Below are 48839 nucleotides of genomic sequence, written 5' to 3' on the forward strand. Positions count from 1 at the left end.
GACCAGCGAGGTCTGGCTGCTCGACGCGCAGGACCCGACCGGCGAGCCCGTCGTCGTGGCGCCCCGGCGCGAGGGCGTCGAGTACGAAATCGAGCACGCGGGTGACCAACTGCTGATCGTGCACAACGCGGACGCCGCGAACTTCTCGCTGGCGACCGCGCCGCTGGACTCCCCCGGTGCCTGGACCACCATGATCGAGGGCGACGTGTCGAGCCGGCTGCTCGGCGTGGACGCGTTCGCGGACCACGTGATCCTGTTCCGCCGACGGGACGCGCTCACCGAGCTCGCCGTGATGCGGCGGGAGTCGGGCGACTCTGGGAGCGCTGCCTTCGGCTCTCCCGAGGTGCTGGCCTTCGACGAGCCGATCTACGCCGTCTCCCCCGGCCGCAACGACGAGTGGCAGGACACCCGGTACCGGTTCAGCTACACCTCGCTCGTGACCCCCTCGACGACGTACGACGTGGACATCGCGACGGGTGAGCGCCGCCTGCTGAAGCAGCAACCCGTCCTGGGTGGCGTCGACCTCGGCGCGTACACGCAGTACCGGGAGTGGGCGACCGCTTCCGACGGCACCCAGGTGCCGATCTCGATGGTGGCGGGCAAGGACGTGGCGAAGGACGGGAACGCGCCGGTCGTGCTCTACGGCTACGGGTCGTACGAGAGCTCGATGGACCCGTGGTTCTCGATCGCGCGGCTGTCGCTGCTCGACCGGGGCGTGGTGTTCGCAATCGCCCATGTGCGCGGCGGCGGCGAGCTCGGCCGGCACTGGTACGACAACGGCAAGATGCTGACCAAACGCAACACCTTCACCGACTTCATCGCGGCGGCCGAGCACCTGGTCAAGGAAGGCTGGACCCGTCCCGAGCGGATCGTCGCCCAGGGCGGCAGCGCTGGTGGCCTGCTGATGGGCGCGGTGGCGAACCTGGCACCGCAGGCCTTCGGCGGGATCGTGGCCGAGGTGCCGTTCGTGGACGCGCTGACGACGATCCTGGACCCGTCGCTGCCGCTGACGGTGATCGAGTGGGAGGAGTGGGGCAACCCGCTGGAGGACCCCGAGGTCTACCGGTACATGAAGTCCTACGCGCCGTACGAGAACGTCTCGGCGCAGGAGTACCCGCGGATCCTGGCGATCACCAGCCTGAACGACACCCGCGTCTTCTACGTCGAGCCGGCCAAGTGGGTGGCGAAGCTCCGGGCCACCGCGGCGGGCGACGTCGACGTGCTGCTGAAGACCGAGATGGAAGCCGGCCACGGCGGCCGCAGCGGCCGGTACGACGCCTGGCGTGAGCTCGCCTTCACCCTCGCCTGGGAGCTCGACACCCTCGGCCTCGTCTGAGCCACCACCGGCTCGCCCCGACGCACCTCGAGGCCTCGTCGGACGCACCCTGGACCCGCAGTACCGCGCTCTCCCGATCGGTGAGCCCGGTGCTGCGGGTCCTGCCGTTGTCTGGGGTTCTGGTCGCCGGGTTCCGGAACACGTTGCCCTGCGCAAATCGGCGGACCGACTGCGTGGTGACGCAAGGTGGCGGGCCTCGTTTGCCGGGGAAGGTCCGGGGTACCTGGTGCGTTGCATGAGGTGAGTGGGATTGATGGTGTGTCCTGCAACACAATCCGTAGCGGACGGTGGCGGCGTGGGAAGCCTATTCCCGCCGCTCGGATGAACCGCCTGAGAAGTGTTGTCGAGGCCTTTGGACAGCGAAAAGCCCGTAGATCAAGCCGATTGTGCTCGCGCCGCCTGGAGAGCGCGCAGAAGCGGTCCGACCGGCGGATTCAAAGCTGGTTTTGCCGATGGACGGCGATGCCGGGAAATCTCAGGGAACGTTCAGGCTGTTTACACACTCATCGTGGAATCTTGAACCTCACTCGAGCGTTGCTCTCCATGTAACGACGAAGGGAGTTTCGGTGGCTCGCATGGCTCGTGTCCGTTCCACGGACGACGGTATCGACGGTAAGGACAGCGTCGGTCTCTACCTGGAAGAGATCGCTCGCACTCCTTTGCTGACCGCTGAAGAAGAAGTCGAGCTCGCTGAGACGGTCGAGGCAGGTCTCCTCGCGGAGCAACTGCTGGCCGAGGGGCGGGTTGGACGCAAGAAGGGCGGGGCGCCCAAATATGCCACGGAGGAAGAGCTGCAGTGGCTGGCCGAAGAGGGCCAGCGCGCGCAGCAGCGGTTCGTGACCGCCAACCTCCGGCTGGTGGTATCGATCGCCCGCCGCTACGGACGTTCCCAGATGCCGCTGCTGGACCTGGTCCAGGAGGGCAACACGGGCCTGATCCGCGCGGTGGAGAAGTTCGACTACCGCAAGGGATTCAAGTTCTCGACGTACGCCACCTGGTGGGTGCGTCAGGCCATCACGCGAGGAATCGCGCAGCAGGCCCGGGTGGTCCGGCTGCCGGTGCACGTGGTGGAGCAGCTGAACCAGATCGGATCGGCCCGGCGCACGCTGGAGCGCAAGCTCGGGCGGGAGCCGGAGATCGACGAGATCGCGGCAGAGCTGGACCTGGAAGTGGAGCGGGTCACCGACCTGATCCGGATCGGCCGGGACCACATCAGCCTGGACAACCCGATCGACGACGAGGGTGAGACCTCGCTGGGCGACCTGATCGCGGCCGAGACCGCGCCGGGCCCCGACCAGCTGGTCGCCGACGCGTCGGACCGCTCGGGCCTGTTCAGCCTGGTCGACCAGCTCGACCCGCGGTCGGCGGACGTGATCCGACGCCGCTACGGGCTGCACGACGGCCGCCAGGCCAAGCTCGCCGACATCGGCGCGGTCCACGGGATCTCGGCCGAGAGGGTCCGCCAGATCGAGCGCGAAGCGCTCGGCCGGCTCCGCCTCCTCGCCGACCCCACCCTGGCCGCCTAACCCGAGCCCAGCAGCCAGCCAACGCAAACCCCCACCCAGGACCCCCGAGCCGCCCTCCCGGCCGGGGGTCCTGCTCGTATCCCCAGAACCCCCGGCAGCCTTCCCCGGCCCGGGGGTTCTGCATGCCTCCACCCAGCACCTACGGAGCTAGCGACCCGCCACCCCAGGACACCCGCGCCTACGTAGTCGGCTTGCAAGCGTGCGGCGTACGCAGTGTGGATGGGTTAGGCGAGGGTGTTCCAGGTGTCTATCAGGGGTGGGAGGTCGGCTAGGTGGGTGATCGTGGCGTCGGGGGTGCCTTCGGTGTGGCCTATCTGGTGGGGTGGGATGGCGCTGTGGGGGATGTGGGCGGCTCGCATGCCGACGTTCTGGGCGCCCCAGACGTCGTCGAAGAGGCGGTCGCCGACGAACAGGCAGCGGGCCGGGTCCGTGGCGCCGGCGGCTCGCATCGCGGCGAGGAACGCCTCCGGGTGCGGCTTGGTCCAGGGGACCTCGCTGGTGTAGACGGCGCCGTCGATCAGTTCGAGCACGCCGTCGCGGGCGAAGATGTCCTCGTGGCGTTGCCGGGACCAGATGGTGTTCGACAGGACGCCGACCTTCAGGCCGCGTGCACGCAGCTCCTTCAGGGTCTGGATCGCGTCCGGCTCGAGCTCGGTGTGCGGATGCCAACGCCGCTCGTACTCCGCAAGGGCGGCCGGCGTCATCACCACCTCGGCGAGTAGGCAGACGTCTTCCAGCGTGCTGCTGAGGTGGTCGTCCCTCGATCGCGCCCAGGCGGTCTCCTCGGCCTGCACCAGCCGCGCGGCCAGGTCGTCCGCCCGCTCCTTGTCGATGAGCTCCGCCACGGACCGCCACACGGAGTACAGGTCGATGTCGTGCCAGGTGGCCAGGGTGCCGCCCCAGTCGAAGAGGACGGCCTCGATCGGTTCAGTCTTCACGTTCGTCACGACGCCAACCCTGCCAGATCCGACCGACAGAACTCTTCCGGATTTCCGCCGGCGGTCTGCCGCCGTACGGTCAGCTGACGGACAGGAACTGCCTGCGCTTGGCCAGCCAGGAGACCGCGAAGGCGTAGAAGGCGAGGCACGGGATGTCGACGACGAGCAGCGTCCACGGAGCTCCGCCCTGGTCGGCCCAGCCGTCCAGCTGACCCGTTGCCGCCGGCAACAAGAAGGCGGCGAGGTTGTTGAGCGCGTGCAGCGTGATGGCCGCTTCCAGGCCGCCGGTGCGAATGGTCAGCCAGCCGATCACCATTGCGAACAGGAAGATGTCGGCCATCGCCCAGCCGGTGTACCCGTGTGCCGAGACGAACAGCCCGCTGCTGACGACCAAGGCCGGCCACGGCGTGCGCAGTACGAGCTTGAGCCGGCGGACGAAACCAGTGCCGTTGGTGTCGTCCGGGCCGTAGGCGCCGACCGCCTGGATCAGCCAGCCGCGGAAGATGAACTCCTCGGCCGCGGACTGGAACGGCACCAGCAGCAGGATGACCAGCGCCGGTCCCACGAAGGCGCTGAAGCCGACCCAGGAGCCGGAGTCCGTGGCGTTGTCGGTGGGCGGGAAGATCGCGTCGACGAGGATGCCGAGGACGTACGACAGCACGATGTAGCCGAGTGCGGGCAGGCAGCACAGGAGCAGCCAGCGCCAGCGGATCCGGTTGAGTACCGACGCGATGCTCCAGGCCGGGCGCCGCTGGATCAGCCAGGCGGTGAACGGCACCACCGGGATCAGGGCGCCGAGCATGGTGAGCGTGATCGCGAGGTTCTCGGTGTCGCCGGGGAAGAGTTGGTCGCCTGCCGGTTCGGAGAAGTCGCCGGTGATCAGCGCGTGCGCGATCTCCCAGCACACCACGACGGCAGCCGTCACCAGGAACGCGGCGGCCGCCAGGAACGCAGTACCGAGCAGCGGCCGCCACCACCGGTGCTTCGCCGTCCGAGCCAGCCGATGGAACGCCGTCCCCGGCGGAGCCGCCACAATCGCCGGCTCCACCTCCCGCGTCCAGAACGGCACCCCATACCCCGGCTGCCCATACGGCGGCCCATACCCCGGCTGCCCATACGGCGGCCCGTACTGCGGGGGCGCGCCGTACTGCGGCCCGTACTGCGGCTGCTGCCCGTACTGCTGCCCGTACGACGGCTGCTGTCCGTACGGCGGTTGTCCTTGCGGCCCGTACTGCGCCGGCGGCTGCCCGGGCGGGCCGTACGGCTGGCTCTGCCCGTACGGCATCGGTGGCGGCGGCTGGCCCTGCCCGTACTGCGATGGCGGCTGGCTGGGTAAGCCATAAGGCTGCTGGCTCTGCCCGGACTGCGTCTGTGGCGGCGGTTGCTGCCCACCCCACGGCGGTGGCTGCTCAGCCGACCAGAACCCCGGCTGCCCACCCTGCTGATATGCGCCCGGCTGCGCCGGCGGGTAAGGCCCTGGCTGGGCAGGCGGATATGGCTGGGGGTGCTGAGGCGTCCCGGCTGTGCCGCGGTGTGGCTGGTTGGGCTGGTCCTGGGGGCGGGGTTGGGGCTGGGGCTGGTTGGGGAAAGCGTTGCCGCCTGGGGGTTGCCAGGGAGCGGGAGGTGACTGGTGCGGATCGGGCTGGTTCTCGGTGGTGCGGGAATCCGCGTTCTGGGCATCCGGCTCGTGCTCGGTGGCGGGGGAATCCGGGGCCTGGTTTGCCGGGGCTTGGGCGGGGGTGGGCGCAGGCTCAGGTGAGTCCGGGTGGGGTGGGGGGCCTGAGTGCGGGTCCATGAAGTGACTCTATGAGATCGGGGCAAAAGTAGACGCATCGTTGCGCCTGCGAAAGGGGAATCGCTGGCATGCTTCCGCCATGTCACTAGCGCCGTTGTCACCTTCTGTGCGGGTGGGATATTCGCTGGGCTCGGTGGCGACGGGGTCGTTCGCGACGGTGCCGGGGCTGTTGCTGCTCCCCTACCTGACCGACACGCTCGGGATCGCGGCGGTGCTCGCCGGCGGCATCGTGTTGCTGCCGAAGGCGCTGGACGTGCTGCTCAACCCGGTCGCGGGACGGATCTCCGACCGGCACCAGTCGCCGCTCGGACCTCGCCGGCCTTTCCTCCTGCGCGGCGGCCTGTCGCTCGCGGTGTGTTTCGCGTTGCTGTTCGCAGCACCAGATTTGGATTCGAAGGTGCTCGACGCCACCTGGGTGCTGGTCGCGTTCGTCGGCTGCGCGACGGCGTACGCGTTCTTCCAGGTGCCGTACATCGCCATGCCGGCCGAAATCACCGACGACTACGCCGAGCGGACCCGGCTGATGACGTGGCGGGTGGCGGTCCTCACGATCGCCATCCTGATCAGCGGCGGCACCGCCCCCGCGATCCGCGACGCGATCGGCGGCCGCGAGGGGTACCGCGTGATGGGACTGACCATCGCGCTCCTGCTCGCGGTCGGCACCGTCGGCGCGTACTACGGAACGCGCAAGGCGCACGTCGGTCCCCCAGCCGAGCCGACGGGGACTCTCCAGGAGCAACTCCGCGTGGTCGCCCAGGTCGCGGACTTCCGCTGGCTGCTGAGCACTTTGATGCTGCAGGCGCTCGCGATCGGCTCGATGCTGGCCGGGATCGATTACCTCGCCCGCTACGTACTGCGGGATCCTGGCGCGGCGTCGATCGGCTTCGTCTGCGTGGTCGGTCCGGCGCTGCTGGTGAGTCCCTTGTGGCTTGCCTTCGGCAACAAGTTCGGCAAGAAGACGGGCTTCACCACCGCCTCGGTGATCCTCGGACTCGGCGCACTCGCGCTGACCACGGCCGAGCAGGTGCCGGTGTGGTGCGTCTACCTGTCGATCGCGATAGTCGGAATCGGGTTCACGGGCGCCCAGGTGTTCCCGCTGGCAATGCTGCCCGACGTCGCGGCCGTGGACGCCGCCCGCAGCGGCATCCGCCGGGCCGGCGTCTTCACCGGGATCTGGACGGCCGGTGAGACGCTCGGCCTCGCCCTCGGACCCGGTCTGTACGCGTTGGTGCTCGCGGCCGGCGGGTATGTCTCGTCGACGAACCGCGACGCCGTACAGCCGGATTCGGCGGTGACGGCGATCGTCGTCGGGCTGTCGGTGGTCCCTGTTTTGCTGATCGCCGTCAGCCTGTTCACGTTGCAGAAGTACCGGCTGACCGCGGACGAAGTACTGGAGGCGAGATGAGCGACGTACTGGCCCGGCTGCGCGCCCTGCAGCAGGGGGATCTGCCGACGCATGGCGGCAGCACCCTCGCCTACGTGTACGACTCAGGCCTTGCCGAGGCGGACGAGATCGGCCGCCAGGCGCTCGCGCTGTACGGCGCGACGAACGGGCTCGACCCGACCGTCTTCCCCAGCCTGCGCACTCTCGAGAACGACCTGGTCGGCTGGGCGGCTCGGCTCCTGCAGGGCCCGGACGCGGTCGGGACGGTGACCTCGGGCGGGACCGAGTCGATCCTGCTCGCCGTCCAGACCGCGCGCGACGCTTCACCTGGGGTGACCTCGCCGAGCATGGTGCTGCCCTCGACAGCGCATGCCGCGTTCCACAAGGCGGCGCACTACTTCGGCGTGCGAGCGGTTGTCGTCGACGTCGATCCCGATACCTACTGGGCCGACGGCGAGGCGATGGCGGCGGCCTGCGACGACACCACCGTGCTCGTGGTGGCGAGCGCCCCGTCGTACGCGCATGGCGTGGTGGACCCGGTGCGCGAGATCGCGGAGGCCGCCGAAGCCCGCGGGATCCGGTGCCATGTGGACGCCTGCATCGGCGGCTGGGTGCTGCCGTATCTGCGGGCCGATGGGGTGAAGGTGCCCGAGTTCGACTTCGCCGTACCTGGAGTCACGAGCATCTCGGTCGACCTGCACAAGTACGCGTACACGCCGAAGGGCGCGTCGATCCTGCTGCACCGCTCCGCGGACCTCAGGCGCGCGCAGTTCTTCGCGCACGCCGACTGGCCCGGGTACACGATGCTCAACTCGACCACGCAGTCCACCAAATCGGGCGCACCCCTCGCAGCCGCCTGGGCGGTCGTCCAGCACATCGGCGACGACGGCTACCGGCGCCTCGCCCGCACCTCGTACGACGCTACGGTCCGCCTCGCCGAGGTGGCTGCCTCGATCGACGGGCTGATGGTGCTCGGGGCTCCCGCGACGACTCTGGTGGCTCTGCGGTCCGATGAGCGGGCGGACGTATTCACGATCGCCGACGAGATGGCCGCGCTCGGGTGGTTCGTACAGCCGCAGTTGAGCTTCAGGGACCAGCCGGCGTCGCTCCATCTCACGGTGAGCGCGGCGACGGCGGCTCGGTTGGATGAGTTGACCAGCGCGCTGACAACCGCGGTCACAGCCGCACAAGCCGCCGGACCGGTTGAGGTCGCCCCGGAGTTGGCCGCGGCGGCCGGTGCGCTCGACCCGGCGACCCTGGATGACCCAGCGTTCGACGGGTTGCTGTCGATCGCCGGCCTCGGCACGGGCGAGGCGCTGCCGGAGCGGATGGCGCCGGTGAACGCGCTCCTCGACGTCGCTCCCCCGCGGCTCCGCGAAGCGCTGCTGATCGCATTCCTCGACCGGCTGATGAGACCCGCCTGAGGCTCGAAGCGGGCAATTGCTGCATGCTGTCGCTGACGACACCTCCGCCCCACCTGTGACCTTGTGAACGACCCGCGAAGGAGATCTCGATGGTGACCGATCCGACTCCCGGACCGACTGCTTCGACGCGTGCGCTGCCGCAGTCGGTCCTGATGCCGCTGACCGGCGCGGCGATCTTCCTGGTGGTCCGGATCGAGCCGGGCGGCGAAGCGGCCACCCGAGCGCTGCTCGAGCGCGTCACCGGGCTGACCCGCTCGGTCGGCTTCCGCATCCCGGCCGGCACCCTGTCGTGCGTCACGAGCATCGGCTCCGACGCGTACGACCGCCTCTTCAGCGGCCCTCGGCCGGCGAAGTTGCACCCGTTCATCGAGCTGGAAGGGGCCAAGCACCGCGCGGTCTCGACCCCGGGCGACCTGCTGTTCCACATCCGCGCCGGTCAGCTCGACATGTGCTTCCAGCTGGGCCAGCAGATCATGAACGAGCTCGGCAGCGCGGCCACGGTGATCGACGAGGTCCACGGCTTCAAGTACTTCGAGATGCGCGACCTGCTCGGGTTCGTCGACGGGACGGAGAACCCGACCGGCGAGGAGGCGAACGAGGCGGTCGTGATCGGCGCCGAGGACCCGGACTTCGCGGGGGGCAGCTATGTGATCGTGCAGAAGTACCTGCACGACATGGCCGCGTGGAACGCGCTGAGCGCCGAGCAGCAGGAGCTGGTGATCGGCCGGACCAAGCTCGACGACATCGAGCTGCAGGACGACGTGAAGCCGTCCAACTCGCACATCGCGCTGAACGTGATCGAGGACGAGGACGGCAACGAACTGCAGATCCTGCGCGACAACATGCCGTTCGGCACCATCGGCACGCAGGAGTCCGGCACCTACTACATCGCCTACGCCAAGGACCCGGGCATCACCGAGCTGATGCTGCGGCGGATGTTCCTTGGCGAGCCCGAGGGCAACTACGACCGCATCCTCGACTTCTCCACCGCGACCACCGGCACGCTCTTCTTCGTCCCCACCGCCGACTTCCTCGACGACCTACCACCCGCGCCCTGACTCCCCCGGTCACCTGACGTGCCGCGTTCCCCGGCGCCACCAGACGCCAGGGAACGCGACCACTCGGTCGGACCGGCTACTCGCCGAAGAGCAGCGGGTCGGAGTAGCTGTGCCAGGAGAAGTTCACCTGGTCGGCGAACGTGCCGGGAACCTTGCCGAGGCTCTGGATGACCGTGGAGGCACCGGTGGCGTGGCCGACGGCGTACAGGTAACCGGAGTCGGTGTCCTTGTCGATGCTGAGCAGCAGTGTGCCGTAGTTGCCGCAGCGGGCGGTCAGCATCGTCTCGAACCCTTGCCAGGTGGAGGTCCGCACCTTCTTCACGATCGGCTTCATCGGTGACGTGGTCGGGATCCTGACGGTGTAGAGCCCGCCGCCGCGAAGGTTCACCAGGAAGGTATCGTACGTCGCTGTCTGGCTGAACAGAGCCATGGACTTGACCGCGCCGAAACCTTGCGCCCAGCCGCTCCGGTGCCTGACCTTCTGTCCGTCCGTGGAGGTGACGTTCCAGCGGTACAGGGTCCCGTCCGCGCGCAGGCCGTAGTCGGTCACTCGGAGCTGTCTGCCGGCCACCGTGTACTCCGAGTGCTCGACAGCCGTGAACGACGTCCACCCACCGCCGATCACGGTCTGGTACTTGTACGGCGTCCCGCCGCCGCGCGGTACCAGGTAGCCGCTGTCGTACAGCACGTTCCCCTGCGCGATCACCCCCTCGTGACTGACGCTGCCACCCTCCTCGGCCGGCGCGTACTCCCACCTGCTGGTGAGCCGCGGCTGCCCGGCCGAATGGATGCCCCGGGCAACGAACCGGTTCTCGGTCCGGGTGATCGGCTTGGTGGCGAGGAAGCTCTGGATCCGGTGGTCACCCGCCGCCGTCACCGATCCCGCCGAGATCCCACAGGCCTTGGCCGCACTGCTCGCCGCGGTCGTGGTGTCCCTGGTGTTCGTCGTGGTCGCGCCGTTCGCCCCGGCCGGGATCATCCCTGCGGCCAGCAGACCGGCGGCCACGATCCCTACTGCCCTCGACGCGGACCTTCGTCCGGCGACCACCCTGCCGCCGTACCCCTGCATTCTTCTCATCGCAAAGCACCCCCAGTGAATGTGAACGATTCAAGGGCTTTGACGCCGTCCGGCGGAACAAAGTTGTGGCCCCTGACGCGGGCATGCGCCAGGGGCCTGCAGTGGGTGGGCCTACTCGCCGCGCAGCTTGTTGGCTTGCGGGGTGTCGAGGTACCAGCGGAAGTAGGCCGGATCGTCCAGGGAGACAGGGAGGTCGCCGAGGGACTGGATGGTGGTGACGGCTCCGTTGGCGTGGGAGAGCGCGTAGAGGTGGCCGGTGTGGGTGTCCTGGACGATGCCGAGCAGGATCGTTCCGTGCTGGCCGCAGCGCTCGGCGATCAGGGTGTCGAAGTCCTCCCAGCTTGCACCTCGCAGTACGCGGACCACTGGTTTTGCGGTCGGGTCGATCGGGATGCGGATCGTGTAGAGCGCGCCGTTGAAGGTGTTGGCGAGGAACGTGTCGTAGCTGCGGGTCTGGCTGATCAAGGTGAATGTCTTGACCGAGGCGAACCCGCGGTACAGCCTCTGGTCGCGCCACGTGTCGCCGTCGATGGTCCAGCGCAGGATCACCCCGTCGTTGCGGAGGGCGTACTGGTTCATCCGGAGATGGCTGTACTTCGGACCCTCGTAGTACCAGGAGGTCTGGAAGGCGGTGATGTCCTCCCAACCGGCGCTGACCTCCTGGAGCTTGACGCTATCGGTCGCGCGGCCGGTGGAGTCGGTGGTGTAGCCGCTCAGGTACATCGACGGCCCGAGGATCAGCCAGCCGCCTCGCAGCTCACCCGTCGGAGCAACGGGCGCGTGTGCCATCGGCCCGACCAGCCGCGGCACTCCGCCGGCGTAGATGTCTCCCGGCCCGACCGCGTCCCCAAGCATGGTCGGAGGCGACGTGGCGAGAATCCCCTGACCGCGATGCTCGCCGGCAGCCGTCACCGACCCGAGTTGCATGCTGCAGAACTCGGCGGTGCCGGCAGCCTCGGCCGTGCCCGGAAGCGGTCCGACCGCGAGGCCGCCGATCAGGGCAAGGACAAGAGCGCTTCGCCCGCGCCGATCGGAGCGGGTCATTCGCCATTCAGCTGGTCAGGTTCCCAGCCCCATCGGAAGTACGTCGGGTCCGCGAAGGTGCCGGCGAGCTTCCCGCGGCTCTGGATCACGGTGGCGGTTCCGTTGGCGTGGCCGACGGCGTACAGGTAGGCCGACTGCGTGTCCTTATCGATACCGACCAGGAGGGTCCCCTGGGTCCCGCACTTCTCGGCGATCAGACTCTCGAAGCCCTGCCAGGTCCCGCTGCGGACGATCTTCACCACCGGCTTCATCGGCGAACTGGTCGGGATCCGGACCGTGTAGAGCGCGCCGCCGCGCAGGTTCATCAGGAAGGTGTCGTACGTCCGGGTCTTGCTGATCAGCGCCATCGACTTCACCGACGAGAAGCCGGCGTACGAGCCGGAGGCGTGCCAGACACCCTTGGTGTCGACGGTCCAGCGGAACAGCCGCCCGTCGTTGCGCAAGCCGTACGCGTTGTGGCGGTAGAAACTGCCGCCCGGCACCCAGTACTGCGCGTCCTCGAACGCGACGAAGGTGCCCCAACCACCCCCGACTCGCTCGAGCCGGGGCGCTCCTTCGAGCTGGAAGTCAGTTCCGGTGTCGTAGCTGCTGCGGTACATGGAATCGCCGATGACGACCCATCCGTGGACATGGGTGTTGGCGATGTCCGGCTCGTAGACGAGGGTGCTGCTGAGGCGAGGCGCCGCGGCGTACACGTCGGCGGTAACCCACCACGGCTCGACCGTCGGAGGCACCGTCGCGGTGGCTTGCCGCCGTACCTGGTCGCCGCCTGCCGTAACGGACCCCAGGCCGAGGCCGCAGGCAGCTGCGGCTGTGGTCGACCCCTCCGCGACCAACGATGCCGCAGCTGCCGAGCCTGGCGCCAGCGCCGCCGCCAGTAGGACTAGTCCTGCAACAGCGGAGCCACCTCGAATGCCCTTCCTAGCCAGCATTTCTGCCCCCCGGTTTTTGGCTTGTGCGCGCCTGTCGGCGCGCACAAGAGGTGTGCTTCTACTGAGCTTGATGCGTCCTTCGCGGCGAAAGTTGCGTCACTCGCCGAAGAGCATGGGCGCGTCGCCTGGCCTGATCGCCCGCCTGAAGTACACCGGGTCCTCGAAGGTCGTCGGGACCTTGCCGAGGCTCTTGATGACCGTGGCGGTGCCGTTGGCGTGTCCGATGGCGTACAGGTAGCCGGACTTGGAGTCCTTGTCGATGCCGAGCAGCATGGTGCCGTTGACACCGCACTTCTCGATCACGAGCGACTCGAACCCCTGCCAGCTGGAGCCGCGGACGATCTTCACCACCGGCTTCATCGGCGAGGTCCGCGGGATCCGGATCGTGTAGAGGGCTCCTCCCTTGGTGGTCGCCAGGAAGGTGTCGTAGCTGGCGGTCTGACTGATCAGGGCCATGGTCTTCACGGCGCTGAAACCCGGAGCGGACTGCTTGTTGGACCAGGTCGGTCCGCCGGTGGCGGACTTCATCACCCAGCGAGAAAGCACGCCGTCGGCACGAAGGGCGTACTGACTCGTCACGCCGTTCACGTTGTTCGGGTTGGGCGGGTAGTACCTGGTCGTCTCGAAGGCGGTGATGTCGCCCCAGCCGGCACCGACCCGCGTGGAGTGGTTGTTCTCCGGCTTGACCTCACCGCTCAGTTCGACGAGGTAGTCGCTGGTGTGCATCGTCGCGCCCATCACCACCCAGCCACTGACCGACGCATTGAAGGCGGGGACGAGGTCCGGGTTGACCGCCACCGATCCACTGAGCCGTACCTGGCCGTCCGGGTAGATGCCGCTGTACAGAGCCTGATTCTGCACAGTGATCGGTGACGTAGCGTCGACTGTCCTGAACCTGTGATCGCCGCCCGGTGTCACAGAGCCCACCGTCAACCGGCAGGCCGCGGTGACCGCGCCTGCCTGGGTCGTCGCAGCGTCCGCGGCTCCGGGGACGATTCCCGCTGCCAACAGAGCAGCCGCCATCGCTACTCCTGCACTTCGCTGCCGACTGGACATGCCGAGCCTCTCGCTGGTTGAGCAGATACCAGACTTGATGCGGTCCGCGGGCGGAAAGTTATGCGGTCGGGCGGATGACCCGGGCCACGGCGAAATGTCGGTGGGGTGGGCGAGACTGGGGTCATGTTGCTCGCTGATGTGGTCGCCACGTCGACCTCGTTGAGTCAGACCCGGTCGCGCCGCGCCAAGGCCGACCTGATCGCGACGCTGCTGACCACCGCGACCGATCCGGTGGAGACGGAGATCGTCGTGACGTACCTGTCCGGCGAGCTGCGCCAGCGCCGTACGGGCGTGGGCTGGCGGACGCTGGCGGAGGCGCCCGAGCCGGCGACGACGCCCTCGCTGACGATCGAGGAGGTCGATCAGACGTTCGCCGAGCTGGCCGAGATCGCCGGAGCCGGATCGCAGGCCAAGCGGCGGGCGGGGGTCGACGCGCTGTTCGGCCGGGCCACCAGGGAGGAGCAGAAGTTCCTCCGGTTCCTGGTGAGCGGCGAGCTGCGCCAGGGCGCGCTCGACGGCGTCATGGCCGATGCGGTCGCCAAGGCCACCGGCATCTCGCTGGAGAAGATCCGCGCCGCCACGATGCTCCGCGGCGCGGCGGCCCCGGTCGCCGTCGCCGTACTGACCGAGGGTGAGGCGGGGCTCGACCAATTCGGCCTCGAGGTCGGACGGGGCGTGCAGCCGATGCTTGCACAGTCGGCGACCAGCATCGCCGAGGCGATGGCCAAGACCGGGACGCCGGCGGCAATCGAGTGGAAGCTCGACGGGATCCGGATCCAGGTCCACCGCGACGGCGACCGGGTGGTCGTCTACACCCGCACGCTCGACGACATCACCAGCCGAGTGCCCGAGGTGGTCGCCGCCGTACTGGAGCTGAAGGTCGACAAGGTCGTCCTCGACGGCGAGCTGATCGCGCTCCGCCCCGACGGCCGCCCGGAGGCTTTCCAGGTCACCGGCTCCCGTACTGCGACGCGCGCCGCGACCGGTCCCGAGACGGTGCCGCTGACCCCGTACTTCTTCGACATCCTCCACCTCGACGGGCACGACCTGCTCGGCCTCGACAGCACCGAGCGGCACGAGTGGCTGAGTAGCGTCGTGCCTGAGGAGCGGCGGATCCCGCGATTCGTGACCGAGGACTCCGAGGCGGGCGAGGCCTTCTTCACCGACGCGGTCAAACGCGGCCACGAAGGCGTGATGGTGAAGTCCCTGACCGTGCCGTACGAGGCCGGCCGCCGGGGTTCCGGCTGGGTCAAGGTGAAGCAGACGCACACGCTGGACCTGGTGGTGCTCGCCGCGGAGTGGGGCCACGGCCGCCGTACCGGGTGGCTGTCGAACCTCCATCTGGGCGCACGGGACGAGGCGACCGGCGAGTTCGTGATGCTCGGGAAGACGTTCAAGGGCCTCACTGACGAGCTGCTGCGCTGGCAGACCGAGCGCTTCCAGCAACTCGAGGTGAGCCGGGACGACTACACGGTCTACCTGCGCCCGGAGATCGTGGTCGAGATCGCCTTCGACGGGGTGCAGACCTCGACCAGGTATCCCGGCGGGATGGCGCTGCGCTTCGCCCGGGTGCTGCGGTATCGCGAGGACAAGACGGCCCAGCAGGTCGATACCGTGCAGAGTGTTCGAGCGATCCACCAACCCAGCGAAGGACCTGCCGATGACTGACCGCGATCCCGAGGACACCTCTCCCGCGGTGGACCCGCAGTCGGTCGACCCCGACGTGGCCGCCCGGCGGTTCGCCCACGAATCGCTGGAGAAGGACGACCCGACCGGGTGGTTCGAGCAGCTCTACTCGTCCGCCGAGGACGGCCGGGCCGTAGTCCCGTGGGACCGCGGTGGGGCGCACCCGCTGCTGTCGGACTGGGTGCAGACGGCTGAGCCGGACGGCACCGGCAAGCAGGCTCTCGTGGTCGGCGCGGGCACCGGCTGGGACGCGGAACTGGTGGCCGACCTGGGCTACGAGACGATCGCCTTCGACATCTCCCCCACCGCCATCGAGTCGGCCAAACGCACCCACCCGAACACGAAGGCCACCTATCAGACCGCGGACCTGCTGAACCCGCCGGCCGACTGGCATCGCGCCTTCGACCTGGTCGTCGAGATCTACACGGTGCAGGCCCTGCCGATCGCGCTGCAGGCCGAAGCAACGAAGCGGGTCGGCGAGTTCGTCCGGGTCGGCGGCTCCCTGCTGGTGATCGCGGCGGCCCGCGACGACGAGGTGCCGGACTCTGCGGTCGAGGGGCCGCCGTGGCCGCTCACCCGGGCCGGAATCGATGCCTTCGCCATCGACGACCTGCGCCTGATCCAGCTGGACCGATCCCCCAGCCCGAACGATCCCACCCTCTACCGCTGGAGGGCCGAATACCTCCGCGACTGATCCGCGAGCCCTTCGCCTGACGGCTGATCGGTGCCTGAGGAATGCCTCGAAACCCGGTTAGAACATATGTTCGATAATGAGTTATCATCGGAGGTATGGCGGGGCGGACTGAGGCTGGGCCCACGGCTTTGCGGATCATGCTGGGAGCTCACCTGCGGCGGCTGCGGGAGCAGGCCGGGGTGACCCGGTCCGACGCGGGCTGGGCGATCCGGGCCTCGGAGTCGAAGATCAGCCGGCTGGAGCTCGGCCGGGTCGGCTTCAAGCAACGCGACGTCGAAGACCTGCTCAGCCTGTACGACGTGCGCGACCAGCGCGAGCGGGATCGCCTGCTGAAGCTGGCCATGGACGCGAACAACCGAGGCTGGTGGCATCGCTACAACGACGTCACCCCCGAGTGGTTCGACGCCTACCTCGGGTTGGAGGCCGCCGCGGAGCTCATCCGCACGTACGAGATCCAATTCGTGCCCGGCCTGCTCCAGACCCCGCAGTACACCCGAGCCGTGGCGCGGCTGACTCCGGGCGGCGACCGGCCGGAGGCAGAGATCGAGCGGTTCGCCGCCTTGCGGGAGACGCGTCAGGCCGTGCTGGAGCGGGATCCGCCGCTGAAGCTCTGGGCGGTCATCGAGGAATCGGTGCTCTGGCGACCCATCGGCGGCCAGCAGGTGCTGCGTGACCAGCTCAGTGCGCTGATCGAAGCGGTCCACCGCCCGAACGTCACTTTGCAGATCATCCCGCTCGGCAGTGCCGGTCACTCGGCGACCGGTGGAGCGTTCAGCATCCTGCGGTTCCCCCAGGCCGACCTGCCGGACGTGGTCTACCTCGAGCACCTGACCAGCGCGCTGTACCTCGACAAGCGCGACGACCTCGACGCCTACACCCAGGTCCTCGACCTGATCGCCGCGAGCGGTCCCCCGCCGCAGCAAGCGGAGGAGCAGCTCGCCGCCATCCTCGCCCAGCTGAACTAGCGCCCTGCGCCGCAAGCACCTAAGAACATCCGACGCAGGGCACTAGATTGCCTTTGTCGAGGGTGTCCTGATCCGCCTGTGCCGTTCGTCGGTCAGGTGTGAGGAGGAACTGTGAAGTACCTACTGCTGATCTGTGGTGACGAATCCGCGGCGGTCCACGCCAACGACGGCTGTGAAGGCTGGTCGGAGGAGATGACGAGCCGGGGCGTGGTGGAGGGTGGTGCGGGGCTGGCGCCGCCGAGTGATGCGACCACCGTCCGCGTTCGTGACCACCAGGTGCTGCTGACCGACGGCCCGTTCGCCGAGACCAAGGAGCAGGTCGGCGGCTTCTGCCTGATCGACTGCGAGGACCTGGACGAAGCGATCGAGATCGCCTCGAAGCATCCGGCGACCCGCTACGGCACGATCGAGATCCGTCCGCTGCGGGCAGGCCCGCCGCCTGACCTGTCGTGATCGAGGAGGCCGTCGCAGCGGCTTTCCGGGACGAGTGGGGCCAGGTCGTCGCCACCCTGATCCGGGTGACCGGTGACTGGGACCTGGCCGAGGAGTGCGCCCAGGACGCGTTCGCGACCGCGCTCGAGCGGTGGCCGCGGGACGGGATTCCCGACCGGCCGGGCGCCTGGCTGACCACCACGGCTCGCAACCGCGCCATCGACCGGCTGCGCCGCGAGGCGGTGGGTGCTGCCAAGCTCAAGGAGGTTGCCGCGATGACGTACGAACCAGCACCGGCCGACGACAGCGGCGTACCGGACGACGCCGTACCGGATGATCGGCTGCGGTTGATGTTCACTTGTTGCCATCCGGCGCTGGCGCCGGAGGCTCGGGTGGCGCTCACCCTTCGCACGCTCGCAGGGCTCAGTACGGCGGAGATCGCCAGCGCGTTCCTCGTCAGCGAGCAGACGATGGCTAGACGCCTCGGGCGCGCCAAGCAGAAGATCCGGAACGCCGCGATCCCGTACCGCGTACCGCCCGCGCATCTGCTCCCCGAGCGCACTCCCGCGGTGCTCGCCGTGCTCTACCTGCTCTTCAACGAGGGGTACTCCGCGAGCGCTGGAGCAGACCTCGTACGCCGGAGCCTCAGCGCTGAGGCGATTCGGCTGGCCCGGGTCCTCGCGACCCTCATGCCGGACGAGCCCGAGGCGTTCGGACTGCTCGCGCTGATGCTGCTTCACGAGGCCCGGAGCGACGGTCGACTCACCACCTCCGGCGAGCTGGTGCCACTCGAGGAGCAGGACAGGAGTCGCTGGGATCGCGTCAGGATCGCGGAAGCCGAGGTGCTGCTCGAGGGAGCCCTGCGCCGACGAGAGCCGGGGCCATACCAGATCCAGGCGGCGATCGCGGCCTGTCACGCGGTCGCCGAGCAGGCCGGCGACACCGATTGGGCGCAGATCGCCAGGCTGTACGACCAGCTCTACCGGATCGCGCCGACCCCGGTGGTCGCTCTCAACAGGGCCGTGGCGATCGGGATGGCCGAAGGTCCCGAGGCGGGATTGCTGCTTGTCGAGGACCTCGCCGCCTCGGGTGACCTCGCCGAGTACCACCTGCTCGCCGCCACGCGGGCGGATCTCCTTCGCCGGGCTGGTCGGCACAGTGAGGCGGTGACCGCCTATCGGGAGGCGCTCGCCCAGGCCGGTACCGACGGGGAGCGCTCGTTCCTGCAGCGACGGATTCGAGAAACTTCTGCCTGACCCGTCCGTCTGCCTCGTCCCCGTTCGTCGGTGGGGTGACCACGTACGAAAGGACGGACTATGACCGAGGCCGACATCAGACGACTCATCGCCGCCGAGCGCAGCGACCTGGCGGCACTCCTGAGGGACCTGCCTGCTGACCAGTGGGACGCGCCGACGCTGTGCGAGGGCTGGCGGGTCCGCGAGGTCGTCGCACACGTGACGATGCCGTACCGCTACTCGACACCGCGCTTCCTGTTCGAGCTCGCCAAGTCCCGCGCCAGGTTCAACCCGATGTCCGACCGGCTCGCCCGCCAGGATGCGGCCGCTCTCACGGCGGACGAACTGGTTGCCACGTTGGAGGCCAACGTGAACCACCCGTGGAAGCCACCGGGCGGCGGCTTCGAAGGCGCCCTGTCGCACGACGTGATCCACGGCCTCGACATCACCGTCGGCCTGGGTCTCGACCGCAAGGTGCCATCGGAACAGCTGAGCGTCGTACTGGGCGGGCTGTCCCCCAAGCACCTCAAGTACTTCGGCGTGGACCTGACTGGAACCGAACTCCGCGCAGACGACCTCGACTGGACCTACGGATCCGGCCGTCCGGTGTCGGGCTCAGCTCAGGACCTCCTCCTGATGGTCTGCGGACGCAGCCTCCCGGCGGGCCGCCTGCGAACGTCGTGATCAGGTCACCAAGCCTGGGCATGGACGAGCTGGGTCGACACCTGGCCCGTCCTGAACAGCTCACGCATCCGCCGGTTCTGCTCCTCCGCTTCCTGGAACCGCGGATCGTCTCTGTGAGACTCGCGGATCACCTGATCGACCCGCTCCGCCCGCTCGGTCCACGACGACGGCACGTCCTCCGGAGCGGTGATCTGCTCGACCACCTCGAACTGCGCCTTCGTCAGTACTGCGAGCAACTCCTGCTGGCTCGGGAACGAATTGCCCTCAGGAGCCGGCTCGGGGTCCGCAGTCTGCGCAACGAGCACGAGCAACCCCAACGGACCTCCGGGGATCAGCAGGCGGTGCAACTCACGCAGCAACTCGTACTTCTGGTCGACCGTGCACAACACTCCCAGAGACCAGGCAGCATCGACGGACCTGCTCCGCAGCGGTATCGCCAGCCCATCGGCAAGCACCGCCGGCAGCCTGAACAGACGCCCCGCCGCTCGGCAGGCGCCGGGCATCGGATCCACCAGCACCGGGCGTACGCCGTACCGTCGGCTGGCCCAGGCGGCTGGTCCGCCGACTCCCGCGCCGAGATCCAGCAGCCGCGTGCCGGAGGTGAGTTGGCACGCCTCGGCCAACCAGGCCAGGGCGGTCGGGCTGGCGCTGCCGCGGCAGCCGGCTGGGATGGCGTGGTCGAGCCCGACCTGTTCGACCGCGTCCGCGGTCCACCCGGCGAGGTCGTCGAACTCGACGTCCATGGCCGAGCCGCCGGACATCAGCCGATCGCTTTGAGCAGCGCCTCGTTGAAGGCGGGCAGGTCGTCGGGATTGCGGCTGGTGGTCAAGTTGCCGTCGGTGACGACCTCCTGATCCACCCAGGTCGCCCCGGCGTTGCGCAGGTCGACCGGGAACCTTTCGGACGCGGTCAGGTGGTCGAAGGTCTGCACCTCGCCGGCCTTCGGGCTGAGCAGCACCGGCTCGTGACCGGCCTCGGAGACGGCCTTCCAGGGTTCGGTCAGCTCGACTCGCTCGATCCCCTCGTCGCTGACCAGGATGGCGACTTTCTTGCTATCTGCCATGACTGATCCTCTCTCTGGTGTTGGACGGCCGCCGGTACCCGGGCGACCGTCCAGCCACACCTCATTCTGCGCTCGATCTCAGCCTCGTGAGGTGTGCCGGATCAGCGCCGGCACGAAGATGTCCCAGAGACCGCGCGGTACGCCGTGGCCGCCGCCTTCGAGGACCAGCAGTTCGGCCCCGGGGATCGCGTCGCGCAGGGCTTCACCGTGAGCGAGTGGGAGCAGCGGGTCGAGGTCGCCGTGCACCACGAGCGCGGGCGCGGTGATGTCGCCGAAGCCACCACCGTCAGGTCCATCGACCTTGGCCAGGAAGTGGTTCGTCATGGTCGACTCGAAATTGCGCGCGCGGGCGACATCGTGGTCCACCAACCGCCGGGTCGCCTGCTCGTCGAAGTACGGCGAACCGCCCGCCTCGAGTTCCGCAGACCGTACGACGTACTCGACGACCGAAGCACGATCCGCGAAATCAGGAGCCGGTACGTCGAAAGCGGCCGTCGGCGGCGGGAGATCGTCCGCGCCGGTGGAGGTGGAGACGAAGGTGAGCGAGGCGACCCGGTCGCGATGGTCGACACCGAGGATCAGCGCGACTCCCCCGAACATCGACTGAGCGACGACGTGGGCACGGTCGATGCCGAGCGCGTCGAGGATGCCGACCGCGTCCCGGGCGAGGTCGCCGAAGGAGTACTCCGGTCGCCCGGGCGGGTAGGTCGTCGATCGACCGGTGTCGCGGTTGTCGAAGCGGATCACGAACCGGTCGCCGGCCGCGATCCGCGTGCACAGGTCCTCCTCCCACCACAGCATCGAGGCGGCCGCGCCCTGGATGAGCAGGATCGCGGGATCGGCCGGATCCCCGAAGGTCTCGACTGACAACTCGGCACCGTTGACTTGGAGTTCACGCATGCCACCGACGCTAGGCCCGAGGCCCGATCGTGAAAAGCGATTGTCTCCGATCATCATGATCGCCTCTGCCGATACCGTGAAGCAGGTTCGAGCCAGGCCGCCACATCAGCCCTTGACAGCGTGTGCCCGAGTGAAAACTATTTGTCACGTCGCCGTACACCGGTTTCGTGCCAGACCAGTTACATCACCGACTGCGGTGGTACCGGAGCGATCATCGGCTGCAACTACGGCGCGGGCCAGCGGATCACGTTGGTGCCGACGGCAACGGGTCAGGTCGCCCTGCTGGCCGCGCACGATTTCGCAGCGAGGTCAGCCCGGGCCGCTCCGTCTGTCCTGGCAGAGACGCGACCAGGACGACGAAGTGCGACCAGAGCACTGCGACCCACAGTACGGCTTATGCGGCGGGTCAGCTGACGCTGAGGACCTTCGAGACGGTCTGGGTGCCCTGGTGGTCGGCGTCGGCGTACCAGACGACTCGGTAGGTGAAGGTGCCGCGGGTGGTGGGCTTGATGCCGAAGGCGTACCTGCCGTTGGTGGACAGCTTGACGTTGGCGACATTCAGCCAGCTGGTACCGCTACACGGGCCTACTCAGGAACCCAGATCAGGCCCAGGCGCTTGACCGTCTGCTTGCCCGCGATGCCGTCGGCGTCCTTGCCGCGCCAGCCCTGGGCGAGCTGGAACTTCTGCACCGCCTGCTTGGTGCCCGGCATGTAGTCGCCGGTTGGCTTGGGCGAGCGGATGCCGATGCCGTGATTCATCAGCGCACGCTGCAGATTCCAGACGCTGTCGGAGTCCAGCTGCCCCAGATGCATCTTCGACCTGAACACCTTGCCACCCTGCTTGAAGGCCTTACCGTCCGGCTGGGCGAGGTCGTTCTCCACCATCACCTTGCCGAGCGGCAGGTCCCGGCCCTGCAGGATCGTCGTCCAGCCCAGCCAGCGCGCCTTGCTCCAGCTCTCGGTGATCCGGGTCAGCGGCACGATGTCGATCCGGTCCCGCTTGACGATGTCGTTGCTGGCGATCTGCGGTACGCCGCCCCGGTACTCGACCACGATCGCCACGTGTCCCTCGGCCGACGGGCCCTGCCAGAAGCACGGCGCCCCGACCGGCGGCATCTTGTCCGCGTGCCGGCCCTTCTTCGGAATGGAGTTCCACTCCAGCTGGGCCGACCCGTCCTGGGCCGGCAGGTCCCACGCCGACCGGACGAACACCAGGCAGCGCCTCCGCCAGCCCAAGTCGCCCTTCTTCTGTTTCGCCCACACCACCGCGTCCGCTGCTGTTCTCATTTCGTCCCCCTGAGTCCGGCACCCCTCCCCCTGAGCAGTGCCAGAACCAGCGTCTCCACCGGTCTTCAGCCAGTCTTAAAGCAACCAAGAGCCAGTCTTCAGGCGCTTCCGGGGCAGCGACGGGGAGGTCGAGCGAGGCCGGACATGCCTCAGGGCCCGCCCTCCGTCGATCGCCCGGGCAGGCCCTGAGTGTTCTCGGGTGGTCAGCGTGCGCGGAGCATGCCGACCCGACGCGTCAGCGCGGTACGTCGCCGCGCCAGGCGCCGGTCTCGCCGCCGCGCTCCTCGATGAAGGTCTTGAAGCGCTCCATGTCGCCCTTGACCCGGCCCTCGATCACGCCGAGCTTGTCGCCGACGGTCTCCAGGAACCCGTCCGGGTCGATGTCCAGCTGCGCGGTCACCCGCGTGCTCGTGTCGGTCAGCTTGTGGAACGTCACCACGCCGGCGTGCTGCGGACCGGAGTCCGACGTCCACGCCACCCGCTCGTCCGGGTGCTGCTCGGTCACGGTGGCGTCGAACTCCCGCGTCGCGCCGCCGACCTTGACGACCCAGTGGTTGTGGGTGGCGTCCAGCTGGCGGATCTCCTCGACGCCGTCCATGAACTGCGGGAACGACTCGAACGGCGTCCACTGGTTGTACGCCGTGGTCACCGGGACGTCGACGTCGATCGACTGGGTGATGTTGCTCATCCGGATGCCTCCTGAGGGTGGCTTGTTGTGGACGAACCCCCGGTACCCGCCGCCATCGGACCGACGCAGAACCTCTGCGTACGCCCCACCGCAACCCCCCGCTTCTCCGAGTTGTCGCGTCCCGTGGGTGTGACCCGGGGTACAGGTAGCCACCTGCTCACGGATGCGAAGGAAACCCCATGCCCCCGAAACGCAAAGCTGCCAGTGCTTCCCGACGGTCGACCGCTACGCCGGCCGTACCGCAGCGGAGTACCGGGGAACAGCCGGTCGAGGTGGCCGAGGGACGGCTGCAGACCAGCCCGCTGCTCACCACGGCGCAAGGGGTGCGGCTTCCGGATACCGATCACTCGCTGAAGGCCGGACCGCGCGGACCGAGTCTGATGGACGACTTCCATCTGCGGGAGAAGATCACCCACTTCGACCACGAACGCATTCCCGAGCGGGTGGTGCACGCGCGCGGCGCGGCCGCCCACGGCACGTTCAAGGCGTACGGCAACGCTGGTACCGCGACCAAGGCGGGCTTCCTCCAGCGCGGCCGGGAGACGCCGGTGTTCGTACGTTTCTCGACCGTGCTCGGTTCCCGCGGCTCGGCCGACACCGTCCGGGACGTGCGGGGCTTCGCGGTGAAGTTCTACACCGAGGAGGGCAACTTCGACCTCGTCGGCAACAACATGCCGGTGTTCTTCATCCAGGACGGCATCAAGTTCCCCGACATCATCCACGCCGCCAAGCCGCACCCGGACCGGGAGATCCCCCAGGCCCAGAGCGCCCACGACACCTTCTGGGACTTCGTCTCGCTGCACACCGAGGCCACCCACCACGTCATGTGGGCGATGTCCGACCGCGGCATCCCCCGCTCGTACCGGACCATGGAGGGCTTCGGCGTCCATACGTTCCGGCTCGTGAACGGCAAGGGCGAGACCTGCCTGGTCAAGTTCCACTGGAAGCCTGTGGCGGGCATCCACTCGCTCGTCTGGGAAGAGGCGCAGCTCGCGGCCGGAACCGACCCCGACTTCCACCGCCGCGACCTGGCCGACGCCATCGACGCCGGCGCGCCGCTCGAGTTCGAGCTCGGCCTCCAGATCATGCCCGACTCCGCTGACCAGACCTTCGAGGGCATCGACCTGCTCGACCCGACCAAGATCGTGCCCGAGGAACTGTGTGAGGTCCAACTGGTCGGCAAGCTCACCCTGGACCGCAACCCGACGAACTACTTCGCCGAGACCGAGCAGGTCGCCTTCCACACCGGCAACCTGGTCCCGGGCATCGAGGTGACCGACGACCCACTGATGCAGGCCCGGTTGTTCTCGTACCTCGACACCCAGCTGACCCGCCTGGGCGGACCGAACTTCACCCAGTTGCCGATCAACTGCCCGCACGCGGCGGTCAACGACAACCTGCGTGACGGCATGCACCAGACGGCCGTACACCGCGGCGTGGCGCCGTACCTGCCCAACAGCCTCGGCGGGGAGGACGGCCCCGTCCCCGCGGAGGAAGGCGCGTTCGTCCACGTTCCCCGCGAGGTCAGTGGTCCCAAGGTGCGGGAGAGCCCGGCGTCCTTCGCGGACCACTTCTCCCAGGCCACCTTGTTCTGGGCGAGCATGAGCAAGATCGAACGCGTCCACATCATCGAGGCGTTCACCTTCGAGCTGGGTAAGTGCTATGAGCAACCAATTCGCGAGCGGATGCTGACCGTCCTCGCCCAGGTCGACACCGGGCTGTGTGAAGCCGTCGCCAAGGGACTCGGGTTGCCCGCACCCAAGGGCACACCGGCCACCGGGGCGACGCCCTCCCCCGCCTTGTCCCAGATCGTCACCACTCCCGGACCGATCGCAGGACGGGTGATCGGAGTGGTCGCGACGAACGGCTCCGATCTGGCCGGCATCACCAAGCTGCGCCGCGCGGTCGAGGCCCAAGGCGCCGTACTGCGATTGCTCGCTCCTTCGGGTGGCACCATCAAGAGGAGGCGCTCGACCCAGGTCGTCGAGCGCACCTTCCTGACCACCCGATCGATCGAGTACGACGCGCTGATCGTTGCCGCGGGCAGCCCATCGCTGAAGGACATCAAGCTGACCGTCCTCCTCGGGGAACTCTTCCGTCACTGCAAGGTGATCGGCGCCTGGGGCGATGGCGAGCAGGTGCTCACGGCGGCCGGCATCGACACCACGGCACCAGGCATCGTGCTCGGCGATGCAGTCGCCAAGCCCTACACGACCGACCTCCTCACGGCAGTCGGCCTGCACCGAGCGTGGGACCGCGCCGACCTCGTCATGGCGCAATGAACCCCCGGTGATCCGGCCGAGGCAACGATAAATGGCCTGCGGCGGCAGGTGTAGGCGACTACTGTCGGGAATCCCTCTCCAGTAAGGGATTCCCGTTGCCTGTGACCTCCTGGATCACCCGTGCGGAGACTGCTGCCGATGTGGCGGCGATCCGTGACGTCAACCTGCAAGCATTCGGCAATGACTACGAGCCGGACGTCGTCGAGAAACTGCGCGCCGATCCGGCGTCGTGGTTGCCCGGATTGTCGATCGTCGCGACCACGGACGACAGCAAGGTCGTCGGCCACGTCCTGCTCAGCCGCTGCCGCATCGACGAGACGCCCGCGCTCGCACTCGGACCTTGCGCAGTTCTCCCCAGGTATCAGAAGCAAGGCGTCGGCAGTGCTGTCATCCGTACCGCGCTGGCCGCGGCCCGGGCTCAGGGCGAGCACCTCGTCGTGCTGCTAGGTCATCTCGAGTACTACCCACGCTTCGGCTTCAGGCCTGCCTCGACCTTCGGGATCGACGCCACCTTCGAGAGCGGCCCCCACCTGATGGCGCTCCCCCTCGACGACACTCCCGTGCCGTCCGGCACGATGCACTACCCACCACCCTGGGGCCTCTGAACCAGCCTTCCGTATACAAACCGCCCTCAGCATCCCTGTGCCAGAGAAGGGTCAGCGCCGAGGCGGAAGGGCTGCAACCAGCCCGCCGGCAGGCATCGGCCACGGGCTATCAGCGAGCCCACCAGCTGCGCAGCGCCCGGGTCGCCGGGCACGTCCTCCGCATCGCGCTGTCGGTCCACTTGCCTCGCGGCACCCTTGGATAACTGTCTAATAACGCTCAGCACCAGGCTCCGCGTCCGATTACTGGACGATTGTTCCGTCAATCGGAACATTCATCAGCTGGCCCTGCCCGACCCGCGCGCAGACGCGACGAAATCGCCGACGGCCCTCGCGGCGGCCGACGGCGGTGGTTGCGGCCTCTCCTGGAGGTGTCCCCGCGAAAAGGTTGAGACAAACTCGCCGAATCACTTGCGCGCCTGCCTTGTATACATGAAACAGTCTGCAGAACCGCTCATTCAGGAGACCGAAAATGCCCCGTCGAACTCCCTCGTCACTGAACCGCTCCAGCCGGCTCCCCCGCCTCGGTACGGGGCGCACTGGCTCCTTCAGAACCGCCCCGGTCGGCGCCGCGGTCGCGGTGGTCGTGCTGGCCCTCGTCGGTACCGCGTGCTCGTCGGTCGAGCCGGCCGGAGAACAGCCGAGCGGGCAGAGCTCGGCGGACCAGGATGTCTTCGGCGAGCCGGCGGACGCGGCGCAGGTGAAGGACGGCGGCACGTTGACGGTCGCCCTGTCCGCGGACCCGGACAAGCTCGACCCGTCGCTGTCGCGCAGCCTCTACTCGCGGTACGTGTTCCACACGATGTGCGAGAAGCTCTACGACCTCGGCCCGGACGCCAAGATCGTGCCGCAGCTCGCCACCGCGCTGCCGACCATCTCCTCCGACGGTCTCAGCCTGACCATCCCGCTGCGCGAGGGCGTGAAGTTCGCCGACGGCGGCACGCTCGACTCGAACGCCGTGAAGGTGTCGATCAACCGGGGTCTCACCATCACCGGCTCCGGCCGCAAGAGCGAGCTCGGTCCGATCACCTCGATCGAGACGCCGGACGCCAAGACCGTGGTGATCAAGCTGTCCAAGCCGTTCGCCCCGCTCACCGCGGCGCTGGCAGACCGGGCCGGCATGGTGCTCAGCCCGGCCGCGGTCAGCAAGCTCGGTGACAACTTCTCCACCGCGCCGGTCTGCGTCGGTCCGTTCAAGTTCGCCAGCAGAGTCGCGCAGAACTCGATCAAGGTGGTCAAGGACCCGCTGTACTACGACGCCGCCAAGGTGCACTTGGACGCGATCGAGTACCGGATCATCACCGACTCCAGCATCCGCTCGGCCAACCTCCGCTCGGGTGACGCGCAGATCGCGGACTCGCTGTCGACCCAGGACGCGCCCGCGCTGCAGAAGGACGCCAGCATGACCGTCCTGCAGTCCCAGTCGCTCGGCTACCAGGGCCTGACGATCAACATCGGCAACGCGAACGGCGTCGGCACCCCGAAGAAGCAGCTCGACAGCCCGATCGCGAAGGACCCGCGGGTCCGCCAGGCGCTCGACCTGTCGATCGACCGGGAGGCACTGGTCAAGACGATCTTCAACGGGCTGAACACGGTCGCCTGCTCGCCGATCTCGCCGAAGAGCGAGTTCACCTCCGACGCCGCCCAGGTCTGCCCCGCGCACGACCCGGCTAAGGCCAAGGAACTCCTCGGCCAGGCAGGCGTCACCACGCCGTACAAGGTCGAGATGATCACCTCGAACAACCCGGACAGCCTGCGGCTGGCCCAGGCGTTGCAGGCGATGGTCAAGGACGGTGGGTTCGAGCTGGTGATCAAGCCGGTCGAGTACGCCTCGCTGCTCGACCAGCAGGACCGCGGTGACTTCGAGCTGCTGCAGCTCGGCTGGTCCGGCCGGGTCGACCCGGACGCGAACATCTTCAACTTCGTCGGCAGCGAGGGCAGCCAGAACGTGGCCGGCTACAGCAGCCCCGAGGTGGACAAGCTGCTCACCGACGCCCGGCAGTCGAAGGACCAGGCCGAGCGGGTCAAGCTGTACGGCGACGTGGTCACCAAGCTGCAGCAGGACGACCCGCTGATCTACATGTACCGGCAGCGCAACCTGACCGGCGTCTCGAAGAAGGTGCTCGGCGTGCAGACCTACCCGGACGGCGTGATCCGCACCGCGTTCGCCGGCTACGCCAAATGACGGCGCCCATGACGGCACGCGGCTCGGCTGACCGCCGGCAGCCAGCGCCATGAATCGTTACCTGCTCAGCCGGCTCTGGCAGTCGCTCGTCACGTTGCTGCTGGCAACGATCGTGGTCTTCCTCGGGGTCCGGGCGCTGCCCGGCGACCCAGCGCTCGCGCTGGCCGGGGAGGACCGCGATCCGGAGTCGCTGCGGGCGATCCGCGAGCAGTACGGGCTGGACGACTCGCTGATCGTGCAGTTCTGGCAGTTCGTCAGCCACGCCCTCCGGGGTGATCTCGGGGTGTCGATCAGAACCGGCGAGAGCGTTGTCTCGATGCTCAAGAGCGCGCTCCCGGTGACGATGGAGTTGTCCGCGCTGGCGATCCTGGTCGCCAGCGTGCTCGGGGTCGGCGCGGGCGTGGTGGCAGCCGTACGCCGCGGCCGCCCGGCCGAGTGGGCCGCCAACGCCCTGGCGTTGCTCGGGCTGTCGGTACCGAACTTCTGGCTCGGTCTGATGGCGATCCTCTACCTGTCGGTGGCGCTGGGCCTGTTCCCGGCCTCGGGCTTCGTGCCGTTCTTCACCGACCCGATCGACAACCTGCACCACCTGGTCCTCCCGGCGCTGATCCTCGGCACGGGTCTCGCAGCGGTGATCATGCGCCAGACCCGGTCGTCGATGCTGGACGCGCTCTCCGCGGACTACATCCGGACCGCCGAGGCCAAGGGACTGCCGACGGGCGCGGTGATCGGCCGGCACGCGTTGCGGAACAGCCTGATCGTGGTGATCACGATCGTCGGTCTGCAGCTCGGTGCCCTGATCTCCGGGGCCGTCGTGACCGAGCGGATCTTCGCGCTGCCGGGCTTCGGCAAGCTCACCGTCGACGCGGTGTTTCAGCGGGACTACCCGGTGATCCAGGCGGTCGTCCTGGTCACCGCCACGGCGTACATCGTGATCAACCTGCTGGTGGACCTGCTCTACTCGGTGATCGATCCGCGGATCCGCGTGCGAGGTGAGGCCTGATGGCCATCGCAGACGTCACTGTCACCACCGGTATGCCGCTGGCCTCACGCCGGCGCAAGGTGCTCCGCCGGATGTTGCGGAACCCGCTGGCGATCACCGGGCTCGTCGTCCTCGGGATAGCGGTTGTGCTGGCGGTGTTCGCCCCCTGGATCGCGCCGCACGAGCCAACCGAGACCCACCTGGACCTGGCCTTCGCGCCGCCCGGTACTCCGGGGCATCTGCTCGGCACCGACGACCTGGGCCGCGATGTCTTGTCGCGGATCATGTTCGGCCTCAGGGCATCCCTGCACGTCGGGTTGCTCGCGGTGGCCACCTCGCTGGTGGTCGGCATACCGCTCGGGCTGATGGCCGGGTACTTCCGCGCGATCGACTCACTGATCTCGCGGTTCACCGACCTCGTGCTGGCGTTCCCGTTCCTGATCCTCGCGGTCGGGCTGGCCGCGATCCGCGGCGCGAGCCTCGGCAACGCGGCGATCGCGATCGGCATCGCGCAGATCCCCGGCGTGATCCGGATCGTCCGCTCGGAGACGTTGCGGCTGAAGTCGCTCGACTTCGTCTCGGCCGCGATCGTCGAGGGCGCCGGTGATCCCTGGGTGCTCGGCCGGCACATCCTGCCGAACGCGGCCTCGGTCATCATCGTGCAGGCGACCGTCGCCATCCCGGCGGCGATCCTGGGTGAGGCCGTGTTGTCGTTCCTCGGCCTCGGCATCCAGCCGCCCGCGCCCAGTCTCGGCACGATGCTGTCCGACGCGCAGCAGTTCGCCGCTCGCGCACCGTGGGCAGCGGTCATGCCGGGTCTGGCGATCATGCTCCTCACCCTGGCCTTCAACATCGTCGGCGACAGCCTGCGCGACGCCCTCGACCCGAAAGCGAGCCGCCGATGACCAGCGGACCGGTACTGAAGGTCACCGACCTCTCGGTCACGTTCCGGACCGAGGACGGCCCCCTGTCAGCGGTGGACCGGGTGAGCCTGGAGGTAGGCGACGGCGAGGTGCTCGCGGTGGTCGGCGAGTCCGGCTGCGGCAAGAGCGTCACCGCGATGAGCCTGGCCGGCCTCCTCCCCCGGTCGGCCACTGTCGAGGGCTCTGTCCAGTTGGACGGAGTCGAGCTCATCGGCGCGGACAAACGCACCCTGCGGTCGATCCGCGGCCGCGAGGTGGCGTACATCTTCCAGGAGCCGATGACGTCGCTGAACCCCGTCTTCACCGTCGGCCGCCAGATCGGCGAAGTACTGCAGGTCCACATCGGCCTGTCCCGGCAGGCAGCGCGCAGGCGGGCCGTCGAACTCCTCAAGCTGGTCGGCATCCCGTCGGCCGAGCGGCGGGTCGACGACTACCCACACCAGCTCTCCGGTGGCATGCGGCAGCGGGTCATGATCGCCATGGCCGTCGCCTGCGACCCGAAGGTGCTCATCGCCGACGAGCCGACCACCGCGCTCGACGTGACGATCCAGGCCGGCATCCTCGACGTACTGCGGGCGCTGCGCGAGCGGCTCGGCACCAGCGTCGTACTGATCACCCACGACCTCGGCGTGGTCGCCGACCTGGCCGACAGGGTGGCGGTGATGTACGCCGGTCGCGTGGTGGAGACGGCCGACGTCCACGAGTTGTTCGCCCGGCCCCAGCATCCCTACACGTCCGGGTTGCTGGCCGCTTCGCCGTCAGCAGGCAGGCATGCGGGCACCCACCGGCTCAACGAGATCCCTGGCTTGGTCCCTGTGCTGGCCTCACAACCCGACGCCTGCACGTTCGCCGACCGCTGCCCCCAAGCCCTGGACACCTGTACTGCAAAGCAACCCGCTCTGGAGCCGGGAAGTCACCGAGTGGCCTGCTGGAATCCCGTGCGAGAACCGGTGGAGGTCTGATGACCGAGTACGCGCTCGAGCTCGAGAACCTCGTCATGCACTTCGGCGCGGTCCGTGCCGTCGACGGCGTCTCGCTGCAGATCCCCAAGGGCTCAGTGGTCGCCCTGGTCGGCGAGAGTGGCTCAGGCAAGTCCACTGTCGGCCGCTGCATCGTGCGACTGCTGGAACCGACCGAGGGCACGGTCCGCCTCGCGGATGCCGACATCACCCACCTCAACCGCCGCAGGCTGCGCCCACACCGCCGGGACGTGTCCATCGTCTTCCAGGACCCGGCCGGCTCGCTGGACCCGCGCCTCACCGTGGGCGACATCGTCGGCGAACCACTGCGGCTGATGCGCCGTCGCGGCGACCTTCCCGCCGAGCAGCGGGACATCCCGTCGGCAGTGGCCGAGTCGCTCCGCCGGGTGGGGCTGCGCCCGGAAGTGGCCCAGCGGTCACCGCACGAGCTGTCCGGTGGTCAACGGCAACGAGTCAGCATCGCTCGGGCGCTGATCTCGTCCCCACGACTCCTGGTCGCGGACGAGCCGACCAGTGCGCTCGACGTGTCCGTGCAGGCGTCCGTGCTCAACCTGCTGGCCGATCTGCAGCGGGACCTCGGATTCGCCTGCCTGTTCATCACCCATGACCTGTCGGCCGTCGAGTACCTGGCCGACGAGGTCGCGGTGATGTACCTGGGCCAGCTGGTCGAGCAAGGCCCGCGCGAGCGGATCTTCGGAGTACCGGCTCATCCCTACACGCAGGCGTTGCTGTCGGCCGCTCCGGTACCGGATCCGTCGACGCAGCGCTCCAGGCGACCTGTGCTGCTCGGTGACGACCTGCCGTCGGCCATCGACCCGCCGTCGGGCTGCCGGTTTCACACCCGCTGCCCGGTGGCCGTGGACCGCTGCAAGACCGAGGTGCCGGAGTCCCGGGTGATCGGCGAGGGCGGACACCGGGTCGCCTGTCACCTGGTGAACGACGACGGCACCGGCCCGGACGTCCGTGACCTACCCACTGCCACTGCCTCTCCGACCGATACGGCAACACCAGAACCGAAGTCCGATGGAGCCACTGAAGTGACCACGGCAAGAGGAGCTGTTCAATGACCTTCACGACCCGGCCTACCCTGCGCGGCACGTTCGGGATGGTGTCGTCCACGCACTGGCTCGCGTCCCAGTCGGCGATGCGGATCCTCGAGCTCGGGGGTAACGCCTTCGACGCCGCGGCGACCGCGGGGTTCGTGCTGCACGTGGTCGAGCCGCACCTGAACGGCCCTGGCGGCGAGGTCCCGGCAATCATCGCGACAGCGGCCGACCCGACGCCGCGCGTGCTGTGCGGTCAGGGAGTCGCTCCCGCCGGCGCCACCATCGAGCACTTCCGCTCCCTTGGACTGGAGCTCATCCCGGGCTCCGGGCCGCTCGCGGCCGCTGTACCGGGGGCTGTGGATGCGTGGTTGTTGCTGCTGCGTGACCACGGCAGTCTGCCGCTGCGGACTGTGCTGGAGCCTGCCATCGGCTACGCGCGCAACGGTCATCCGCTGGTCGCACGGGTCGGGGACACGGTCAGGACCGTCAAGGACCTGTTCACCGATCACTGGCAGACCTCTGCCGAGCTGTGGTTGCAGGGAGGCACGCCGCCGAATGCCAACAAGCTGTTCCGCAACCCGGCGTACGCCGAGACCCTCGAGCGGCTGCTGACCACGGCCGAAGGAGCCGGGCCGGATCGCGTCGCGCAGGTCGAGCGGGCTCGCACCACCTGGCGGGAAGGCTTCGTCGCCGAGGCGGTCGACAAGTTCGCGCGGCTGCCGCATCGGGACTCCAGTGGCGAGGACCACGCCGGCCTGATCACCGGAGACGACATGGCGTCGTTCCAGGCGAGCTGGGAAGAGCCCGCGACCCTCGACTGGCAGGGGCACACCGTCGCCAAGACCGGACCGTGGGGCCAGGGCCCGGCGCTGCTCCAGTCGCTGGCCGTGCTGGCCGAGCTCGGTGATCCGGCGTCGCTGGACCTCACCAGCGCTGAGGCGGTCCACACGACCACGGAGGTCACGAAGCTCTCGTATGCCGACCGCGAGGCCTGGTACGGCGACGGCGCGGACGTGCCGCTGAAGACCCTGCTCTCCCCGGCGTACGCCGGGCAGCGGGCTCGCCTGATCGGTCCGGATGCCACCTTCGAGCTGCGTCCCGGCAGCCCGGACGGGCGGCAGCCGCACCTGCCATCCATTGCCTCTGGCAACAACCAGGGTGACGCGACGACCGGTGAGCCGACAGTGTCGTCCGACGGCGTGACCCGCGGCGACACTTGTCACGTCGACGTCATGGATCAGTGGGGCAACGTGATCTCAGCGACCCCGAGCGGTGGCTGGCTGCAGTCGTCCCCGACGATCCCGGAGCTCGGCTTCTGCCTCGGCAGCCGGTTGCAGATGTTCTGGCTGGAGGAAGGTCTCGCGTCTTCGCTGGCGCCGGGGCGGCGGCCGCGGACCACGCTGACGCCGACGTTGGTACTGCGCGACGGAGCACCCGTACTCGCGTGTGGTTCGCCAGGTGGTGACCAGCAGGACCAGTGGCAGCTGCTCTTCCTGCTGCGGAACCTCGTCGGCGGGCAGGACCTGCAGGAAGCGATCGACGCACCCGCCTGGCACACCACGGGCTTCCCGTCGTCCTTCTACCCGCGCGCGGTCGAGCCCGGCAGCCTCGTGATGGAGAGCCGCCTGGGGACTGCAGTACGGGACGACCTGGTACGGCGTGGGCATGTGGTGACCGAAGCGGATCCCTGGAGCCTCGGGCGGCTCTGCGCGGTCAGCCGCGAGGCGGACGGCGTACTGGCCGCCGGCGCGAACCCTCGAGGCATGCAGGGCTACGCGACCGGCCGCTAGCGGCCGCCTGCTGGCGGTCAGTCCGAGTGCAGCGCGGCCGTGGCGGCTGCCTCTACGTGGAGGCGGGCCGCCTCGGCCGCGGCTTCCCTGTCGCCGGCGGCGATCGCGTCGACGACACGGATGTGCTCCTCCCAGGAGTGCGGCGCCCGCTGGGCCGCACCGAGCCGGAACACCCAGTGCACGTGGTGGTACATCGCGGCGGACAGCGACGCGAGCCAGCGGTTGCCGCTGATCTCGATCACGGCCAGGTGGAGTGCGCTGTTCAACTCGGCCACCTGGTCGAAGTCCTGTGCCGCCGTCGCCGCGCTGGCCTCTTCGAGCAGCCGGCGCAAGCGCGCGACGTCCTGCTCCGTTGCCCGCTCTGCAGCCAACCCGGCCGCCAGTGTCTCCAACTGCTGGCGCACAGCGAACAGGTCCCGGATCGCCGTCTCGTCCAGCGTCGCGACCACCGCACCCCGGCGCGGCAGGATCTGCACGAACCCCTCGGTCTCCACCACCCGCAGCGCCTCGCGCACCGGGTTGCGGGACACACCGAAGTCCTCGGCCAGCCTGTTCTCCGTCAGCCGCTCACCCTGCGCGTAGTCCCCGTCGACGATGCGTCGCCGCAGCTCACTGAGGACCTGATCTCGCAGCGCCAGGTGATCACCACCGATCGTCCGCGCCTGGTCGCCCCCGTACTGCTGATCCACCCCGAGCTCCCCTCTCACTGACCTGCCCCCGCACCGCGCCGGTACCGCTGGACCGCTCGGCTCCGCAGCACACTACCCGGCCGCGGAGGCGCGATCGATGGAAACCCGGTTGCCCGGATCGGACCGGGTTGGCTACGTTGCGGGCTTGTCCATCCACCTCACGCCGCTGACCGATCCCGACTATCGGCCGTTCAGCCGACGGGTCGCCTGGCTCGCCTCGGACGCCGACGGCAACCCGGTCGGTTCGGCGTACCTCCGGCTGATCAGCAAGGCGACCCAGGAGCACCTGACCGAGCTCGAACTTTCGGTCCATCCGGCCGAGCGCCGCAAGGGCGTCGGCTCCGTGCTCCTCGATGCCGCGACGGAGGCAGCCCGGGACAACGACGCCCGCACCGTCCTCGCGGACGCCACCGCCGGTACTCCGGGTGACCACTTCCTGGCGAGCCACGGCTTCACCGTCGGACTCACCCTGTACTTCGCGAGGTTGCCCGTCGCCGAGATCGACGACGGAGTACTGGCGTCCGCGCTCGAGGCGGAGCATCCGGGGTACAGGCTCGAGTCCTGGCGCGGCGTGGTCCCTAACCGGCTTGCGGAGACCTTCGCGCAGGCGCGGTCGGCGATGGACGACGCGCCCGTCGGGGACATCGACTACGGCGCCGAGACCTGGGACGTCGAGCGGACCCGGTACGTCGCACGGGTCGTCGAGGAGCGCGGCGACCACCTGTGGACGGTGGCCGCCATCGAGGAGGCGACCGGCCGGATGGTGGGCTTCACCGAGCTGGTCGTGCCAGGCACCGGCAAAGGCGACGCGCAGCACTACGGCACCGCAGTACTGCCCGAGCACCGCGGACACGGCCTGGCTCGCTGGATCAAGTCCGAGTCGATCCGCCAGGCGCGCGACCACTACCCCGACCTAGCCGGCCTACTAACCGACATGGCCGACACAAACACAGCCATGCTCCACCTCAACAACACCCTCGGCTACCGCCCGACCCACCAAGTCCACCGCTACCACCTCGACCTCACAGTTTGAGCTCCTCAGGTGCCGAGGATCTTCTGTACTGCGGCGGTGGTGATGGGGTGGTAGCCCGGGCGGGCTGAGGTGAAGACCTGGAGGGCGAAGTCCTTGCCGGCGGGGGTGTCTGCCAGGGCGCGGTACACGGGTAGTACGAGCTTCATGCGGCCTACTCGGGTCAGGAAGCTCGCGAGCTCCTCGTACGCCGGGGTGTAGGAACTGGCGGCAACTATCGAGTACCAGCGGCGGGCGATCTCGCCGTTCGCAGTACCGGTGAGTCCGTACTCGCGGTCGAGCTGCTGCAGTTGCTCGGCCGTCAGCACGTCCGGCGCCGCGTCCAGGAAGCGCAGCCACTCCTGCGTGGTCCACTGCTTGGCCCCGGCCGGCAGCTCACCAGTGGTCAGCCAGCGCCGGCGGAGCTCGTCGACCAGCTGGAAGCGGAGCGAGTCGGCCCGCTCCGCGAACTGCGGGATCCCCGGCCGGTCCAGCCAGGCAGCGATCTCCTCAGCCGTCACCACCCCGGGATGGCGGTCGAGCAGCTGCTCCTGCAGATGTCCGGCGAAGTCCTCCGAGTTGATGCTCCGGAACGCGAACCGGTCGAAGTACCCGCGCAGGAACGGGTCGAACACCTCGCGGGTGAAGCGCTCCTCCAGCCAGGACAGGAACCACGCGCCCTTGAGCGGACCGAGCCCGCTGGTCCCGCGGTACTCCGTGCCGTGGTTGAGGCCAGGCAGCTCCACCGCCTGCTCCGCCAGGGAGAGCGGGTCCAACTTGGTCACGGTCGAGTGCTGCTTGATCGCGGTCTCCATCACCGCCAGCTCGGTGCCGTAGACCGCCTCCACGATCCGGTTCTCCACGTAGGAGGTGAAACCCTCGTTCAGCCAGATGTCGTCCCAGCTGTCCTGCGTGACCAGGTTGCCCGACCAGCTGTGCGCCAGCTCGTGCGCGACCACGTTGACCAGCGACTTGTCGCCGATCACCACGGTCGGCGTGGCGAACGTCATCCGCGGGTTCTCCATCCCGCCGTACGGGAAGGACGGCGGCAGCACCAGGATGTCGTAGCGACCCCAGCGGTACGGGCCGAACAGCGCCTCGGTGACCCGCATCATCTGCTCGGTGTCGGCGAACTCGGCAGCCGCCCGCTTGGCCATCTCCGGCTCGGCCCAGACGCCCGACCGGTCGCCGATCCGCTCGAAGACGAGATCACCGGCCGCGATGGCCAGCAGGTACGACGGGATCGGCTCGGGCATCACGACGTCGTACGAGCCGCTGCGCCTCGAGGTGGTGCCGTTGTCGGCACTCATCAGCACCATCAGCTCGGGCGGAGCCGTCACGTGCGCGGCGTAGCTGAACCGCACGCTCGGGGTGTCCTGCACCGGCACCCAGCTCCGCGCGTGGATCGCCTGGGACTGGCTGAACATGAACGGCAGCACGCCCCCGGCGGTCATGGACGGCTCCAGCCACTGCAAGCCGGTCGCGGTCGGAGCGGTCCGGTAGCTGACCCGCACCCGCTCGTGCTGCTGGGTGCGGATGGTCAGCGCCGAGCCGAGCTCGTCGTCCGGCACGGACAGGCTGTACTCCAACGGCTCCCAGTCGCCGTCCGCAGCACCCTCCACGGCCAGGACGGTGAGGTCCCGGGTGTCCAGCACGAGGCGGTCGCCCGGGCCACTCCAGGCGAGCGTATGGATGGCCGTTCCCGCCAGCACCTTGGCGGAGAAGTCCAGGTCGAGCTCGAGCTCGAGGTGGGTGGTGCGGACCAGCGCCGGTTCGGCGTAGGAGTGGCGGTCGTGCGTCACAGAAGCTCCCGAGGATGAGGTCGTTCGGAGGACAGTACCCACCGAATCGGCCGATGACGCGGCCGATTAGGGCCACGGGCAGCACCGTGCCAAACCGGTTCACCCTTTGGCTCGCCCGGCACTATGGAGCCATGCGGGCCGCCGGACTGTCGCTGGCCGTGCTGCTGGCGCTGGCAACCGCCTCTTGTGACAGCAGCACCTCCACTCCTGCCCCCAGCCCGACCACTTCGAGCCCGGCCGCTACGCCCTCCGCTTCCAGTGCAACGCCTACTGCGCTTTCACCGACGACGGCTCGCCCACCTACACCTCCACGAGCCTTCAACGCCGCTGCCGCCACAGCAACCGTCCGCTACCTCGCCGGCGAACTGGGCCCGCGCGAAGCCACCAGTACTGCGTACCGCCGGGCCCTCGCGTGGTTGGAGACCAGGTTCGAGGCCGCCGGATACCAGGTCGAGCGGCAGGCATTGCAGGTTCCTGCAGGTATCTCCTGGGGCGTTCCCGTCCGAGCCGGCACCACCTGGAACCTGATCGCCACCAAGCCCGGCTTCGACCCGACCGCGCCGCACCGGATCGTCGGGGCTCACCTGGACACCGTGCCCCAGGCGCCGGGCGCCGAAGACAACGCCTCCGGCATCGCGGTTCTCCTCGGTACTGCGGAAAGCATGCCCGCCCCCCGACTGCCTACGGTGTTCATCGCGTTCGGAGCCGAGGAGCCACGCGGCGACGGCGACAGCCGGCACCACTACGGCTCACGCGCCTATGTGGCATCCCTGCCCGCCGCCCAACGGAGGGCACTGCGCGGCATGGTCTCGCTCGATCGAGTAGGCGTGGGCTCGGTAGTGCCGGTCTGTACGGCGACAGCGGGGCAGGTGACTCTGCAGCGGGAGGTGCGTGCAGCGGCCGCCCGAGCCCGGGTGCCGACCCGCTCCTGCGTCAACAGGTCCAGTGATCACTGGTCGTTCGTCCGCTCGGGAATGCCCGGAGTGAGGATGGGCAGCACCCCGTACGCGGAGTACCACAGCGCGCGGGACCTGCCGCCCGTAGTACAGGCTGCACAGCTCGGCCGGATGGGTCGGGTGCTCGCCGGCTGGCTACAGAGCTAGGCAGGGGTCGGGGCTAGGCGTTGCGGATGTCGGCCAGGATCTGCTCAGCGCGGGTCCCGCTGACGATGCGCGGGCTGAAGTCGGCACCGATCACGTACGGCGTGAGGCGGGCGGCCTTGAGGGTCTTGCCCCAGTAGGTGAGCTCGAGCAGTACGCCTTCCTGGGTCTGCTGGGAGAAGTCCATGTCGAAGACCAGGTTGCCCAGCGAATGCGCGATCAGCTTGTTCGGCGGGTATTCGACGGCTTGCACCCAATGCGGGTGGCCGCCGATCACCAGGTCGGCACCGGCCTGGGTGAGAGCTGTGGCGACAGTGCGCTGGGCTGGGACGGGCTTGTGTGTGTACTGCTGGCCCCAGTGCGGCAGTACGACGACGACGTCGGCCGAGGCTCGTAGCGCCTTGATCTGGCGAGTGAGAACGCCCAGATCCGCCTGGTTGAGCGGTCCTGTCCGCGGGGGCATCCGCACCGAGAACGCGCCCGGTGTCGTCGCCGTCGCGCGCGGGGTCTCGCCGATGGCATTGAAGGCCAGGAAGCCGAACCGCACGCCACCACGAGTCACGACGACCGGGCGGCTCGCCTCGGAAAGGTTGCGTCCGGCACCTACCGGCTGGATGCCACTCGCCCGAACTCGCTGGACCGTGTCGAGCAGAGCCTGGTTCTCGAAGTCGCCCGTGTGGTTGTTCGCCAGCGACAGCACGTCGACGCCGACTGCGCGCAGCCCGGCGGTCACGCCGGGCGGAGCGGCGAAGGAATCGCCACCCTGTTGCGGTGTGCCTGCTCGGGAGAGCGTGCTCTCGAGGTTCACCACGGTGAGGTCCGCCGCGGCCAGGCGAGAGCCGATCGCGCGAAGCGGCCTGGAGACGTCGCCGGTACGCGCGGCTGCGGTCGCCACCCGTCGGCCCAGCATGACGTCACCACCCACAGTCAGATCGATGACCTGAGCGGCGGGAGTCGGGCCCGCAGTACGGAGTGCATAGCGGTCCGGGGCGCTGAAGGGATCGACTCCGGCCACCGTCAGGGCTCGGACGCTTGGCCCGACCTTCGATGCCGGAGCCAGTGCGAGCGCGTTGGGATTGCGCTCCACCAGGCGCAGCGAACCGACCACCTGGAAGCCTCGCCACGACTTGGCACCTGAGGCGAGCGCGCGGGCAGCGGCCAGATCCACGTCCTGAGCCGCCCGCGTCGCATTCACCGCCAGGACGAGAGGCTCGGTCTGAGCGGCTGTCGTCGGCCGTCCAGGACTCGGCGCCGACGACGACGGCGAGGCTGCGGAAGGCGGCCCCGAGGCTGGTGGCTCGGTGGACGGCGCAGTGCTCGTGCCTGAGGTCGAGCAGGCGGCGAGCATCGAGGGGCAGGCTGCGACCAGCATCGGGACAGCCACCACGCTCAATCGACTCCGACCCACCACCCCAACCAAGGTAATCGCCCCACCAAGCCCCATCTCGCCACTTGGAAATCCGGTCGGCACCAGGAGGGGCCCCGTCCAGCTAGGCGTGCCTGGCTAGGAAGTCGTCCAGCAATGCCGCTCCGTGCAGCATCGCGCGGCCGCGGCGGTCATGGGCGGCGCGACGCTCAGCCACTGCGGCCCGCAACGCCTCGGTGCTCCCGGTCCGGCGCAAACCTTCCAGCACCGGACGGATCTGCTCGAAGCCGTACCGCCCCTGCCGCAGCATGTTGATGATCCGCGCGTCCCGCACCTGTAACGGACCGTACCGCCTGTACTTCGTCCCGGGCTCCCGCTCCGGCGACAACAACTCAGCCGCCTCCCACACGCGCAGCGTCGACGTCTTCACCCCAAGCTGCGCAGCGAGTTCACCGACGAGCAACGCCGGCCCAGGCACCGCCCGCGGCTCGTCCAAGAACTCCTCCGCAGCCGCTCCCAGCGCCTCACTCGCCGCATCCGTGGCAAGCCTCTGCTCGTGCAACCCTGCGTGGCTCGCATCGATGAGTCGAAGCGCCGTCGCCTCGTCCCCGTCGTGAGCGGCCCGCATGATCGCGGTCGAAACCTCACCCCCGAACCCTGGCGCCAACGCGCGATACGTCAGCAGCGCCTGCAGATGCTCGCGGTCATACTGCCGGTACCCCGACTCCGTCCGCGGCGCGGCCGGCAGGATCCCCGCCGCCTCGTAGTTCCGGACCGCCTGGGTCGACACCCCCGCCTTCCTCGCCAGGTCCACCGGGCGCAGACTCACCACGAAGCTCCCTTCCCGGTTCGTCGCACTTTGACCAACCGGTTGAGACCCTACCGATCGTGCTAGCGGCCGCCCGCGACGTCGACCATCGATCCCGTCATATAGGACGCGCGATCGGAGACGAGGAACACGATCAGCGCCGCGACCTCCTCGACCTTGCCCGGCCGTCCGAGCGGCGGGGTGGTGCCGATCCGGTCCAGCCGGCCTTCCTCGTGGATGTCCGTCTCGATCAGCCCGGGCCTGATCCCGAGCACCCGGATGCCTTCCTTCGCGACCTCGTTCGCCAGACCGACGGTCAACGTGTCCACCGCGGCCTTGCTGCTCGCGTAGTCGACGTACTCGCCGGCAGACCCGAGCACCGCCCCGCGAGACGACACGTTGACGATCACCCCACCGTGCCCACCGCGCTCGGTCGACATCCGCCGTACAGCGGCGCCCGCGACCAGGAACGCGCCGATCGTGTTGATCCGGAACACCTGCGCCAACCGCGCGACGTCGTAGTCGGCGACCCGGCCGGACGGCGACACCACGCCGGCATTGTTGATCACGGCACCGAGCTGCCCGAGCTCCGCACTCACCGCGTCGAAGAGCCGCTCGATGTCGTCCGCCTCTGCCACATCGGCCTGTACTGCGACCGCCCGCCGCCCGAGCTTCTCGCAAGCCGCGACCACCTGGTCAGCCTCGTCGGAGCGCGTCCGGTAGCTCACCCCGACGTCCCAGCCGTCCTCGGCCAGCGCGATCGCCGCCGCTGCGCCGATCCCCCGGCTCCCGCCAGTGATCAAGGCGGTCCCCCGCCTGGCTGCCGTCCCAGTCACGCCCGCAGTCACGCGGTCAGTCCTAGCCTCAGTCATGCGCTCAGCCTGCCATGGGCTCGACTGGTCAGCTCGGCCGCTTGCCCAGGCCGACCTGGACTTCGCCGTCGCTGAAGCCGAGCGCGCGGTACAGGCGGATCGCGAGATACTCCGGATCCGCCACCATCACCAAGGTGTGCGCCCCCATCTCGTCCAGCCCGTACCGCGACGCCTGGTGGACCAGCGTGCCGGCGATCCCGCGCCCGCGGTAGTCCTCATGGGTCTGCACGTTCTGGAAACGGGCAACCCCCGAGCCGTCGGAGACGAGGCCGAGCGACGCCTGCAGCCGCTCCCCGTCGAAGGCCCCGAACCACTGTGCATGCCCGGCCTCGACGAGACTGCGTTCCGCCTCGGTCCTGCGCCGGTTGAACTCCTCATATCCCTCGAGGTCCATCGAGTTCACGGCCAGGCTCAGCCCGACGAGCTGCTCCCAGTCGTCGTCACCACTCAAGAACCGGTACTGCGAATCGACGTTGGGGCGAGCTGGTTCCATGACCTGCTTCGCCGTCATCACCGTGCTCCGGTCCGCCTCGAACCCCGCGCCCGTGAGCTCCTCCTCGGCGCCGACCACCCCATCGGTGGTGTCGATGCCGAAGGCACCATGTTTCGCCTCCGGGAACTCCTGCCGGAAGGCCTCCAGCCGACCGACCAGGGCACCCGGCGCGAACGGCGTCCGGTACAGCAGGTAGTTGCCCCACCAGAAGGTCGGATTCGCCGGCGTGCGGATGACGACGTACTCGCCCTTGTCGGTCAGTTCGCTGCCGCTCAGCTGCAGGAGCATCAGGTCGGTCCGGTAGCCGAGGCTGGTGATGTTCACGCATCCATCGTCAGGCGTTCGTCAAGGCGATTTGCGCGACGGCTTCCACCGCGACGGGTCGTCACGCTGGGCAGCCGCGGCGATGTTCTGCTGCATGCCGCCGAAGACCACGCCGTGGAAAGGCTTGATCGCCCACCAGTACAGCTGCCCGGGCAGGCCGTGCGGATGGAAGAGCGCTCTCTGCCGGAAGATCGTGCGCATCTCGTCGTCCTGGTCGACGATGAGCTCCAGCCACGCCAGGCCTGGCAGCCGCATCTCGGCGCGGAGGCGGAGCAGCTTGAGATCCTCGATCTCCTCGACCCGCCACCAGTCCAGCGGATCACCGACCGACAGGTCGTTCGGATTCCTCCGGCCGCGCCGCAGTCCGGGTCCGCCGAAGACCCGGTCGAGCACTCCCCTGGCCCACCAGCCCAGCCGCCACGAGTACCAGCCATTGCCGCCGCCGATCCCCTCGATCACCGACCAGAGTCGCTCGGGAGTCGTGGAGACAGCGCTCTCCCGTTCGTCGACGTAGAGCGAGCCGCCGGACCAGTCGGGGTCGCTCGGGAACGGGTCGCTTGGTGCTCCCGGTGTTGCTGCCGAGGCCCAGCTCGTGGTGACGTCGAGGTCCTGCACTCGCTTGAGGGCCAGCTCGACGGCACGATCGAAGCCGATCAACCCGGGCTGGGGATCAGCGACGTACTGGGCGATGTCGTGTTCCTTGCAGACCACCTCGTGGATCAGGCTGTCCACCAGCGGCCGGGCGATGCTGCTCGGTACCGGCGTCACCAGACCGACCCAGTGACTCGACAGCGACGGGGTCAGCAGCGGCAGCGTGACGATCCGGCGGGGCTTGAGGTTCGCGGCCGCGGCGTACCGCTGCATCATGTCGCGATACGTCAGCACGTCCGGCCCGCCGATGTCGAAGCCTCGGCTGACCTCGGGTGGCATCGAGGCGCTGCCCACCAGGTAATGCAGGACGTCCCGTACGGCGATCGGCTGGATGCGGGTGTCGAGCCAGCGCGGAGTCACCATCACCGGGAGGCGATCGGTGAGGTAGCGGAGCATCTCGAACGACGCCGATCCCGAGCCCAGGATCACCGCCGCACGCAGTACGGTCGTCGGCACTCCGGAGGCGAGCAGGATCTCGCCGACCTCGCGGCGGGAGTCCAGGTGCGGCGACAACTCCTCGTCCGCGGGGTAGAGCCCGCCGAGGTAGACGATCCGGCCGACGCCGGCATCTCGCGCGGCCGCGCTGAACGTCAGTGCGGTGTGCCGGTCCCGCGACTCGAACCGCTTGCCGGTACCGAGGGCGTGGATCAGGTAGTAGGCGACGTCCACGCCTTCGAGCGCCTCGTTCAGTTGATGCCGGTCCCCCGCGTCGGCCTCGACCACCTCGACGTCGTCGTACCAGTCGCGGTCCTGTAGCCGCCGCGGATTCCTCGCCATCGCCCGCACGCGGTAGCCGGCCTTCAAGAGCTCAGGCACCAGCCGCCCACCGATGTACCCGGTAACACCCGTGACTAGAACCAACTTGTTGTCCATAGACCCGCTCCAGTGCCCCACACCCGCGAAACCAACGCGGAACACGCCGAACCTATGCATGCCCCCGTCCCTGCCCGCCCGTCCTTCCCCTGCACGCCCCCGTCCTTCCCCTCCCGCCCGTCCTTCCCCTCCCGCCCGTCCTTCCCCTGCCCGCCTCATTTCCCCACACGTCTCGCGGCCCGCCGTTGACATGCAACCGCACGGCTGCCTATGGTGTTCATGCAGCCAATGGGTTGCATGAATGAGTGGAGTGCGATGGATGACGAGGTGTTCCGGGCGCTGGGTGATCCCAGTCGGCGGCTCCTTCTGGACCGGTTGAACCAGCGGAACGGGCAGACGCTGACGGAGCTCTGCGCCGACCTGGACATCACCCGGCAGTCGGTCAGCAAGCACCTGGCCGTCCTCGAAGGCGCCAACCTGGTGACCGTCGTCTGGCGGGGCCGGGAGAAGTTGCACTACCTGAACGCCGAGCCGATCAACGCCATCGCCGACCGCTGGATCAACCAGTACGACCGCCGGCGCGCGTATCTGTTCGCCGACCTGAAGACAGCATTGGAGCAGGAAACCGTGAGCGACAACGACTTCGTCTACACGACCTACATCAAGACGACCCCGGAGCGCCTGTGGAAGGCCCTCACCGACCCCGAGTTCACCCAGCAGTACTGGGGTGTCCAGCACGAGACCGACTGGAAGGTCGGCTCCCCGATGGCATGGAAGCTGGGCGACGTCACGATGGCCGGCCCGGGCCAGAAGGTCCTCGAGCACGACCCGTACCGCCGGCTCGCCTTCACCTGGCACACCATCACCCCGGAGTTCGCCGCAGCCGTCGAGATGAGTGACGAACTCCTGGCCAAGACGAGCAGCGAACCGCTCTCCCGGGTCAGCTTCGACCTCGAACCGGACGGCGACCAGGTCCGCCTCACCGTCATCCACACCGGCTTCGAACCGGGCAGCGAGATCCGCGCAATGATCAGCGACGGCTGGACCCGCCTCCTCTCCGACCTCAAGTCGTTCACCGAAACCTCCCCCGCCCTGAACCCCACTCCCGCAACCACCCCCTAGCCCGGGGTGGTCGGTTAGGTTGAGCGGGTGGCTAGTGGGAATCGGCTGGGCGAGTACTTGCGGGCTCGGCGGGAGCTCGTTCGGCCGGAGGATGTCGGGTTGCCGTCGGGTGGGCGGCGGCGGGTGCATGGGTTGCGGCGGGAGGAACTCGCCTTGCTGGCCGGCATCAGCAGCGACTACTACATGCGCCTCGAGCAGGGGCGTGACCAGCATCCGTCCGCGCAGGTGCTCGATTCCCTGGCCCGGGTGCTTGGTCTGACTGCAGACGCCACGGAGCATCTTCATCAGTTGGCACAGCCTGCCAAGGGTCAGGGAATGGCGAGGAAAGCCGACGAGATATCCGCCAGCTTGCTGCGACTGATGAACAGTTGGACGACTGAAGCCGCCTATGTGCAGGACCGCTTGTGGAACATCCTCGCCTCGAACGCACTGGCGGCCGCCTTGTCGCCGGTATATGCAGCGGGCAGCAATCCCTTGCGGGCGGTCTTTCTGGACCCGGAGCAGCGGGAGTTCCGACGCGAGTGGGAGCAACTGACCGCCGACGGGGTGGCCGGCCTCCGATCCCTGGCCGGCCCGAACGTCGACGATCCCGACCTGCTGGAACTCGTCGACGAACTCTCCGCCGGCAGCGAGCGCTTCCGCGAACTCTGGAACCGCCACGACATCCTCACCCGACAAGGCGGCATCAACCTTCTGAACCACCCCGACGTAGGGCCGCTCGACCTCAACAGCGAAAAGCTGGACATCGCCGGCACCGAAGGCCTGACCCTCGTCATCTTCCACGCCACCCCCAACACCCCCACCGCCCAAGCCCTCGCAGCCCTGGCCACCCGCATAAGCCCACTGGCCACACCGGTCGAGTAAGCACCTGCAGCCGTGGCGTCCGGGCTAGGGGCGGCGGTGGAGTAGGAGGGGGAGGACTGCGGCGGCGCCGGCTTCTCGGAGTTTGGCGGCGGCTACGGTGATCGGCCATTGGGATGAGGACGCGTCGACGATGAGCAGGACCGAGCGCCCGGTGATCGCCTGGGCAGTCAGGTCGTCGATGGTGATGCCTTCGCGCCAGACTTTTGCTTCCTCGGCTGAGGAGAGGTCGGTGGTGAAGGCGCTCGGGTCGACCGTCAGCTCGGCCCGCTCCAGACGACCGATCTCGGCGAGGTGGTCGGCGATCTCGGTGGTCAAGCGTCGGTAGCCGGCCGCGGGCAGCGTCACCACTACCTCCGGACGCCGGGACCACGCGTCACGCCAACGCGACAAGGCGGCCACACAGCCCGCCTTCAACGCGTCCAGACCAGCCTGGTCCTCGAGATCCGCGCTGAACGTCGACCGAATCACCTCGCGCCACTCGGGCGCATCGGCGTACACGATCGTGCGGCCGGGCTCGGCCATCAGGCCGGGCGGGATCTTGCCCTTTGCGCCAAAAGCACCGCCTGGCCACATCTTGCGCGGCTCCAGGATGTGGGTCTCGCCGCGCAGCAACCGGATGATCGCCTGCACGGTCTCTGGGTCCGGCTTCGCGCTGAGCGGGTCGGGCAGCAGCCCGAGGCAGACCGAGCAGCGTCCGCACGGCTCGGCCGAGGGATCGTCCAGCGACTCCTGGAGAAGTTGCATGAGGCAACGTTCGCCGCGGGTGTAGGCGCGCATGATGTCGGCCTCGCGACGCCGTACCGACACGATGCCGTCGTAGTGCTCGGCGTCGAAGCTCCACTCGACCGGCGTGCGCACCCAGCCGCGTTCCACCCGCTCGACCGCACCGTCCACCGCCAGCTGCTTCAGCATCAGCTCGACCCGGCCTCGGCGCAGACCGGTCTCGGCTTCGAGCGACGGCACCGTCGCGGGTTGATCCGGCCCGTACGCCTCCAAGCCCTGGAGCAACCGGTTCACCTGCTCAGGCACCGGGATCGTCGCGGTCGCGAAGTAGTCCCACACTCCCGCGTCTGCATCCGACGGCAGCAACGCCACCACCGCATGGTCGATACCACGCCCGGCACGCCCGACCTGCTGGTAGTACGAGACCGGCGAAGGCGGCGAACCGACGTGTACGACGAAGCCGAGGTCAGGCTTGTCGTAGCCCATCCCCAGCGCCGAGGTCGCGACCAACGCCTTCAACTCGTTGTTGCGCAACGCATCCTCGAGCCGCTCGCGTTCACCCGCTTCGAGACCACCCGTGTACGCCGCAACGGGTACTGCTGGGCCGTGCACCTCCTGGATGGCGGCGGCCAGTCGCTGTGCGTCTGAGACCGTCAGGGTGTAGACGATGCCCGAGCCCGGCATCTTCGGCAGATGGTCGACCACCCAGGCGAAGCGGTCCAGCGGCGAGAGCGCGTCCACCACAGCGAGCTGCAGACTCGACCGGGCAAGTGGTCCGCGCAGAACCAGGGTCGACTCCCCCAGCTGTCGCGCGACGTCCTCGGTTACTCGCGCGTTGGCAGTCGCCGTCGTCGCGAGCACCGGGGTCTGCGGATTGAGCTTCTGCAGTACGTCGGACACGCGGCGGTAGTCGGGCCGGAAGTCGTGACCCCAGTCCGACACGGCGTGGGCCTCGTCGATCACGAGCAGGCCGATCTGCCCGGCGAGCCCGTCCAGCACGCGACGGCCGAAGCCGGGATTGGCCAGGCGCTCAGGCGAGACGAGCAGGACGTCGATGGCGCCTGAGCGGAGGTCGCTCTCGATGCTCGACCACTCGTCGACGTTGGACGAGTTCAGCGTCGCGGCGCGCAGGCCCGCGCGAGCGGCGGCGGCCACCTGGTCGCGCATCAGCGAGAGCAGCGGTGACACCACGAGGGTCGGCCCCGCACCCTCGGACCGGCGGATCGCGGTCGCCGCCCAGTAGACCGCCGACTTGCCCCAGCCGGTCGCCTGGACCACCAGTACTCTCGCGTTCGGCTCGCACAGCGCCGCTACCGCGGTCTCCTGGTCGTCGCGAAGACGCGCGCCGTCGCCGGCGATCGCGCGAATCACTCCGGCCGCGGTCGTCGCCCGGTCCTCCGAGAGCTTGATGTCACCCATGCCGACGACCCTAGACGCCCGTACCCCCACTCCGCTCAACCGCACTCGACACCTGTGGACAACTCAGCCGAACTGGCACAGGCGCTCGGGTGGCACGGGTTGCCTGAGTCGTCCATCAGGCGTTGCGGGCCAGAGCCCTTCCTGGCCAGGACGTCGTAGGGGTTGGCCAGGCCGCAACGATCGAGGGAGAGACAGCCGCAGCCGACGCAGTCCTTGAAGTCGTCGCGGAGTTGTTCCAGCTGGACGATCCGCCGATCGAGCTCGGCCTGCCAGCGCTCCGAGATGTGCTCCCAGTCCTGCCGCGTCGGCGTCCGGTTCCCCGGCAGCAGCGCGAGGATCCCGGCCACTTCGGCGAGCGGGATGCCGACCCGCTGCGCGATCCGGATGAGGGCGACCCGGCGGAGCGTGTCGCGCTTGTACCGGCGCTGGTTGCCCGACGTACGGCGGCTGATGATCAGGTTCTGCCGCTCATAGAAGTGCAGCGCGGAGATCGCCACCCCGCTGCGGTCCGCGAGCTGCCCGACCGTCAGTTCACCTGGCTCGATGTCCACTCGTCATCCCTCCGCTGAAACCTCAACTAATGTCGAGGCTAGCCGAAGGTCCCCCACCCGCCCCGATCGCCGTACAAGCCGCGCCAAGAGCCGCTCCCGACCGAGTGGCGGCGGTAGTTGTCGGGGGTTGGGACACCAGATCGACGACCTCGGACACGTCATGTCTTGTTCGAGAGCCTGTTGCTCTTTGGTTGGCTGGCGTGGGATGCGGTCAGCTCGAGGTTCAGGTGTTGGGGGG

General features: G+C 68.7%; 43 protein-coding genes (1 of these 43 cut by a window edge). 23 read left to right on the forward strand and 20 right to left on the reverse strand.

Translation table 11 applies throughout. The annotated features are described in order from the left end of the window. A protein-coding gene (locus ACFPJ1_RS36110; protein ID WP_380110797.1) for a S9 family peptidase crosses the window boundary here: on the forward strand, positions 1–1336 show its 3' portion. Its footprint begins 758 nt before the window's first position; 1336 of the gene's 2094 nt are visible here — the last part of the coding sequence; the start codon falls outside the window, past its left edge; its stop codon occupies positions 1334–1336. Between the two features lie 566 nt (positions 1337–1902). After that, positions 1903–2862 (forward strand): sigma-70 family RNA polymerase sigma factor, encoded by a 960-nt coding sequence (locus ACFPJ1_RS36115; RefSeq protein ID WP_132192267.1) that lies wholly within the window; start codon positions 1903–1905, stop codon positions 2860–2862. A 224-nt stretch (positions 2863–3086) separates the two neighbouring features. Here the strand turns inward: ACFPJ1_RS36115 and ACFPJ1_RS36120 are convergent, their stop codons facing one another. Together ACFPJ1_RS36120 and ACFPJ1_RS36125 are read right to left on the reverse strand one after the other, a co-directional pair. Further along, on the reverse strand, positions 3087–3809 hold the full coding sequence (locus tag ACFPJ1_RS36120) for an HAD family hydrolase (RefSeq protein ID WP_380110798.1): 723 nt from the start codon (positions 3807–3809) through the stop codon (positions 3087–3089). A 70-nt stretch (positions 3810–3879) separates the two neighbouring features. Beyond that, positions 3880–5085 carry a CPBP family intramembrane glutamic endopeptidase gene (locus ACFPJ1_RS36125; RefSeq protein ID WP_380110799.1) on the reverse strand — a complete coding sequence of 402 codons (1206 nt, stop codon included), beginning with the start codon at positions 5083–5085 and terminating at the stop codon, positions 3880–3882. A 589-nt stretch (positions 5086–5674) separates the two neighbouring features. Between ACFPJ1_RS36125 and ACFPJ1_RS36130 the strand changes: the two genes are divergently transcribed. From ACFPJ1_RS36130 to ACFPJ1_RS36140, 3 genes are all read left to right on the forward strand, one after another. Next, positions 5675–7000 (forward strand): MFS transporter, encoded by a 1326-nt coding sequence (locus tag ACFPJ1_RS36130; RefSeq protein WP_380110800.1) that lies wholly within the window; start codon positions 5675–5677, stop codon positions 6998–7000. Next, complete coding sequence (locus ACFPJ1_RS36135; protein ID WP_380110801.1) at positions 6997–8403, forward strand: pyridoxal phosphate-dependent decarboxylase family protein; 1407 nt, start codon at positions 6997–6999, stop codon at positions 8401–8403. Before ACFPJ1_RS36130 ends, ACFPJ1_RS36135 begins: the two co-directional genes overlap by 4 nt. Before the next feature lie 89 nt (positions 8404–8492). Then, positions 8493–9461 carry a Dyp-type peroxidase gene (locus ACFPJ1_RS36140; RefSeq protein WP_380110802.1) on the forward strand — a complete coding sequence of 323 codons (969 nt, stop codon included), beginning with the start codon at positions 8493–8495 and terminating at the stop codon, positions 9459–9461. 76 nt (positions 9462–9537) lie between these two features. Here ACFPJ1_RS36140 and ACFPJ1_RS36145 read toward each other — a convergent pair whose 3' ends face one another. The 4 genes from ACFPJ1_RS36145 to ACFPJ1_RS36160 all read right to left on the reverse strand — a co-directional run bounded on the left by ACFPJ1_RS36145 (position 9538) and on the right by ACFPJ1_RS36160 (position 13538). Continuing rightward, positions 9538–10539, reverse strand: coding sequence for a hypothetical protein (locus ACFPJ1_RS36145; protein WP_380110803.1), 1002 nt, complete (start codon positions 10537–10539; stop codon positions 9538–9540). Positions 10540–10650: 111 nt separating this feature from the next. Further along, positions 10651–11583, reverse strand: a complete 933-nt coding sequence (locus ACFPJ1_RS36150) for a hypothetical protein (protein ID WP_380110804.1) — start codon at positions 11581–11583, stop codon at positions 10651–10653. Beyond that, entirely contained in the window at positions 11580–12515 is a 936-nt protein-coding gene (locus ACFPJ1_RS36155) for a hypothetical protein (RefSeq protein ID WP_380110805.1), read from the reverse strand. The genes ACFPJ1_RS36150 and ACFPJ1_RS36155 overlap by 4 nt, the downstream gene beginning before the upstream one ends. Positions 12516–12611: 96 nt before the next feature. Next, a complete protein-coding gene (locus ACFPJ1_RS36160) occupies positions 12612–13538 on the reverse strand; it encodes a hypothetical protein (RefSeq protein ID WP_380110806.1) in 927 nt (308 codons plus the stop codon). A 156-nt stretch (positions 13539–13694) separates the two neighbouring features. Here ACFPJ1_RS36160 and ACFPJ1_RS36165 point away from each other — a divergent pair, with 156 nt between their 5' ends. From ACFPJ1_RS36165 to ACFPJ1_RS36190, 6 genes are all read left to right on the forward strand, one after another. Next, a complete protein-coding gene (locus ACFPJ1_RS36165; RefSeq protein ID WP_380110807.1) occupies positions 13695–15239 on the forward strand; it encodes an ATP-dependent DNA ligase in 1545 nt (514 codons plus the stop codon). After that, entirely contained in the window at positions 15232–15951 is a 720-nt protein-coding gene (locus ACFPJ1_RS36170) for a class I SAM-dependent methyltransferase (protein ID WP_380110808.1), read from the forward strand. Before ACFPJ1_RS36165 ends, ACFPJ1_RS36170 begins: the two co-directional genes overlap by 8 nt. A gap of 95 nt (positions 15952–16046) precedes the next feature. Next, positions 16047–16916 carry a helix-turn-helix domain-containing protein gene (locus ACFPJ1_RS36175; RefSeq protein ID WP_380110809.1) on the forward strand — a complete coding sequence of 290 codons (870 nt, stop codon included), beginning with the start codon at positions 16047–16049 and terminating at the stop codon, positions 16914–16916. 111 nt (positions 16917–17027) lie between these two features. After that, complete coding sequence (locus ACFPJ1_RS36180; RefSeq protein WP_380110810.1) at positions 17028–17369, forward strand: YciI family protein; 342 nt, start codon at positions 17028–17030, stop codon at positions 17367–17369. Then, positions 17366–18604, forward strand: a complete 1239-nt coding sequence (locus ACFPJ1_RS36185) for an RNA polymerase sigma factor (RefSeq protein ID WP_380110811.1) — start codon at positions 17366–17368, stop codon at positions 18602–18604. Before ACFPJ1_RS36180 ends, ACFPJ1_RS36185 begins: the two co-directional genes overlap by 4 nt. A 60-nt stretch (positions 18605–18664) precedes the next feature. Further along, positions 18665–19267 (forward strand): maleylpyruvate isomerase family mycothiol-dependent enzyme, encoded by a 603-nt coding sequence (locus ACFPJ1_RS36190; protein WP_380110812.1) that lies wholly within the window; start codon positions 18665–18667, stop codon positions 19265–19267. 5 nt (positions 19268–19272) lie between these two features. Here ACFPJ1_RS36190 and ACFPJ1_RS36195 read toward each other — a convergent pair whose 3' ends face one another. From ACFPJ1_RS36195 to ACFPJ1_RS36215, 5 genes are all read right to left on the reverse strand, one after another. Then, positions 19273–20028, reverse strand: a complete 756-nt coding sequence (locus tag ACFPJ1_RS36195; RefSeq protein ID WP_380110813.1) for an SAM-dependent methyltransferase — start codon at positions 20026–20028, stop codon at positions 19273–19275. Continuing rightward, positions 20028–20330 (reverse strand): DJ-1/PfpI family protein, encoded by a 303-nt coding sequence (locus tag ACFPJ1_RS36200; RefSeq protein WP_380110814.1) that lies wholly within the window; start codon positions 20328–20330, stop codon positions 20028–20030. The genes ACFPJ1_RS36195 and ACFPJ1_RS36200 overlap by 1 nt, the downstream gene beginning before the upstream one ends. A 78-nt stretch (positions 20331–20408) precedes the next feature. Next, positions 20409–21230: an alpha/beta fold hydrolase gene (locus tag ACFPJ1_RS36205; RefSeq protein ID WP_380110815.1), complete on the reverse strand. Its 822-nt coding sequence runs from the start codon at positions 21228–21230 to the stop codon at positions 20409–20411. A 585-nt stretch (positions 21231–21815) separates the two neighbouring features. Continuing rightward, a complete protein-coding gene (locus ACFPJ1_RS36210; protein ID WP_380110816.1) occupies positions 21816–22517 on the reverse strand; it encodes a peptidoglycan-binding domain-containing protein in 702 nt (233 codons plus the stop codon). Positions 22518–22752: 235 nt separating this feature from the next. Then, positions 22753–23205 (reverse strand): SRPBCC family protein, encoded by a 453-nt coding sequence (locus ACFPJ1_RS36215; protein WP_380110817.1) that lies wholly within the window; start codon positions 23203–23205, stop codon positions 22753–22755. Between the two features lie 179 nt (positions 23206–23384). Between ACFPJ1_RS36215 and ACFPJ1_RS36220 the strand changes: the two genes are divergently transcribed. The 8 genes from ACFPJ1_RS36220 (at position 23385) to ACFPJ1_RS36255 (ending at position 33995) form a co-directional block, all read left to right on the forward strand. Then, positions 23385–25487, forward strand: coding sequence for a catalase (locus ACFPJ1_RS36220; protein ID WP_380110818.1), 2103 nt, complete (start codon positions 23385–23387; stop codon positions 25485–25487). A gap of 101 nt (positions 25488–25588) precedes the next feature. Then, positions 25589–26092 (forward strand): GNAT family N-acetyltransferase, encoded by a 504-nt coding sequence (locus ACFPJ1_RS36225; protein WP_380110839.1) that lies wholly within the window; start codon positions 25589–25591, stop codon positions 26090–26092. Positions 26093–26561: 469 nt separating this feature from the next. Then, a complete protein-coding gene (locus tag ACFPJ1_RS36230; protein ID WP_380110819.1) occupies positions 26562–28274 on the forward strand; it encodes an ABC transporter substrate-binding protein in 1713 nt (570 codons plus the stop codon). A 49-nt stretch (positions 28275–28323) separates the two neighbouring features. Next, complete coding sequence (locus ACFPJ1_RS36235) at positions 28324–29277, forward strand: ABC transporter permease (RefSeq protein ID WP_380110820.1); 954 nt, start codon at positions 28324–28326, stop codon at positions 29275–29277. Then, entirely contained in the window at positions 29277–30161 is an 885-nt protein-coding gene (locus ACFPJ1_RS36240; RefSeq protein ID WP_380110821.1) for an ABC transporter permease, read from the forward strand. The genes ACFPJ1_RS36235 and ACFPJ1_RS36240 overlap by 1 nt, the downstream gene beginning before the upstream one ends. Then, complete coding sequence (locus ACFPJ1_RS36245; protein ID WP_380110822.1) at positions 30158–31141, forward strand: ABC transporter ATP-binding protein; 984 nt, start codon at positions 30158–30160, stop codon at positions 31139–31141. The genes ACFPJ1_RS36240 and ACFPJ1_RS36245 overlap by 4 nt, the downstream gene beginning before the upstream one ends. Continuing rightward, complete coding sequence (locus ACFPJ1_RS36250) at positions 31141–32226, forward strand: ABC transporter ATP-binding protein (RefSeq protein ID WP_380110823.1); 1086 nt, start codon at positions 31141–31143, stop codon at positions 32224–32226. Before ACFPJ1_RS36245 ends, ACFPJ1_RS36250 begins: the two co-directional genes overlap by 1 nt. Next, entirely contained in the window at positions 32223–33995 is a 1773-nt protein-coding gene (locus tag ACFPJ1_RS36255) for a gamma-glutamyltransferase family protein (RefSeq protein ID WP_380110824.1), read from the forward strand. Before ACFPJ1_RS36250 ends, ACFPJ1_RS36255 begins: the two co-directional genes overlap by 4 nt. Before the next feature lie 17 nt (positions 33996–34012). Here the strand turns inward: ACFPJ1_RS36255 and ACFPJ1_RS36260 are convergent, their stop codons facing one another. Continuing rightward, positions 34013–34684 (reverse strand): GntR family transcriptional regulator, encoded by a 672-nt coding sequence (locus tag ACFPJ1_RS36260; RefSeq protein ID WP_380110825.1) that lies wholly within the window; start codon positions 34682–34684, stop codon positions 34013–34015. Between the two features lie 145 nt (positions 34685–34829). Between ACFPJ1_RS36260 and ACFPJ1_RS36265 the strand changes: the two genes are divergently transcribed. Further along, positions 34830–35717, forward strand: a complete 888-nt coding sequence (locus tag ACFPJ1_RS36265; protein ID WP_380110826.1) for a GNAT family N-acetyltransferase — start codon at positions 34830–34832, stop codon at positions 35715–35717. A gap of 5 nt (positions 35718–35722) precedes the next feature. Here the strand turns inward: ACFPJ1_RS36265 and ACFPJ1_RS36270 are convergent, their stop codons facing one another. Further along, positions 35723–37495 carry a M1 family metallopeptidase gene (locus ACFPJ1_RS36270; protein ID WP_380110827.1) on the reverse strand — a complete coding sequence of 591 codons (1773 nt, stop codon included), beginning with the start codon at positions 37493–37495 and terminating at the stop codon, positions 35723–35725. A 131-nt stretch (positions 37496–37626) separates the two neighbouring features. On the opposite strand from ACFPJ1_RS36270, the gene ACFPJ1_RS36275 reads away from it, so the two are divergent. Continuing rightward, entirely contained in the window at positions 37627–38598 is a 972-nt protein-coding gene (locus ACFPJ1_RS36275) for a M28 family metallopeptidase (RefSeq protein ID WP_380110828.1), read from the forward strand. A gap of 13 nt (positions 38599–38611) precedes the next feature. Here the strand turns inward: ACFPJ1_RS36275 and ACFPJ1_RS36280 are convergent, their stop codons facing one another. From ACFPJ1_RS36280 to ACFPJ1_RS36300, 5 genes are all read right to left on the reverse strand, one after another. Further along, positions 38612–39790, reverse strand: a complete 1179-nt coding sequence (locus tag ACFPJ1_RS36280) for a CapA family protein (protein WP_380110829.1) — start codon at positions 39788–39790, stop codon at positions 38612–38614. A 295-nt stretch (positions 39791–40085) separates the two neighbouring features. Beyond that, positions 40086–40790 carry a MerR family transcriptional regulator gene (locus tag ACFPJ1_RS36285; RefSeq protein WP_380110830.1) on the reverse strand — a complete coding sequence of 235 codons (705 nt, stop codon included), beginning with the start codon at positions 40788–40790 and terminating at the stop codon, positions 40086–40088. Positions 40791–40852: 62 nt separating this feature from the next. Further along, positions 40853–41605: an SDR family oxidoreductase gene (locus tag ACFPJ1_RS36290; protein ID WP_380110831.1), complete on the reverse strand. Its 753-nt coding sequence runs from the start codon at positions 41603–41605 to the stop codon at positions 40853–40855. Positions 41606–41669: 64 nt separating this feature from the next. After that, a complete protein-coding gene (locus ACFPJ1_RS36295) occupies positions 41670–42458 on the reverse strand; it encodes a GNAT family N-acetyltransferase (protein ID WP_380110832.1) in 789 nt (262 codons plus the stop codon). A 21-nt stretch (positions 42459–42479) separates the two neighbouring features. Further along, on the reverse strand, positions 42480–43982 hold the full coding sequence (locus ACFPJ1_RS36300; protein WP_380110833.1) for an SDR family oxidoreductase: 1503 nt from the start codon (positions 43980–43982) through the stop codon (positions 42480–42482). Positions 43983–44219: 237 nt separating this feature from the next. Here ACFPJ1_RS36300 and ACFPJ1_RS36305 point away from each other — a divergent pair, with 237 nt between their 5' ends. Both ACFPJ1_RS36305 and ACFPJ1_RS36310 read left to right on the forward strand, forming a co-directional pair. Beyond that, entirely contained in the window at positions 44220–45044 is an 825-nt protein-coding gene (locus ACFPJ1_RS36305; RefSeq protein WP_380110834.1) for an ArsR/SmtB family transcription factor, read from the forward strand. A 27-nt stretch (positions 45045–45071) separates the two neighbouring features. Continuing rightward, the gene (locus tag ACFPJ1_RS36310) at positions 45072–45908 is read left to right on the forward strand and encodes a helix-turn-helix transcriptional regulator (RefSeq protein WP_380110835.1); all 837 of its coding nucleotides are present in this window, start codon (positions 45072–45074) and stop codon (positions 45906–45908) included. 24 nt (positions 45909–45932) lie between these two features. Here the strand turns inward: ACFPJ1_RS36310 and ACFPJ1_RS36315 are convergent, their stop codons facing one another. Continuing rightward, a complete protein-coding gene (locus tag ACFPJ1_RS36315; protein WP_380110836.1) occupies positions 45933–48050 on the reverse strand; it encodes a RecQ family ATP-dependent DNA helicase in 2118 nt (705 codons plus the stop codon). A gap of 35 nt (positions 48051–48085) precedes the next feature. Then, on the reverse strand, positions 48086–48601 hold the full coding sequence (soxR, locus tag ACFPJ1_RS36320; protein ID WP_380110837.1) for a redox-sensitive transcriptional activator SoxR: 516 nt from the start codon (positions 48599–48601) through the stop codon (positions 48086–48088). Positions 48602–48839 lie beyond the last annotated feature (238 nt).

This window comes from Kribbella qitaiheensis (genome assembly GCF_042657745.1).
Taxonomy (GTDB): domain Bacteria; phylum Actinomycetota; class Actinomycetes; order Propionibacteriales; family Kribbellaceae; genus Kribbella; species Kribbella qitaiheensis.

Bases quoted from the DNA above. Each gene is read 5' to 3' on its own strand.
- ACFPJ1_RS36125 (WP_380110799.1), bottom strand. From the start codon at position 5,085: ATGCCGTACGGGCAGAGCCAGCCGTACGGCCCGCCCGGGCAGCCGCCG.
- ACFPJ1_RS36140 (WP_380110802.1), top strand. From the start codon at position 8,493: ATGGTGACCGATCCGACTCCCGGACCGACTGCTTCGACGCGTGCGCTG.
- ACFPJ1_RS36230 (WP_380110819.1), top strand. From the start codon at position 26,562: ATGCCCCGTCGAACTCCCTCGTCACTGAACCGCTCCAGCCGGCTCCCC.
- ACFPJ1_RS36155 (WP_380110805.1), bottom strand. From the start codon at position 12,515: ATGCTGGCTAGGAAGGGCATTCGAGGTGGCTCCGCTGTTGCAGGACTA.
- ACFPJ1_RS36245 (WP_380110822.1), top strand. From the start codon at position 30,158: ATGACCAGCGGACCGGTACTGAAGGTCACCGACCTCTCGGTCACGTTC.
- ACFPJ1_RS36305 (WP_380110834.1), top strand. From the start codon at position 44,220: ATGAATGAGTGGAGTGCGATGGATGACGAGGTGTTCCGGGCGCTGGGT.
- ACFPJ1_RS36210 (WP_380110816.1), bottom strand. From the start codon at position 22,517: ATGAGAACAGCAGCGGACGCGGTGGTGTGGGCGAAACAGAAGAAGGGC.
- ACFPJ1_RS36130 (WP_380110800.1), top strand. From the start codon at position 5,675: ATGTCACTAGCGCCGTTGTCACCTTCTGTGCGGGTGGGATATTCGCTG.
- ACFPJ1_RS36160 (WP_380110806.1), bottom strand. From the start codon at position 13,538: ATGGCGGCTGCTCTGTTGGCAGCGGGAATCGTCCCCGGAGCCGCGGAC.
- ACFPJ1_RS36165 (WP_380110807.1), top strand. From the start codon at position 13,695: ATGTTGCTCGCTGATGTGGTCGCCACGTCGACCTCGTTGAGTCAGACC.
- ACFPJ1_RS36250 (WP_380110823.1), top strand. From the start codon at position 31,141: ATGACCGAGTACGCGCTCGAGCTCGAGAACCTCGTCATGCACTTCGGC.
- ACFPJ1_RS36235 (WP_380110820.1), top strand. From the start codon at position 28,324: ATGAATCGTTACCTGCTCAGCCGGCTCTGGCAGTCGCTCGTCACGTTG.
- ACFPJ1_RS36200 (WP_380110814.1), bottom strand. From the start codon at position 20,330: ATGGCAGATAGCAAGAAAGTCGCCATCCTGGTCAGCGACGAGGGGATC.
- ACFPJ1_RS36215 (WP_380110817.1), bottom strand. From the start codon at position 23,205: ATGAGCAACATCACCCAGTCGATCGACGTCGACGTCCCGGTGACCACG.
- ACFPJ1_RS36300 (WP_380110833.1), bottom strand. From the start codon at position 43,982: ATGGACAACAAGTTGGTTCTAGTCACGGGTGTTACCGGGTACATCGGT.
- ACFPJ1_RS36275 (WP_380110828.1), top strand. From the start codon at position 37,627: ATGCGGGCCGCCGGACTGTCGCTGGCCGTGCTGCTGGCGCTGGCAACC.
- ACFPJ1_RS36145 (WP_380110803.1), bottom strand. From the start codon at position 10,539: ATGAGAAGAATGCAGGGGTACGGCGGCAGGGTGGTCGCCGGACGAAGG.
- ACFPJ1_RS36135 (WP_380110801.1), top strand. From the start codon at position 6,997: ATGAGCGACGTACTGGCCCGGCTGCGCGCCCTGCAGCAGGGGGATCTG.
- ACFPJ1_RS36190 (WP_380110812.1), top strand. From the start codon at position 18,665: ATGACCGAGGCCGACATCAGACGACTCATCGCCGCCGAGCGCAGCGAC.
- ACFPJ1_RS36195 (WP_380110813.1), bottom strand. From the start codon at position 20,028: ATGTCCGGCGGCTCGGCCATGGACGTCGAGTTCGACGACCTCGCCGGG.
- ACFPJ1_RS36240 (WP_380110821.1), top strand. From the start codon at position 29,277: ATGGCCATCGCAGACGTCACTGTCACCACCGGTATGCCGCTGGCCTCA.
- ACFPJ1_RS36255 (WP_380110824.1), top strand. From the start codon at position 32,223: ATGACCTTCACGACCCGGCCTACCCTGCGCGGCACGTTCGGGATGGTG.
- ACFPJ1_RS36220 (WP_380110818.1), top strand. From the start codon at position 23,385: ATGCCCCCGAAACGCAAAGCTGCCAGTGCTTCCCGACGGTCGACCGCT.
- ACFPJ1_RS36170 (WP_380110808.1), top strand. From the start codon at position 15,232: ATGACTGACCGCGATCCCGAGGACACCTCTCCCGCGGTGGACCCGCAG.
- ACFPJ1_RS36315 (WP_380110836.1), bottom strand. From the start codon at position 48,050: ATGGGTGACATCAAGCTCTCGGAGGACCGGGCGACGACCGCGGCCGGA.
- ACFPJ1_RS36150 (WP_380110804.1), bottom strand. From the start codon at position 11,583: ATGACCCGCTCCGATCGGCGCGGGCGAAGCGCTCTTGTCCTTGCCCTG.
- ACFPJ1_RS36205 (WP_380110815.1), bottom strand. From the start codon at position 21,230: ATGCGTGAACTCCAAGTCAACGGTGCCGAGTTGTCAGTCGAGACCTTC.
- ACFPJ1_RS36175 (WP_380110809.1), top strand. From the start codon at position 16,047: ATGGCGGGGCGGACTGAGGCTGGGCCCACGGCTTTGCGGATCATGCTG.